Annotated in this window: 58 protein-coding genes and 1 pseudogene (2 of these 59 running past the window's edge); 28 read left to right on the top strand and 31 right to left on the bottom strand. The window is 60.0% G+C overall.

Annotated features, from left to right (window positions below):
* Together O3W47_RS11035 and O3W47_RS11040 are read right to left on the bottom strand one after the other, a co-directional pair.
* Positions 1-118 carry the beginning of a DUF6714 family protein gene (locus O3W47_RS11035; RefSeq protein ID WP_269313780.1) on the bottom strand. The gene continues 410 nt to the left of window position 1, outside the view, so only the first 118 of its 528 coding nucleotides appear in the window; the start codon lies at positions 116-118; its stop codon lies off the left edge, out of view.
* Positions 87-320, bottom strand: coding sequence for a hypothetical protein (locus O3W47_RS11040; RefSeq protein ID WP_065655184.1), 234 nt, complete (start codon positions 318-320; stop codon positions 87-89). The genes O3W47_RS11035 and O3W47_RS11040 overlap by 32 nt, the downstream gene beginning before the upstream one ends.
* A gap of 174 nt (positions 321-494) precedes the next feature.
* Between O3W47_RS11040 and O3W47_RS11045 the strand changes: the two genes are divergently transcribed.
* The gene (locus O3W47_RS11045) at positions 495-776 is read left to right on the top strand and encodes a hypothetical protein (RefSeq protein WP_269313781.1); all 282 of its coding nucleotides are present in this window, start codon (positions 495-497) and stop codon (positions 774-776) included.
* A gap of 21 nt (positions 777-797) precedes the next feature.
* Here O3W47_RS11045 and sufA read toward each other — a convergent pair whose 3' ends face one another.
* The 8 genes from sufA to O3W47_RS11085 form a co-directional block, all read right to left on the bottom strand.
* On the bottom strand, positions 798-1,187 hold the full coding sequence (gene sufA / locus O3W47_RS11050; RefSeq protein ID WP_003495415.1) for a Fe-S cluster assembly scaffold SufA: 390 nt from the start codon (positions 1,185-1,187) through the stop codon (positions 798-800).
* Between the two features lie 106 nt (positions 1,188-1,293).
* Positions 1,294-1,677, bottom strand: a complete 384-nt coding sequence (locus O3W47_RS11055; RefSeq protein WP_003522655.1) for an SUF system Fe-S cluster assembly protein — start codon at positions 1,675-1,677, stop codon at positions 1,294-1,296.
* 38 nt (positions 1,678-1,715) lie between these two features.
* Positions 1,716-2,966, bottom strand: a complete 1,251-nt coding sequence (locus tag O3W47_RS11060; protein ID WP_110756966.1) for a cysteine desulfurase — start codon at positions 2,964-2,966, stop codon at positions 1,716-1,718.
* Positions 2,959-4,230 carry a Fe-S cluster assembly protein SufD gene (sufD, locus tag O3W47_RS11065; protein ID WP_269313782.1) on the bottom strand — a complete coding sequence of 424 codons (1,272 nt, stop codon included), beginning with the start codon at positions 4,228-4,230 and terminating at the stop codon, positions 2,959-2,961. Before sufD ends, O3W47_RS11060 begins: the two co-directional genes overlap by 8 nt.
* A 24-nt stretch (positions 4,231-4,254) precedes the next feature.
* Positions 4,255-5,010, bottom strand: coding sequence for a Fe-S cluster assembly ATPase SufC (gene sufC, locus O3W47_RS11070; RefSeq protein WP_269313783.1), 756 nt, complete (start codon positions 5,008-5,010; stop codon positions 4,255-4,257).
* 115 nt (positions 5,011-5,125) lie between these two features.
* Entirely contained in the window at positions 5,126-5,467 is a 342-nt protein-coding gene (locus O3W47_RS11075) for a GIY-YIG nuclease family protein (protein ID WP_137453081.1), read from the bottom strand.
* A 56-nt stretch (positions 5,468-5,523) separates the two neighbouring features.
* Complete coding sequence (sufB, locus tag O3W47_RS11080; RefSeq protein ID WP_003522660.1) at positions 5,524-6,993, bottom strand: Fe-S cluster assembly protein SufB; 1,470 nt, start codon at positions 6,991-6,993, stop codon at positions 5,524-5,526.
* A 197-nt stretch (positions 6,994-7,190) separates the two neighbouring features.
* Positions 7,191-8,360 (bottom strand): cysteine desulfurase family protein, encoded by a 1,170-nt coding sequence (locus O3W47_RS11085; RefSeq protein WP_269313784.1) that lies wholly within the window; start codon positions 8,358-8,360, stop codon positions 7,191-7,193.
* A gap of 211 nt (positions 8,361-8,571) precedes the next feature.
* Here O3W47_RS11085 and O3W47_RS11090 point away from each other — a divergent pair, with 211 nt between their 5' ends.
* Positions 8,572-9,249 (top strand): alpha/beta hydrolase, encoded by a 678-nt coding sequence (locus tag O3W47_RS11090; protein ID WP_035263309.1) that lies wholly within the window; start codon positions 8,572-8,574, stop codon positions 9,247-9,249.
* A 234-nt stretch (positions 9,250-9,483) separates the two neighbouring features.
* Here the strand turns inward: O3W47_RS11090 and O3W47_RS11095 are convergent, their stop codons facing one another.
* The gene (locus O3W47_RS11095) at positions 9,484-10,605 is read right to left on the bottom strand and encodes an anhydro-N-acetylmuramic acid kinase (RefSeq protein WP_269313785.1); all 1,122 of its coding nucleotides are present in this window, start codon (positions 10,603-10,605) and stop codon (positions 9,484-9,486) included.
* 148 nt (positions 10,606-10,753) lie between these two features.
* Here O3W47_RS11095 and tyrS point away from each other — a divergent pair, with 148 nt between their 5' ends.
* Positions 10,754-12,007, top strand: coding sequence for a tyrosine--tRNA ligase (gene tyrS, locus O3W47_RS11100; RefSeq protein WP_059760342.1), 1,254 nt, complete (start codon positions 10,754-10,756; stop codon positions 12,005-12,007).
* Between the two features lie 239 nt (positions 12,008-12,246).
* Here tyrS and O3W47_RS11105 read toward each other — a convergent pair whose 3' ends face one another.
* The gene (locus O3W47_RS11105) at positions 12,247-15,630 is read right to left on the bottom strand and encodes a YhdP family protein (protein ID WP_269313786.1); all 3,384 of its coding nucleotides are present in this window, start codon (positions 15,628-15,630) and stop codon (positions 12,247-12,249) included.
* Positions 15,631-15,863: 233 nt separating this feature from the next.
* Here O3W47_RS11105 and O3W47_RS11110 point away from each other — a divergent pair, with 233 nt between their 5' ends.
* The 14 genes from O3W47_RS11110 to O3W47_RS11175 all read left to right on the top strand — a co-directional run bounded on the left by O3W47_RS11110 (position 15,864) and on the right by O3W47_RS11175 (position 28,502).
* Positions 15,864-16,331 (top strand): peroxiredoxin, encoded by a 468-nt coding sequence (locus O3W47_RS11110; protein WP_065655195.1) that lies wholly within the window; start codon positions 15,864-15,866, stop codon positions 16,329-16,331.
* Between the two features lie 14 nt (positions 16,332-16,345).
* Positions 16,346-17,170, top strand: coding sequence for a ferritin-like domain-containing protein (locus O3W47_RS11115; protein ID WP_174036136.1), 825 nt, complete (start codon positions 16,346-16,348; stop codon positions 17,168-17,170).
* A gap of 92 nt (positions 17,171-17,262) precedes the next feature.
* Complete coding sequence (locus O3W47_RS11120) at positions 17,263-18,561, top strand: M23 family metallopeptidase (protein WP_269313787.1); 1,299 nt, start codon at positions 17,263-17,265, stop codon at positions 18,559-18,561.
* 219 nt (positions 18,562-18,780) lie between these two features.
* The gene (locus O3W47_RS11125) at positions 18,781-20,277 is read left to right on the top strand and encodes a DEAD/DEAH box helicase (RefSeq protein WP_269313788.1); all 1,497 of its coding nucleotides are present in this window, start codon (positions 18,781-18,783) and stop codon (positions 20,275-20,277) included.
* 8 nt (positions 20,278-20,285) lie between these two features.
* Positions 20,286-20,711 carry an NUDIX domain-containing protein gene (locus O3W47_RS11130; protein ID WP_020810923.1) on the top strand — a complete coding sequence of 142 codons (426 nt, stop codon included), beginning with the start codon at positions 20,286-20,288 and terminating at the stop codon, positions 20,709-20,711.
* 773 nt (positions 20,712-21,484) lie between these two features.
* Entirely contained in the window at positions 21,485-22,666 is a 1,182-nt protein-coding gene (locus O3W47_RS11135; RefSeq protein WP_174022459.1) for an ABC transporter substrate-binding protein, read from the top strand.
* Positions 22,667-22,798: 132 nt separating this feature from the next.
* Positions 22,799-23,476 carry a ribulose-phosphate 3-epimerase gene (rpe, locus tag O3W47_RS11140; RefSeq protein ID WP_003520447.1) on the top strand — a complete coding sequence of 226 codons (678 nt, stop codon included), beginning with the start codon at positions 22,799-22,801 and terminating at the stop codon, positions 23,474-23,476.
* A gap of 44 nt (positions 23,477-23,520) precedes the next feature.
* On the top strand, positions 23,521-24,018 hold the full coding sequence (locus tag O3W47_RS11145; protein ID WP_174022460.1) for a hypothetical protein: 498 nt from the start codon (positions 23,521-23,523) through the stop codon (positions 24,016-24,018).
* A gap of 90 nt (positions 24,019-24,108) precedes the next feature.
* Positions 24,109-25,416, top strand: a complete 1,308-nt coding sequence (gene purB / locus O3W47_RS11150) for an adenylosuccinate lyase (RefSeq protein WP_003520443.1) — start codon at positions 24,109-24,111, stop codon at positions 25,414-25,416.
* 81 nt (positions 25,417-25,497) lie between these two features.
* Positions 25,498-26,061 (top strand): alpha/beta hydrolase, encoded by a 564-nt coding sequence (locus tag O3W47_RS11155; RefSeq protein ID WP_080816746.1) that lies wholly within the window; start codon positions 25,498-25,500, stop codon positions 26,059-26,061.
* Positions 26,062-26,264: 203 nt separating this feature from the next.
* The gene (purC, locus tag O3W47_RS11160; protein ID WP_003520440.1) at positions 26,265-27,029 is read left to right on the top strand and encodes a phosphoribosylaminoimidazolesuccinocarboxamide synthase; all 765 of its coding nucleotides are present in this window, start codon (positions 26,265-26,267) and stop codon (positions 27,027-27,029) included.
* Positions 27,030-27,085: 56 nt separating this feature from the next.
* The gene (purS, locus tag O3W47_RS11165) at positions 27,086-27,328 is read left to right on the top strand and encodes a phosphoribosylformylglycinamidine synthase subunit PurS (protein WP_003507918.1); all 243 of its coding nucleotides are present in this window, start codon (positions 27,086-27,088) and stop codon (positions 27,326-27,328) included.
* Between the two features lie 19 nt (positions 27,329-27,347).
* A complete protein-coding gene (purQ, locus tag O3W47_RS11170; protein WP_269313789.1) occupies positions 27,348-28,019 on the top strand; it encodes a phosphoribosylformylglycinamidine synthase subunit PurQ in 672 nt (223 codons plus the stop codon).
* A gap of 78 nt (positions 28,020-28,097) precedes the next feature.
* A complete protein-coding gene (locus O3W47_RS11175; RefSeq protein ID WP_080818688.1) occupies positions 28,098-28,502 on the top strand; it encodes a hypothetical protein in 405 nt (134 codons plus the stop codon).
* 133 nt (positions 28,503-28,635) lie between these two features.
* On the opposite strand, the gene O3W47_RS11180 is transcribed toward O3W47_RS11175, so the two are convergent.
* Entirely contained in the window at positions 28,636-28,941 is a 306-nt protein-coding gene (locus O3W47_RS11180) for a DUF1127 domain-containing protein (protein ID WP_080816742.1), read from the bottom strand.
* Positions 28,942-29,034: 93 nt separating this feature from the next.
* Here O3W47_RS11180 and O3W47_RS11185 point away from each other — a divergent pair, with 93 nt between their 5' ends.
* The 3 genes from O3W47_RS11185 (at position 29,035) to O3W47_RS11195 (ending at position 33,071) form a co-directional block, all read left to right on the top strand.
* Positions 29,035-30,453 (top strand): aminotransferase-like domain-containing protein, encoded by a 1,419-nt coding sequence (locus O3W47_RS11185; protein WP_269313790.1) that lies wholly within the window; start codon positions 29,035-29,037, stop codon positions 30,451-30,453.
* 133 nt (positions 30,454-30,586) lie between these two features.
* The gene (gene purL, locus O3W47_RS11190) at positions 30,587-32,821 is read left to right on the top strand and encodes a phosphoribosylformylglycinamidine synthase subunit PurL (RefSeq protein ID WP_137453069.1); all 2,235 of its coding nucleotides are present in this window, start codon (positions 30,587-30,589) and stop codon (positions 32,819-32,821) included.
* Positions 32,822-32,837: 16 nt separating this feature from the next.
* A complete protein-coding gene (locus tag O3W47_RS11195; RefSeq protein WP_003507909.1) occupies positions 32,838-33,071 on the top strand; it encodes a BolA/IbaG family iron-sulfur metabolism protein in 234 nt (77 codons plus the stop codon).
* A 140-nt stretch (positions 33,072-33,211) separates the two neighbouring features.
* Here O3W47_RS11195 and O3W47_RS11200 read toward each other — a convergent pair whose 3' ends face one another.
* Positions 33,212-34,360 carry a hypothetical protein gene (locus O3W47_RS11200; protein ID WP_269313791.1) on the bottom strand — a complete coding sequence of 383 codons (1,149 nt, stop codon included), beginning with the start codon at positions 34,358-34,360 and terminating at the stop codon, positions 33,212-33,214.
* Between the two features lie 211 nt (positions 34,361-34,571).
* Here O3W47_RS11200 and O3W47_RS11205 point away from each other — a divergent pair, with 211 nt between their 5' ends.
* The 4 genes from O3W47_RS11205 (at position 34,572) to O3W47_RS11220 (ending at position 37,067) form a co-directional block, all read left to right on the top strand.
* Positions 34,572-34,820 carry a hypothetical protein gene (locus O3W47_RS11205; RefSeq protein WP_003520431.1) on the top strand — a complete coding sequence of 83 codons (249 nt, stop codon included), beginning with the start codon at positions 34,572-34,574 and terminating at the stop codon, positions 34,818-34,820.
* A complete protein-coding gene (locus tag O3W47_RS11210) occupies positions 34,817-35,248 on the top strand; it encodes a hypothetical protein (RefSeq protein ID WP_269313792.1) in 432 nt (143 codons plus the stop codon). The genes O3W47_RS11205 and O3W47_RS11210 overlap by 4 nt, the downstream gene beginning before the upstream one ends.
* A gap of 137 nt (positions 35,249-35,385) precedes the next feature.
* Complete coding sequence (gene grxD, locus O3W47_RS11215) at positions 35,386-35,721, top strand: Grx4 family monothiol glutaredoxin (protein WP_003520429.1); 336 nt, start codon at positions 35,386-35,388, stop codon at positions 35,719-35,721.
* Positions 35,722-35,858: 137 nt separating this feature from the next.
* Complete coding sequence (locus tag O3W47_RS11220) at positions 35,859-37,067, top strand: multidrug effflux MFS transporter (RefSeq protein ID WP_269314825.1); 1,209 nt, start codon at positions 35,859-35,861, stop codon at positions 37,065-37,067.
* Positions 37,068-37,300: 233 nt separating this feature from the next.
* On the opposite strand, the gene O3W47_RS11225 is transcribed toward O3W47_RS11220, so the two are convergent.
* From O3W47_RS11225 to rpsD, 5 genes are all read right to left on the bottom strand, one after another.
* Positions 37,301-38,125, bottom strand: coding sequence for an inositol monophosphatase family protein (locus tag O3W47_RS11225; RefSeq protein ID WP_137453066.1), 825 nt, complete (start codon positions 38,123-38,125; stop codon positions 37,301-37,303).
* 29 nt (positions 38,126-38,154) lie between these two features.
* A complete protein-coding gene (locus O3W47_RS11230) occupies positions 38,155-38,982 on the bottom strand; it encodes an inositol monophosphatase family protein (RefSeq protein WP_080816725.1) in 828 nt (275 codons plus the stop codon).
* 16 nt (positions 38,983-38,998) lie between these two features.
* Positions 38,999-39,937 carry a tRNA 2-thiocytidine(32) synthetase TtcA gene (gene ttcA, locus O3W47_RS11235; protein ID WP_442864634.1) on the bottom strand — a complete coding sequence of 313 codons (939 nt, stop codon included), beginning with the start codon at positions 39,935-39,937 and terminating at the stop codon, positions 38,999-39,001.
* Between the two features lie 64 nt (positions 39,938-40,001).
* On the bottom strand, positions 40,002-40,931 hold the full coding sequence (locus O3W47_RS11240; protein WP_269313794.1) for a glutaminase: 930 nt from the start codon (positions 40,929-40,931) through the stop codon (positions 40,002-40,004).
* Between the two features lie 69 nt (positions 40,932-41,000).
* Complete coding sequence (rpsD, locus tag O3W47_RS11245) at positions 41,001-41,618, bottom strand: 30S ribosomal protein S4 (RefSeq protein WP_003520423.1); 618 nt, start codon at positions 41,616-41,618, stop codon at positions 41,001-41,003.
* A gap of 453 nt (positions 41,619-42,071) precedes the next feature.
* On the opposite strand from rpsD, the gene O3W47_RS11250 reads away from it, so the two are divergent.
* Complete coding sequence (locus O3W47_RS11250; RefSeq protein ID WP_269313795.1) at positions 42,072-43,055, top strand: TerC family protein; 984 nt, start codon at positions 42,072-42,074, stop codon at positions 43,053-43,055.
* Between the two features lie 236 nt (positions 43,056-43,291).
* Here O3W47_RS11250 and O3W47_RS11255 read toward each other — a convergent pair whose 3' ends face one another.
* The 9 genes and pseudogenes from O3W47_RS11255 to O3W47_RS11295 form a co-directional block, all read right to left on the bottom strand.
* Positions 43,292-44,833 carry an ATP-binding protein gene (locus tag O3W47_RS11255; RefSeq protein ID WP_269313796.1) on the bottom strand — a complete coding sequence of 514 codons (1,542 nt, stop codon included), beginning with the start codon at positions 44,831-44,833 and terminating at the stop codon, positions 43,292-43,294.
* A 99-nt stretch (positions 44,834-44,932) separates the two neighbouring features.
* Positions 44,933-45,819, bottom strand: a pseudogene (locus tag O3W47_RS11260) (EamA family transporter).
* A 51-nt stretch (positions 45,820-45,870) separates the two neighbouring features.
* Positions 45,871-46,509 (bottom strand): LysE family translocator, encoded by a 639-nt coding sequence (locus O3W47_RS11265; RefSeq protein ID WP_080816715.1) that lies wholly within the window; start codon positions 46,507-46,509, stop codon positions 45,871-45,873.
* Between the two features lie 72 nt (positions 46,510-46,581).
* A complete protein-coding gene (locus tag O3W47_RS11270; protein ID WP_020810458.1) occupies positions 46,582-46,869 on the bottom strand; it encodes a HigA family addiction module antitoxin in 288 nt (95 codons plus the stop codon).
* 14 nt (positions 46,870-46,883) lie between these two features.
* Positions 46,884-47,162 carry a type II toxin-antitoxin system RelE/ParE family toxin gene (locus O3W47_RS11275; RefSeq protein ID WP_137453062.1) on the bottom strand — a complete coding sequence of 93 codons (279 nt, stop codon included), beginning with the start codon at positions 47,160-47,162 and terminating at the stop codon, positions 46,884-46,886.
* 97 nt (positions 47,163-47,259) lie between these two features.
* Positions 47,260-47,499, bottom strand: a complete 240-nt coding sequence (locus O3W47_RS11280; protein WP_059760384.1) for a hypothetical protein — start codon at positions 47,497-47,499, stop codon at positions 47,260-47,262.
* Positions 47,500-47,877: 378 nt separating this feature from the next.
* Positions 47,878-48,699: a glutamate racemase gene (gene murI / locus O3W47_RS11285; protein WP_080816714.1), complete on the bottom strand. Its 822-nt coding sequence runs from the start codon at positions 48,697-48,699 to the stop codon at positions 47,878-47,880.
* Positions 48,683-49,516 carry an RNA methyltransferase gene (locus O3W47_RS11290; protein ID WP_003520414.1) on the bottom strand — a complete coding sequence of 278 codons (834 nt, stop codon included), beginning with the start codon at positions 49,514-49,516 and terminating at the stop codon, positions 48,683-48,685. The genes murI and O3W47_RS11290 overlap by 17 nt, the downstream gene beginning before the upstream one ends.
* A gap of 280 nt (positions 49,517-49,796) precedes the next feature.
* Positions 49,797-50,327 (bottom strand): hypothetical protein, encoded by a 531-nt coding sequence (locus O3W47_RS11295; RefSeq protein WP_059760477.1) that lies wholly within the window; start codon positions 50,325-50,327, stop codon positions 49,797-49,799.
* A gap of 215 nt (positions 50,328-50,542) precedes the next feature.
* Here O3W47_RS11295 and O3W47_RS11300 point away from each other — a divergent pair, with 215 nt between their 5' ends.
* A complete protein-coding gene (locus O3W47_RS11300) occupies positions 50,543-51,757 on the top strand; it encodes an NADP-dependent isocitrate dehydrogenase (protein WP_003520411.1) in 1,215 nt (404 codons plus the stop codon).
* A 19-nt stretch (positions 51,758-51,776) separates the two neighbouring features.
* Here O3W47_RS11300 and O3W47_RS11305 read toward each other — a convergent pair whose 3' ends face one another.
* Entirely contained in the window at positions 51,777-52,400 is a 624-nt protein-coding gene (locus tag O3W47_RS11305; RefSeq protein ID WP_269313798.1) for a TetR/AcrR family transcriptional regulator, read from the bottom strand.
* 80 nt (positions 52,401-52,480) lie between these two features.
* Between O3W47_RS11305 and O3W47_RS11310 the strand changes: the two genes are divergently transcribed.
* Positions 52,481-53,071 (top strand): anthrone oxygenase family protein, encoded by a 591-nt coding sequence (locus O3W47_RS11310; RefSeq protein WP_269313799.1) that lies wholly within the window; start codon positions 52,481-52,483, stop codon positions 53,069-53,071.
* Between the two features lie 315 nt (positions 53,072-53,386).
* The gene (locus tag O3W47_RS11315; protein WP_269313800.1) at positions 53,387-54,013 is read left to right on the top strand and encodes a glutathione S-transferase family protein; all 627 of its coding nucleotides are present in this window, start codon (positions 53,387-53,389) and stop codon (positions 54,011-54,013) included.
* Positions 54,014-54,089: 76 nt separating this feature from the next.
* Here O3W47_RS11315 and O3W47_RS11320 read toward each other — a convergent pair whose 3' ends face one another.
* Together O3W47_RS11320 and alaS are read right to left on the bottom strand one after the other, a co-directional pair.
* The gene (locus tag O3W47_RS11320; RefSeq protein ID WP_080818685.1) at positions 54,090-54,473 is read right to left on the bottom strand and encodes a VOC family protein; all 384 of its coding nucleotides are present in this window, start codon (positions 54,471-54,473) and stop codon (positions 54,090-54,092) included.
* A 99-nt stretch (positions 54,474-54,572) separates the two neighbouring features.
* Positions 54,573-56,006: the 3' portion of an alanine--tRNA ligase gene (gene alaS / locus O3W47_RS11325; RefSeq protein ID WP_137003705.1), read on the bottom strand. The gene runs 1,230 nt beyond the window's last position; only the last 1,434 of its 2,664 coding nucleotides appear in the window; its start codon lies off the right edge, out of view — the gene reads right to left on this strand; it ends in the stop codon at positions 54,573-54,575.

The following is a 56,006-nucleotide window of genomic DNA, read 5'->3' on the forward strand; positions in this document are numbered from 1 at the left end:
GCGTAACACTCGCGAATGCCTCTCGCACCGCGGCTTTCGCATTCGCAATATTATCGGGTTGCGACCTCATCAAATCGTCTGCCTGTTCAATGATGCGCTCCCCCACTCCCGTCACCATGCGCTGTCGGCCAGTCTCCACCCTCGGTCCGTTCGAGCGGGGGGCTGTTCAACGCATCACCCTTGGATACCGCAGATCCCTTTATCTCCTCCCGGTAAAACGCAAGGCAAACAATACCGGCAATCAGCGTCAGGCCAGCCACGACGCTGGCGACGATCAGCCCTATCGTCCAGATATCAATCGAGGCGCTACTGATGTCCATTCCGGTTCACTCCCCACGATCAATCCCGCCGGCGATCCGAACGCCTTCCAGCATGGGCGGCGGGCGGTTCCGCACCTACCGCCAAACCTCGCAGAATATCCGATATCCGCGCTGACCTTGCGTCAGGGCGTCAATCGGATAGGCTCGCCCTCAAGTTTACCGGATGGAGTTTGGATGTTCAAATCGGTATCGGACAGCGCCGCTGCCGCAGACGGCGGCTCGCTCGCCCTCTTCGTCGAACGGATTGACGGACAGACGGAGCTGTTTGTGATCAATCGCTCCCTCGCGTCACGCGGAACGCCCGACTACAACAAGATCACTTCGAGCCTTCGGCCGCTTGCCAAGGAGGATTGCGCAATGATCGCAGCCGGTCTCGAGCCGCTGTTGCTGACGACGCCATCGATTCATCCGCTGGCGGATTTTATCGATACGCTGAAACAGCAATCATCCCGCTGATCGGAAATGCAGTGCGGCCAATCAAACGTTGGCCTCTGCCTCACGCTGCTTCGCCAGCGCCGCCAGATCGGCGGGCTTCAGCTCAACCGATTCACCGCAGCCACAGGCGGATGTCTGGTTCGGATTATTAAAGGTGAAACCCGAGCGCATCTTGGTTACTTCGAAATCCATCTGCGTACCGAGCAGATAAAGCACGGCGGAAGGCTGAACCCAGACCTTCGCCCCTTCGAATTCAACCAGATCGTCCTTCGCATCCGGCTCGGTCACGAGGTCGATGGTATATTCCATGCCCGCGCAGCCGCCCTTCTTGATGCCGACGCGCACGCCCCTGGCGTCCGGGCCGGAATTTTCGACGATTGCTTTAACGCGCGAGGCGGCAGCCCCGGTCATGGTCATGATCGCAAAGCCCATGGGCTTAATTCTCCTTCGACAATCGAGTTCAAGGCTCGATGCTTATGGATTTCAATCTAATAGCGCCTGAGAGTGTCATCAAGGGATGACACCCGTCAAAATCACGTCAGTACCAGCCGACGGCGACCTGTGCTTCTTCCGACATGCGGTCCGGCGTCCATGGCGGGTCGAAGGTCATTTCGACCACGACACCGGAAACACCCTCGACGGCACCGACGGCATTTTCCACCCAGCCCGGCATTTCACCGGCCACCGGGCAACCGGGGGCCGTCAGCGTCATGACGATCTTGACCATCCGGTCGTCCTCGATGTCGATCTTGTAGACGAGACCGAGTTCGAAGATATCGGCCGGAATTTCCGGGTCGTAGACGGTCTTCAGCGCCGCAATCACGTCGTCGCTGAGGCGTGCCAGCTCATCCGGCGGAATGGTCGAAACCTTTTCCTGAGCTTCGGTCGCATCCTGGGTCTTTGCAGTGGCTTCGGCAGTCATGGTCTTAAACCTCAATCCTGATCTCTCAAATCCCGATATCAGGCGAAAAATTTGCGCGCATATTCCAGCGCCTCAACAAGAGAGTCTACTTCGGCGCGGGTATTGTAAAGGCCGAACGATGCCCGGCATGTGGAGGTGACGCCGAAGCGTTTCAAGAGCGGCATGGCGCAATGGGTGCCCGCACGTACCGCAACGCCGCGCCGGTCGATCACCATCGAGACATCATGGGCGTGAATGCCCTCAAGCTCGAAGGAGAAGATGCCGCCCTTGTCAGGCGCATTGCCGATGATGCGCAGCGAATTGATCTCGCGCAGACGCTCTGCGGCGTAAGCGGCAAGATCGGCCTCATGCGCGGCAATCGCGGCGCGGCCGAGATTGTCCATGTAATCCAGCGCGTAACCGAGGCCGATGGCCTGCACGATGGGTGGCGTGCCGGCTTCGAAACGGTGCGGCGGCTCGTTATAGGTCACATTGTCTTCGGAAACGTCGAGGATCATCTCGCCGCCGCCCTGGAACGGCCGCATCTCGCGCAGGCGATCCGCCTTGCCATAGAGCACGCCGATGCCCGAGGGACCGTAAAGCTTGTGGCCGGTCATCACATACCAGTCGCAATCGATATCGCGCACATCGACCGGCATGTGAACCGCACCCTGCGAACCATCGATCAACACCGGGATGCCACGCTCATGGGCGATGCGGCAGATTTCCTTGACCGGCACGATGGTGCCGAGTGCATTCGACATATGGGTGATGGCAACGAGCTTGGTGCGCTCCGTCAGGCTCTTTTCGAAAGCCTCGATGTGGAACGCGCCGTCGTCATCAACAGGCACCCAGACGAGCTTCGCGCCCTGCCGCTCGCGGATGAAATGCCACGGCACGATGTTGGAATGATGCTCCATGATCGAGATGACGATCTCGTCGCCCTCGCCGATCTTGGGCATGCCGTAACCATAGGCAACCGTATTGATCGCCTCGGTGGAGGATTTGGTGAAGACGATCTCGTCCACCGAACCGGCATTGAGGAACCGGCGCACCTTTTCGCGCGCCGCCTCATAGGCGTCGGTTGCGGCATTGGAGAGGAAATGCAGGCCGCGATGCACATTGGCGTATTCGTTCGCATAAGCATGCGAAACGGCGTCTATCACCACCTGCGGTTTTTGAGCGGACGCGCCGTTGTCGAGATAGACCAGCGGCTTGCCATAGACCTCGCGCGACAGGATCGGGAAATCCCGGCGCACGGCTTCGATGTCATAAGGGGCCGCCACTGCGGCGCGTTCGCTCTCAGGCATGATGTTCCAGCCAGCCGGAGATGATCGTCTCCAGCGCCTCTACCAGATTTTCTTCTTCCAGTTCCTCAACGATCTCGGCGACGAAGGCGTTGACGAGCATCGCCCGCGCCTTTGCCCGCGGTACGCCGCGCGCCATCAGGTAATAGAGATGGTTGTCGCTGATATCGGCAACCGTCGCACCATGGCCGCATTGAACGTCATCGGCGAAGATTTCCAGTTCCGGCTTTGCCGAGAACTCGCCATCGTCAGACATCAGCAGCGTATTGCAGGCCATCTTCGCGTCGGTCTTCTGGGCATCGGGCGCCACCCGGATCATGCCCTGGAAAATGCCCTTGGCACGGTCGAACACCACGTTGCGGAACACTTCCGTCGAGGTCGTGTTCGGCACGTTGTGGCCGAGAACCATCGTCACGTCAGTATGGGTTTCGCCACCCAAAAGGTTGACGCCGCGAACGATGAGGTCCGTGCCCTCGCCTTCCACGTCGATGCGCAGTTCCTGACGTACCAGCTTGCCGCCGGCATTGACAATGAACAGGCGAATCTTGGCGTCCGCGCCGATTTTCATGCGCAGCTGGCCAAGATGGATATCGGCGGCGCCCTGTTGCTGCAGGATGATCCAGGTCACTTCCGCGCCATCCTCAACGACGATGTCGCTGACCGAAGAAACGAAGGCCGCATCCGAAGTCACCGAAAGGTGACGCTCGATGACGGTTGCCTTGGAACCCTTGCCGAAACGAACCGGGAAGCGGCTGTGAACCTGGCCTGCGCCATGGACCGCCTGCAATTCGATCGGCTTCTCGATCTCGGCATCGGCAGGGATCTCGAGCACCAGGCCATCGCGCACGAAGCTGCCATTGATGCGGCCGATCGCGTCATCCTTGCTGGCTTCCGCAAGGCCAGCGGCGGCGGAGCCGTCAGCCAGGCTTTCGGCAAAGCGCGAAACACGGACGTCCTCGATCTTGCCGATATCGGCCGTGCCGTGCTGCATATAGGCAACCAGAGAGCCGGCAACCGTCGGCGCCTGCTTCTCGATAACCGGCGCGGGCCGGTCTTCCGGAACGGCACGCAGCAGGCTTTTCAGATCGGTATAGTGCCATGCCTCGATGCGACGGGTCGGAAGACCACCGGTCTTCAGATCGTCGAACAGCACGTCGCGGGCAGCGACAACGGCACCGTCACCGGGCAATTCGCTGAACTTGGCGGTGTAGGCATCGACCAGCGCGGTTTCCGCTGGCGTCAGCCGGTTGGTAGCTTGAATGTTCATGGACATCACCTCCTGGCCTCTGGCTTAGGCCGCTTCACCGATGATGTCGGCGTAACCGTTGTTTTCCAGTTCCAGCGCCAGAGCCTTGTCACCCGAGCGGATGATCTTGCCCTTGTAGAGAACGTGAACGCTGTCAGGCACGATGTAATCAAGCAGGCGCTGATAGTGGGTGATGACGACAGTGGCGCGATCCGGCGACTTCAGCGCGTTGACGCCGTCAGCCACGATCTTCAGGGCGTCGATGTCGAGACCGCTATCGGTTTCGTCGAGCACGCAGAGTTTCGGCTCCAAGAGCGCCATCTGCAGGATTTCGGCGCGCTTCTTCTCACCGCCGGAGAAACCGACGTTCAGCGGACGCTTCAGCATCTCCATGTCGATCTTCAGATCGCCGGCAGCTTCCTTGACGCGACGGATAAAGTCCGGCGTCGTCAGCTCGGACTCGCCGCGCGCCTTGCGCTGCTCGTTCATCGCGACCTTCAGGAACTGCATGGTGGCGACACCGGGAATTTCGACCGGATACTGGAAGGCAAGAAAAATGCCTTTGGCAGCGCGTTCAGCCGCATCCAGTTCCAGAATGCTTTCGCCATTATAGAGAATGTCACCGCAGGTGACTTCATAATCTTCACGGCCCGACAGGATGTAGGACAGCGTCGACTTGCCGGAACCATTCGGCCCCATGATGGCGGCAACCTCACCGGCAGCAACCTTCAGGTTGAGACCCTTGATGATCTCGGTTTCGGTATCGGCGATCTTTGCGTGCAGGTCGATGATTTCAAGCATGGTATTGTTCCTGTTCATGGTGCGGTTTCAAGGACCGCCTCGTAGACCCGGTTTGCGGGTCGCTCTCAATTCTCACATCCGTCATCCTCGGGCTTGTCCCGAGGATCTAATCACATCAATTATAGTCATCCGACGCCAGCGTATTCGGGTGCGGCACATAAGCGTTTTCGATCTCATCAATGCGCTCAAAAAGATCGAGCCACGTTGGGTTCAGCTCTTCGATCAACTTGATTTTCCATTCACGAAGATAGCGCTTCAACGATTTCTCCCGCTGGATTGCCAAAACGATGTTTGGGTGGGCTTCAAACCAGACGAGATTTTTCGCCTGGTATTTTTCTGTGTAACCCTTCCGTTCAGCGTTTCGATGCTCCCATACCCGTCCCGATAAATCGCTCGTGACACCGGTGTAAATTACCCCGCGCGGTTTGTCAGACATCATGTAGACGAAGCCACTCATTCTAACAGCCACCGCAGCAGATCCTCGGGACAAGCCCGAGGATGAGCGAGGAAAACTTATCCCACAGACCCTTCCAGCGAAATGCCGATCAGCTTCTGCGCTTCCACGGCAAATTCCATCGGCAGTTCCTGAATGACTTCCTTGACGAAGCCGTTGACGATCAGTGCGATGGCCGCCTCTTCCGGGATGCCGCGCTGCAGGCAATAAAACAGCTGGTCTTCGGAAATCTTCGACGTCGTCGCCTCATGCTCGAAATGCGCCGAGGAATTCTTCGCCTCGATATAGGGCACGGTATGCGCGCCGCACTTGTCGCCGATCAAAAGCGAGTCGCACTGCGTGAAGTTACGCGTGTTGGTCGCCTTGCGGTGAGCCGAAACCTGGCCGCGATAGACGTTTTCCGAAAAGCCGGCGGCGATGCCCTTGGCGATGATGCGGCTCGACGTGTTCTTGCCGAGATGGATCATCTTGGTGCCGCTATCGATCTGCTGATGGCCATTGGAGACCGCGATCGAATAGAACTCGCCGCGGCTGTCGTCACCGCGCAGAATGCAGGACGGGTATTTCCAGGTGATGGCCGAGCCGGTTTCCACCTGCGTCCACGAAATCTTCGAACGGTTGCCGCGGCAATCGCCACGCTTGGTCACGAAGTTGTAGATGCCGCCCTTGCCTTCCTTGTCGCCCGGATACCAGTTCTGGACGGTGGAATATTTGATTTCGGCATCATCGAGCGCCACGAGTTCAACAACGGCGGCGTGAAGCTGGTTCTCGTCGCGCTGCGGCGCCGTGCAGCCTTCCAGATAGGAGACGTAGGCACCCTCTTCGGCGATGATCAGCGTGCGCTCAAACTGGCCGGTGTTCTTTTCGTTGATGCGGAAATAGGTGGAAAGCTCCATCGGGCACCGAACGCCCTTCGGCACGAACACGAAGGAACCGTCGGTGAAGACGGCCGAGTTCAGCGTCGCGTAGAAATTGTCCGTCGTCGGGACGACAGAGCCCAGATATTTCTTCACCAATTCCGGATGCTCGCGCACGGCTTCCGAAATCGACATGAAGATGACGCCGGCTTTGGCCAGTTCCGCCTTGAAGGTGGTGACGACCGAGACGCTGTCGAACACGGCATCCACGGCAACCGGGCGCTTTTCGACACCGGCGAGGATTTCCTGTTCCTTCAGCGGAATGCCGAGCTTCTCATAGACCTTCAAAAGCTCCGGGTCGACTTCATCGAGCGACTTCGGGCCGGGCGCGGTCTTCGGCGCGGCGTAATAATAAAGGTCGTTGAAGTCGATCTTGGGGTAGCTGACGCGCGCCCAGGTCGGCTCTTCCATCGTCAGCCAGCGCTTGTAAGCCTCAAGACGCCATTCCAGCATCCATTCGGGCTCCTGCTTCTTGGCCGAGATGAAACGGATCACCTCTTCCGAAAGGCCCTTCGGGGCCTTGTCGACTTCGATATTGGTTTCGAAGCCGTATTTATACTGGTCCACATCGATCTGGCGGACCTGATCGATCGTTTCCTGAACCGCTGCCATGTCGTTCTCCAATCTCGCCGGAGCCAAGGTCCGGTGGCTTGTCAACGTATCAAGGCGGAAAGCCGCCTTATCCATCTTCGGGCAATGTCACCGCGCCGTTAAGCGGGGCGGAGCTTATACCCATGTAAGTGCGGGATGGCGCTTTTCACACATCCCGGCAAGCGGAAAATTGCTATTCCGCAATTCTTTGCCGCATTTTAAGCGGCCTGACCGGCCAGCCTGCGCCGCCCGGCAATTTTCGTGAACGCCGCAAGCGTCCGTTCAATGTCCGCCTCGTCCGTCGCATGGCCAAGGGAAATCCGAAGCGCGCCGAGCTTGGGATCACGCCCCATCGCCGTCAGCACATGGCTTTCCCCCACCTTGCCGGATGAACAGGCCGAACCGGCAGAAAGTGCGATACCTTCGATATCGAAAGCGATCTGCCCCGTTTCCGCCTTCAGGCCCGGCAGGGTGAAAAACGTGGTATTGCCGACGCGGGCAACGTCCTCGCCGTGGATGATCACATCCGGCGCACTCACCCGCATGCCGTCTTCCAACCGCGCCCGCAGAGCGGCAAGACGCACCGCTTCAATCTCGAGATTCCGGGTAGCAACAGCGGCAGCAGCACCGAAACCGATGACCGACAGGGTATTTTCCGTGCCGGAACGATGCCCCTTTTCCTGCCCGCCGCCATGGATCAGCGGCTTCGGCATCATCACCTCACCGCGCGAGACCAGCGCGCCAGTCCCCTTGGGGCCACCGAGCTTGTGGGACGAGATGACCAGAAAATCCACATCGAGCGCATTGATATCGAGCGGAACCCGGCCTGCCGCCTGCACGGCGTCGACCACCATCAATCCGCCCGCCGCGTGCACCAGCCGCGCCGCTTCCGCCACCGGCTGGAGGATGCCGGTTTCGTTATTCACCATCATGCAGGCAACCATCGGCAGGCCGACGGAAGCATCATGCGAAGACAGAAGCGCCTCAAGTGCGGCAAGATCGATGACGCCCACTGACGTAACGGGAATTTCCGTAACGTCAGCCTTGCCGAACCGTCCGCCTTCGCGGAAAGCGGGGTGCTCGATGGCTGAAACATAAAGATGGCCATAACGCACCGGAGCGCGCCCCATCTTGAAATCCGGTGTCAGCACCAGATTGGCGGCTTCCGTCGCGCCGCTGGTGAAGGTGACATGGGCGGCCTGCGCACCGGCAAGTGCCGCAACCTCGCGGCGGGCGCCCTCAACGGCGGCACGGGCGGCACGCCCTTCCCGGTGGACGGAAGACGGATTGCCGGCAAGATCGAGCGCGGAGACGAGAACATCGCGCACGGCGGGCAAAAGCGGCGCCGTGGCGTTCCAGTCCATATATGTCCGCGTCAAAACCGTCATGACGATGAGGCTTCATCCAATCTTCAATGCGCCAAAACGCATTTTTCTTGAAATTACAGTTGCGCTTGCCTTATGACACCACCCGAGTGCTTTAGCACACGCAAAGTTTCGAATTATTCTAAACTGCGTTCTAGAAAAGATGACAGAGTTCGTCAAGTCTTCTCATCGGAAGAATGCGGTTGGAGAATGAAAAAACACGACCGGAGTACCAATGCCCGAAGTCATCTTTAACGGCCCTGCGGGTCGCCTCGAAGGCCGTTATCAACCCTCCAAGGAAAAGAGCGCGCCGATAGCGATCATCCTTCATCCGCATCCGCAGTTTGGCGGCACGATGAACAACCAGATCGTCTATCAGCTCTTCTATCTTTTCCAGAAGCGCGGTTTCACGACGCTCCGGTTTAATTTCCGCTCCATCGGCCGCAGCCAGGGTGAATTCGACCATGGCGCGGGCGAGCTTTCCGACGCCGCTTCCGCACTCGACTGGGTGCAGAGCCTGCATCCCGATTCGAAAAGCTGCTGGGTCGCCGGTTATTCCTTTGGCGCCTGGATCGGCATGCAGCTTCTGATGCGCCGCCCGGAAATCGAAGGTTTCATGTCGATTGCGCCGCAGCCCAACACCTACGACTTCTCCTTCCTCGCCCCCTGCCCGTCGTCGGGCCTCATCATCAACGGCGATAGCGACAAGGTCGCGCCTGAGAAGGATGTCAACGGTCTGGTGGAGAAGCTGAAGACCCAGAAGGGCATCCTCATCACCCACCGCACCGTTCCCGGCGCCAACCACTTCTTCAACGGCAAAGTGGACGACCTGATGGGCGAATGCGAGGACTATCTCGACCGTCGCCTGAACGGTGAGCTTGTGCCGGAACCGGCGGCCAAGCGCATTCGGTGATTGGCTGCGCATTTTAAAGCAGGCCTTGATTGACCTATTATGATCACCGGCGGGCTTGGCTTACCCCCTCTGCCCTGCCGGGCATCTCCCCCTCAAGGGGGAGATCAGCTAGACGCCTGCTCTTCGCCCAAGTTTCTACGTTGAAAATGGCAAGAAGGTCGCCACGATTCGATCTCCCCCTTGAGGGGGAGATGCCGGCAGGCAGAGGGGGTAAGCCACACCCGCCATATTCTACTAAACCTTCACCAAAACCCCACCCGTCACCGGCTCCTTCACCCCCGTCGTCCCCGGATAGGTCAGCGGTAACCCCTGAAGTGAACGCACGGCCAGATAGGCCCAGGCCTCCGCCTCCATCGACCCGCCATCGAAACCCGCCTCTTCCGCAGCGATCACCCGCGCGCCCACCTTTGCGGCAAGCTCGGCAAATTCCGCCATGATGACCGGATTGAGCCGCCCGCCGCCACAGACCACATAGGTCTTCGCCGCCTCCGGCAGGTAACTTGCCGATTTGAGGATCGCAGCCCCCGTCAGATGCGCCAGCGTCCGTGCCCCATCCGCCAGCGAGACTTCGCCTTTTTTCGGCGGCACGAAATCGCTGCGATCCAGCGAGCGGCGGATATTGGCCGAGAAGAACGGGCTCTCCATATAACGCGCCACCAGCGACGCGACGACGCTGCCGCCCGCCGCCGTCTTGCCGCCCTTGTCGAAGGCCTTGCCCGTATGCGCCTCGATCCACTGGTCGATCAGCATATTGCCGGGGCCGCTGTCGAAAGCGGCAAGCCGCCCCGCCTCACCGATATAGGTCAGATTAGAGATACCGCCGATATTGACGAAGACGGCCGGTGTTTCGAACCCATCGGGCAGATTTGCGGAAAGCGCCATGTGATAGGCGGGGATCAGCGGCGCACCCTGCCCGCCATGGACCATATCGTTGGCCCGCATGTCGTAAACCACGTCGATGCCGGTTTCGGCGGCCAGAAGCGGGCCATCGCCGATCTGCACGGTCAGCGCCTCATCCGGCCGGTGCAGTACTGTCTGGCCATGAAAACCGATCACATCGATGTCACCGGACTGAAGCCTGTGACGATGGAGAAAGGATTTGACCGCCGCCGCATGGGCAAGCGTCAGCTTGCGCTCGGTCTCCACTAGGTCGCCGGGACGTTCTCGTCGTTCACGAATGGCTTTGGCCGTAACCAATGCCTTCTGCCAGATGGCGCGCAGGCCCGGATCATAGGGGAAATATCCGCTCGGCCCATGCCGCACCACGCTTTCGCCATCCGTGCGCAACAGGGCGATATCGATGCCGTCCATCGATGTGCCGCTCATCAGCCCGATTGCCGTTTTGACCTCGCCCACCTGCCGCTCCCCTGCAATCACGAATCATCATGGAGTGAATCCCGACATTCATGGCCGAAACGGGTGCACATTTCAAAAAACAATGATAAAGCCGCGACGGTCATTGGTTTTCGATGGCCGCAAAGATCAAACCAGAAAGTAAAAGGTTATGTCCAGGTTCAAGTCCGATTTCCTCCGCACGCTCGACGAGCGCGGCTTCATTCACCAGATCTCCGATGAGGCAGGTCTCGACGAACTGTTCGCCAAGGAAACCGTGACCGCCTATATCGGCTATGACCCGACGGCTTCGAGTTTGCATGTCGGCCACCTCACCCAGATCATGATGCTGCACTGGATGCAGAAGACCGGCCACCAGCCGATCTCCCTGATGGGCGGCGGCACCGGCATGGTCGGCGATCCCTCCTTCAAGGAAGAAGCCCGCAAGCTGATGACGATCGACATGATCGAGGACAACATCACCTCGCTCAAGCACGTCTTCGCCAACTACCTCGATTACGACCGCGCCAATAATCCGGCGCTGATGATCAACAATGCCGATTGGCTGCGCGGCCTCAACTACCTCGAATTCCTGCGCGATGTCGGCCGCCATTTCTCGGTCAACCGCATGCTGTCCTTCGACAGCGTGAAAACGCGCCTCGACCGCGAACAATCGCTGTCCTTCCTCGAATTCAACTACATGATCCTGCAGGCCTACGACTTCGTGGAGCTGAACCAGCGCACCGGCTGCCGCCTGCAGATGGGCGGTTCGGACCAGTGGGGCAACATCATCAACGGTATCGATCTCGGTCACCGCATGGGGACACCACAGCTTTACGCGTTGACCTCGCCGCTGCTCACCACCTCTTCCGGTGCGAAAATGGGCAAGTCGGCCTCGGGCGCGGTATGGCTGAACAAGGACCTGCTGCCGGTCTATGATTTCTGGCAATACTGGCGCAATACGGAAGATGCGGACGTTGTTCGCTTTGCGAAACTCTTCACCACGCTGCCGATGGATGAGATCGCCCGTATCGCCGCTCTTGGCGGATCGGAGATCAACGAGGCGAAGAAAATCCTCGCGACCGAAGTGACGGCCATCCTGCATGGCCGTGCGGCGGCGGAAGAAGCGGCAGAGACGGCGCGCAAGACCTTCGAGGAAGGTGCGCTCGCTGAAAACCTGCCCTCCATCGAGGTTCCGACATCCGAACTCGATGCCGGCCTCGGCGTCCTGTCGCTCATCGTCCGTGCCGGCCTCGCCGGCTCGAACGGCGAGGCCCGCCGCCACGTTCAGGGCGGTGCGGTGAAGATCAACGACATCGGCGTTTCGGATGAGCGCCAGACGGTCGGTTCCGGTGAAATCACCGGCGACGGCGTCATCAAGCTGTCGGTCGGCAAGAAGAAGCACGTTCTGGTTCGCCCGGCGTAAGACTTACAAAAACATTGTGTCGAGGACTGCCAAAGCGGTCCTCGATGCGCAGATACCCCCACTTCCGTCATGCCGGACTGGATCCGGCATCCAGCCACGGCGCGTCTGCGCCGTGAAAGGGCTCTCACGCGATCAAGGACTTGATCGCACTGGACTCCGGATCAGGTCCGGGGTGACGGAGTACGGGTGCACGCGTTGTCGCCAAACAGCCGCTTGCGCCAAGCTTTGCGACGCTCCATTCACTGAAATTCGAAAATCTGCCGGAAGACGCCCGGCGCGATCAGCGACAGCGGATTGATTGTCAGCTTCGGCTGGTCCGTCTGGCCGGAGAGCTTGAAGGTGATGCCGAGCAAACCCCGGTCGCGGCCATTGCCGAGGAAGATGCCGATGAAGGGCAGCTCGCCGAACAGCCGGTTCAGGCCATAGGCGGGCATGAAGGTGCCGGTCATGTCCATACGGCCGCTCTGGTCCTTCAGCAGCCCCTGGAAGGTTGCGCCGATCTGCTCGCCGCGCACGACGCCGTTTTCCACCGCCACCGAACCGTTGACGTAAACGACCCGGGCAAAACCGCGCTGGAATTTTTCCGAGCTGACATCGATATTGCGACGCACCGCATTGTTAAGGCTCCTGCCGTCCTCGCCCGTCGGCGTGGCGACGATGTCCTGCAGCTTGGCTTCGTTGACGACGGCAAAATTGCGCAGGTCGAGCGAACCGCTCCAGTCGCTGCCATTGGAGGTCGTCAGCGCAAGGTTGAGAAGGCCGCCGCGAATGCGGCTGTAGATATTGGCGAAACGGGCGAGCGACCCCGCGTCGCTGCTGGTCAGCGTCACGGTTCCGGTCGCCCCGCGATTGACGGTCTGCGCCACCACCGCCTGACCGTTGCCGGTGACGCCACGGAAATCGATGGAGCGGACCTTGCCGTCCCGCACGCTGACATCGGAACTGACATTGGCAAGTATTTCGTCGTTGAACCCGTAGACCTTGTCGAATTGCGTCTTGATGGCAAGGGATGGCTGCGAACGCGACGTCCCGTCGCCGCTGCCGGAAGAGCTGCGAAGCTTCGAGAGGAAAGGCCTGACATCGGCGGATTTCCCCGATGCGTTGATGATATAGCCGTTTTTCGAAGCGGCGACCGAAACGGCGTAATTATCGGAGGGCGAAAGCTGCACGCGGCTGAGATCGGCTGAAATCAGCCCGTTCTTGCTGAAGGCGATATCGCCGGCTGCGCCGAAGCCGTCGCCGTCGAGCGAAAAGTCGCTGATCGTCGTGCGCCCGTCTCCCATTTCCATGGTGAAGGTGGCGCTGGCGGGAATGCCGATACCCTTGCTCCAGCCGAGCCCGGGCAGAATGATCGACGCCTTGGTCAGATCGAGCCGGATATCCTGGCGTTTCGGGTCGGCGCCGTCGATTTCAATCGCCGTCGTGCCGCCGAGGACCGTGGAGAGTTCCGGAGCGAGCTTGGCAACCTGGGTTTCGTTCAGGCTTGCCTTCAGCGACAGCGTCGGCGCGATATCGCTGTTCTTGCGCACCGGCTCTGTCATCACGATGTCCATCGGCACGTCGTCCACGCGGCCCCTGCCCTCCAGTTTGAGCTGGCGGTCATCCAGCGTCATGAAACCGTCGAGTGCAGTCACCTTGTGCCCCGCAAAGGGCTTGGTCAGCGACAGGTTCTTCAGATCGAGATCGGCCGTCCACACCGGCGGAGGCGGGTTGTGGCTGGAAAGCAGGCCAACGGTCAGATTTGCATGGGCTTTGACATCGCCGGTGAAATCCTCCGGCTTGAACTGCGTATCCTTGAGCGCATTGATGGGTTTGAGCGCCGCAAGCTCGGCCACGGCATCGGCCGAGCCCGAAACGTTCAGCTCGAGATTTCCAAGCAGCGGCTTGTCGTAAACGGCAGAAATGAGAAAACGGCTGTTTTCCAACGCGAGCGACCGGTTCGACGGGAAATAGGATGTCCCCCGCTTGATATCGACGGCCATCTTGCCGCCGACGAGGTCGAAATGCGCGTCGACATCGCGCAACGGCGGAATGTCGCCGGTAGTATTGAGACGCGTATCGTCGATGTCGAAACGGATCTGCATTTCGCTTTCGCCGAGCACCAGCGGGCAGCCGGGGCCGCACATCCGTCCCTGCGGGATGAAGATCGCGATTGAACCATTGGTGACGGTGCCGCCGTAGAGATTGGACACCACCCAGTCGCGCGGCTTGTGCGCCATCCAGAACGGCCAGAGCTGCTTGACCGCCGTGGCCTCCATCTTCGGAATCTGCCCGCCGAAACTGATTTCCGGCGACCCCTGGCCGAACCGGATTTTCAGCGATCCCGCCATGTCTCCGAGCGGGCCTGTCACATAAAGCGAGGGGACGTCGAGCTGCTTCGTCGCCGCCGTAAAATGCCCGTCCGCCTTCAGGCTGAAAGGAACCGGGGCCTCGCCCGAAGCTTCGGACGAAGCAACGGCGTTGTCGATCCGCAGCGAAAGGCCGAAACCGTCTTCCGTATCGCTGATTTCACCGGCGACCGGAAGAATTGTGCGCCCCAGCTCCAGCCGCGAATTGTCGATGGCAAGGGTGCTTTTGGCAAAGTCATAACGCGCATGGACGTTGCCAGCCGTAAAGGTCTGGGACTCACCGCCGATCATCAGCGTTCCATTGCCGAGGCCGAGCGCAATCTCCAGCTGTGGCTCCTGCCCTTCCATGGCGCGCCGAGCGACAATGTTGATACCCGTCTTGACGTTCAGGCCTTCATGGAGATTTCCGTCGGGATCGTATTTCTCAAGAAACGGGCCGATATCGAAACCGTCGATGCGGGCTTCAAAACCGTCTATCCGGCCGCCCGATCCCGAAGTCTGCAGCGACACGCTGGCAATTTCACCGTTGAATAGCGTTTCTCCATCGAGCGAATATCCGCCCTGCTGATCGGGCGTCAGCGACAGTTCACGCACTTCGACGGTACGCGGCTTGCCCAACTCTCCGGGTGGCAGGTGAATCGAAACGCTGGAAATATCGATTTCCTCGGTTCCGCTGCTCAGAAAAGCCTGAGCGAGCTTGTCGAGCTGCCCGAAGGCCTCCTGCAATTGCTGCGGCACGGCGTCAAGCTTGACGCTGGCGAGATCGAACCCGTTACCCTTGGGCAAAAGCGCCGTATCGAGCTCCATCCCGTCGGCCTCGAGGCTTTCCACCGAGACACGGCCGGTCAGAAGCGCAAGCGGATCGAGCGCCATGCCGATTGCCCGCGCCCGGCTCATATGCTGGCCGGATTCCTTCTCGATGATATCCACGTCCTCCGCCACCAGCGCAAGGCGCAGCCCGGTGGAAAACCTGATCGCCGAAGAACCGATCCGCGCGCTGTAATGGGGGCCGAGCGCCCTTTCCAGCGCCTGCTGCGCCTGGCTGGAAAGCGTCGCGTCGATCGATCCTGTCTCGACGGAAAGAATGATGCCGCCAATGGACAGGAAGGCCAGCACGAAAAGCGCTGCGAAAATCTTGATGAAGGCGCGCACCATGGAGCGCGGCGCCGGGCAATGCACGATGATGGGATCTTCGGCCTGCGCCGAAGGAAGATCGTGCAGCGCAATGATATCGCGTCTGCCGAACTTGACCTTTTCACCCCTGACTTCAGCCATACGCCCGTGTTTGCCCTTGAATAGCTTTGTTTCGCCGCAACACCGAAGCGGGATGGCGAAAAGTGTAAGCGGTTTTCGTCCGGAATCCCGCTTTAATTCTTTAGCCCAGATAACGATTGAGATTTAAGATCGTTCGACCTGAAATCTAAATAGTGATCTGGACGACGCGCGGTTTCGCTATATATCGAATGTGGCGACTTTTCCTCAACATCCCGGCGAAAGAAAGGTAGATTATGACAGACTTGACGATTGGCGGCCCGGCTCCCGATTTTACTTTGCCCCGCAACGGTGAAGGGACGGTGACATTGTCCAAACTGCAAGGCAAGGCCGTCATCCTCTATTTCTACCCGAAGGACGATACTTCCGGCTGCACCGCAGAAGCCATCGACTTCAGCGCGCTGGGCGGCGAATTCGAGGCAGCCAACGCCGTCGTCATCGGCATTTCGCCCGACAGCGTTAAAAGCCACGACAAGTTTGCGGCAAAACATTCGCTTTCCGTCATGCTCGCTTCCGACGAGGAGAGGAAGGTTCTGGAAGCCTATGGCGTCTGGAAGGAAAAAAGCATGTATGGCAAAAAATACATGGGTGTCGAACGCACGACCATCCTCGTTGCTCCGGATGGAAAAATCGCGGAAATCTGGAACAAGGTGAAGGTCGCGGGCCACGCCCAGGCCGTTCTCGAGGCCGTAAAGAAGCTCTGAGGGACCAACCCGTCGTGACGCCCCCGTTCAAAATCATCTCGCTGCGAGGCGGCGCGACGGATGCCATCGTGAGCGCCGATCTCGACAGAAAGACCGCACTCGCGCAGGAAACGGCGACACGCTGGTTCGAGCGCCGTCTGTCGCTGCGCTCGCCTCTCGACCCGCCGCTGCCCGAACGTCCGGGCAGGCCGCAGAAGCCGGAACTCGTGCCGCCAACCGCCGTGGAACGCCGCTCCCTTCACAGCGTCAGGGGCCGCATTGCGCTGCTGCACGCCATAGCCCATATCGAACTTAACGCCGTCGATCTCGCGCTCGATATCGTCGCCCGTTATGCCAGCGAGCCGGTGCCGCATTCCTTTTTCGACGGCTGGATGCAGGTCGCCTTCGAGGAGGCGAAACATTTCCGGCTGGTGCGGGACAGGCTGAGAAGCCTCGGCGCCGACTATGGCGATCTGCCGGCCCATGACGGGCTCTGGCAGGCCGCGCATTCCACCCGCAACGATCTCACTGCACGGCTCGCCGTCGTCCCGCTCATCCTGGAAGCGCGCGGACTGGACGTCACCCCTTCCCTGCAGGCGAAGATGCGTGAGACTGGCGATCTCGAAAGCGCCGCCGTTCTTGATGTCATCTATAATGACGAAAAGGGCCATGTCGCCATCGGCGCGAAATGGTTCCGGTTCCTCTGCGCGCGTGAAAAGAAGGACCCGGCCGCGACCTTCAGGCAGCTGGTGCGCGCCAATTTCCGCGGCCCTTTGAAACCGCCCTTCAACGACATCGCCCGCGCCGAGGCCGGCCTGACGCCTTCCTTTTACCGCTCGCTCACATCCGTCAGCCAATAGCCGACACCGCCAAAAGGCCTCTCCGGCAAAACTTCGTTAACCTTAACGAATTATGATTTCCCCTAAGAAATCGGCCAGTCCGGAGAGAGATTGTGACTGATACGGCGGAAAACCGGGTATTCGGCAAAAAGCGTGAGCCCCACGTGCTCATCCTCGCGCGCGGCGACAGGGTGCGGCACATGACCATCCGTCCGTGGATGGCGGCGCTTGCCGGCTGCACGATCGGCCTTTTCTCGCTCGGTTATCTCGGAGCCACAGGCTACCTTATTTTGCGTGACGACCTGATCGGCGCGACCATGGCCCGCCAGACCCGCATGCAGAACGACTATGAAGACCGCATCGCAGCGCTGAGAGCCCAGGTGGACCGTGTCACCTCCCGCCAATTGCTCGATCAGCAGGTCGTTGAAAAGAAAGTGGAAAAGCTGCTGGAACAGCAGGCGGCGCTGACCTCGCGGCACGGCCGCATGAGCGAATTGCTGGAACGCGCCGAAAATTCCGGCATCGCCTCCTCCCCGGCCGCGCCCTCGTCTCTTTCGAACGCCATGGCGCCGGAAAAACGCGCTGACCTCTCCGGCGGCCTTTCGGCCATTGAAAAGCTGATGGCGCCACGCAAGCCGCAGGCGGAAAAGCCCGCCACATCGGACAGACGCGCCGCCTATGTGCCCGAAGCCGGCGAAACGCCATCCGATCGGGCCGACCGGGTGTTTTCCAAGGTGACACTGTCGCTTAAGGATATCGAACGCCAGCAGATATCGCGCATCGCCAGACTGACTAGCGACGCCGAGGACAAGGCGAATGCGATGCAGGACATCATCCGGCAGGCGGGCCTGAAAATCGAAGAGAACGGCAATGACGACATAGGCGGCCCCTATGCCGACCCCGAGCGCGGTGACACCGATCCTTTCAACCTGTCGCTCACCAATCTCGACAATGCGCTGAACCGGCTCGACATCGTCAAGGAAACCGCGACCACCCTGCCCTTCGGCAACCCGGCCCCCGGCCGGGCGATCACCAGCCGATTCGGCAACCGGATGGATCCGTTTCTCGGCCGCCCGGCCCTGCATACCGGCATCGATTTTCGCGCCGAAACCGGGGCTGACGTCAAATCCACAGGCGCGGGCAAGGTGACGGTGGCGGAAAATTCCGGCGGCTACGGCAATATGGTCGAGATCGATCACGGCCAGGGCGTCTCGACGCGATTCGGCCATCTCTCCGCCATTCTGGTGAAAGCCGGCGACAGGGTCGAGGCCGGCGACGTCATCGGCCGCGCCGGCAGCACCGGTCGCTCCACCGGTCCGCATGTGCATTATGAGGTGCGCCGCAACGATACGCCGGTCGATCCGATGCGGTTCCTGATCGCCGGAACGGAACTCAAAACCTATTTAAAATAGCAGCCCGATTTTAATGCTTTTTTTGCGCTTTTTACGATAAATCGCTGAAATCTGCACCAAAGGCCAAGAAGCCCCGCCCGAACCCCGCTGTTTCGCGCGCTTTTCCCGTTGTTTCCTTGACTTTCCGGCAATTTGGGCATATCCCCGCGCCAAGTCTTTGCAAGTGCCGTCGCGGCACGCAGGTGTTCTTACCGAACCAGAACGGAAAAAGTTCTTCCTTTGACAACATTCTCTGATCTTGGCCTGAGCCAAAAAGTTCTTTCCGCTATTGCAGATGCCGGCTACACGACGCCGACACCCATTCAGGCTGGCGCCATTCCGCCGGCGCTGGAAAAGCGTGATATCTGCGGTATCGCACAGACCGGCACGGGCAAAACCGCGTCCTTCGTTCTGCCGATGCTCACCCTGCTCGAAAAGGGCCGCGCACGCGCCAGAATGCCGCGCACGCTGATCCTCGAGCCGACCCGCGAGCTGGCAGCGCAGGTGGCGGAGAACTTCGAGAAATACGGCAAGAATCACAAGCTGAACGTCGCCCTGCTCATTGGCGGCGTTTCCTTCGAAGACCAGGACCGCAAGCTTGAGCGCGGCGCCGATGTGCTGATCTGCACCCCCGGCCGCCTTCTCGACCATTGCGAGCGCGGCAAGCTTTTGATGACCGGCGTGGAAATCCTCGTCATCGACGAAGCCGACCGTATGCTGGATATGGGCTTCATTCCCGATATCGAGCGCATCGCCAAGATGATCCCGTTCACGCGGCAGACGCTGTTCTTCTCGGCCACCATGCCGCCGGAAATCCAGAAGCTGGCCGACCGGTTCCTGCAGAACCCCGTCCGCGTCGAAGTAGCCAAGCCCTCCTCCACGGCAAAGACCGTTGCCCAGCGCATCGTCGCCGCGCACAACAAGGACTATGAAAAGCGCGCCGTGCTGCGCGATCTCGTCCGCGCCGAAGAAGCCGAACTGAAGAACGCCATCATCTTCTGCAACCGCAAGAAGGATGTGGCCGACCTGTTCCGCTCGCTCGACCGTCACGGTTTTTCCGTCGGCGCGCTGCATGGCGACATGGACCAGCGTTCGCGCACCACGATGCTGCAGAACTTCAAGGACGGCAATCTGAAGCTGCTCGTCGCCTCCGACGTTGCCGCACGCGGCCTGGACATCCCCGATGTCAGCCACGTCTTCAACTTCGACATTCCCATTCATTCGGAAGACTATGTCCACCGCATCGGCCGTACCGGTCGTGCCGGCCGCTCGGGCAAGGCCTTCACCATCGTCACCAAAAGCGACACCAAATATCTCGACGCGATCGAAAAGCTGATCGGCGAAAAGATCGAGTGGCAGAACGGTGACCTCTCCACCCTTCCCGCGCCGATGGAAAGCTTTGAAAGCAATTCCGGCCGCCGGGGCAAGGAACGGGGCGGCAGGGGCCGCGACCGCAACCGTCGCGACGCAGCGCCGGTCGAAAACATCAATCAGGGTGCACAATCCGCTGCGGATACGGACATCGCGGCTCATGGAGACGACAAGGTGAAAGCAGAACGCAAGCAGGAAAAGACCCCGCGCAATTCCGACCGCAACAGCCGCAATCCGCTGCACGCCAATGACGACAACCGCGACCGCCGCCGCCATTATCGCGACCATGACGATGGCCCGACACCGGTTGGTTTCGGCGACGACATCCCCGCCTTCATGCTGATCGTGGCCAACGCCAAGGCCTGACCGCGGGAATGGACAGCATGACGCCGACCGCCAGGCCAGGTCTCGATTTTCCGGGTGTCGGCGTCGGCCTCGCCATCATGCGTGACGGCCGCGTGCTTTTATGCCGGCGCCTGAAGGCGCCGGAAGCCGGATACTGGAGCATTCCGGGTGGCAAGGTCGATCACCTTGAAACCTCCCTCGCCGCAGCACGCCGTGAGGCCGAAGAGGAAACCGGGCTCAAGATCGGCACCGTGGAATTTCTCTGCCATAGCGAATTCATCGATACGGAAGATCGCCACCACTGGGTTTCGCTGATCTTCGTCACCCGCGATGCGCAGGGTGAGCCGGCACTGACCGAACCCGACAAGCTTTCCGCCATCGGCTGGTTCGATCCGGATAAGCTTCCCGAACCCATCTCCGCCTTTGCCAGGGACGCCCTGGCCGCCCTGAAATAAAGCCGCACAGGCAACCGGTCGAACTCGCTTGCGGGCGATAATGGCCGTCAACGGGGCATTTTCAGGCAGTCATATTGATCTGTACGTCGGAGCCGGCTTCGCCCCCTCCGCGCGATATCTTTTCTATAAGTTCGAAAATGAAAGAACGTCTTTGCGCAGGACTTTTCTAATTCAATTTTAAATTGCTTAAATTAGCTCCATGTAAAAAACCGCCCCAGTTTCCCGAAGCGGTTTATACGTAATGAAAAAAATAGAATATGAAAAGCAATATAGTCTGGCAGTGCTTATAATCGGAACACTTTCCGAGGCCTGTTACAGCCAATTTCAGTCGTCCCCTGAAACAGTTATATCTAAGCTAATCATTTACTTTCCGTCAAGCAAATCTTCTCGCAAATGCGAAAAAAACATGGCGGAAAAGAGGTGAACGATGTGAAGGTTTATATATTTACCTTATATATCAATAAATTACAAATATGAAAATAAAATGTGCATCTTTTTGTGCTGCACTTTAAAAAGCAGAATCGCAGACCGGCTTTCTCTAAACTGTGCTTATACGCGCCACATGTAATGGATTTATGAAGTAACGCCCGCCGCGACAATGATGTGAAATACTTCTCCACCCATCCGGCGCAGGAGCGAATTGCTCGTCGGCAAAAATAATCCTTCATTAAAAACATGGTGCGCAATTATATCGAACAGCAACAACTACAAGCTGCGACAACGACCCGCCCTCTCGAATCGGACAACTTCAGAGCAAATCCGCCGTCCCGCGGATGGCGATATGCGAATATGATGGAACATCGGCGATTTTTCCTTTGGAAAACCGGTTGTTGCCGATAAACATCAAGCCGGGACAACAGGATTTCTATCGCGTCATGCTTTCACTTCGCCTGCTAACGATCATCGCCGGTTTTGCCCTTGCGGGCTCAGCAAGCGCGGCATCGATTGGCATCGTTGCGCCCCAGAGCGGTCCTTACGAACTTCTGGGGCAGCAGGTACGGCAGGGTGCGAAGGCGGCGGCGGCAAAGCTCGGGCTGGATGTCGTCGAAATCCATGAAAGCTGCGAAGATGGCAGCGGCGGTGCCATTGCCGATGGCCTCGTGGCCGCCAAGGTCAGCGCCGCAATCGGTTTCTTGTGCACCGAAACGCTTCAGGATGTTCTGCCGCCGCTGAAAGCGGCCGCCATTCCCGCCATCACGCTTTCCAGCCGCGCGCCGATCCTGATGGAAGACGCCCTGAAATACGGCTGGCCGCTCTTTCGCCTCGCCCCGTCCGACAGGGCCGAATCGGACAGGATCGCGGAGATCATCCTGCGCGACTGGAAGGGACACTCCATCGGACTTGTGGATGACGGCACGATCTACAGCCGCGAACTGGTCGACCGCATCCGCTCGTCGCTCGAGGAAAACGGCCTGAAGCCCACCCTTGCCGATACGATGCGTCCCAACCAGGAACAGCAGGTGGCGCTGGTGCGCCGGCTGGCGCGCACCGGCATTTCTCATGTCTTCGTCGGCGCGGAGCGCAACGACGTCGCCATCATCGCCAGAGATGCCGGGTCGGAGAACATTCCCCTCACCGTCATGGGCGGGGACGCCATGAATGCGGCCAACAATCCGGTCCCTTTGGCCGCGAATGTGCTGGCGGTCACCCGCCCGGCCTATGATACCCTGCCATCGGCCCAGGCGGTTGCCGGCGAACTGCGCGGCGCCGGTATCGAGCCGGAAGGTTACGTCCTGCCGGCCTATGCGGCAGCGGAACTCACCGCCGCCCTTGCGGAAGCCACGCAGGCACAGTCGAAACCCGCGCCGGAGATACTGGCGGGCGGCACCCTTTTCAAAACCGTGCTCGGCGACCTCGGCTTCAGCCCGTCGCATGACCTTTTGGACAATCCCTATCGCCTGCAGCGATGGAACGGCCAGCGCTTCGAACCGGCGGACAAGGCCGAAAGACAATAGGCGAAACCCGCGCCGCCGAAAATTCGAGGAAACGCAGCTGAAAACCGCCGGCAACCGCGCGGGCAGCCGTTTCAAACCCCGATACTTGGTGTTAAAGGCAGCTTACGCAACGCGTCGAGAGGAGTTTGCCCCATGTCCCTGCCCATCCGCATAGCCCCGTCCATTCTGGCTGCCGATTTCGCCAAGCTCGGACAGGAAGTCGCCGATGTCACGGAAGCGGGCGCGGACTGGATTCATCTCGATGTGATGGATGGCCATTTCGTCCCCAACATCTCCTTCGGGCCGGATGTCATCAAGGCGCTGCGGCCGCACAGCATGGCCTTCTTCGACTGCCATCTGATGATCGCACCCGTCGACCCGTACCTCGAAGCCTTCGCCAAGGCGGGCTGTGACAGCATCACCGTGCATGCCGAAGCCGGGCCGCACCTGCACCGCTCGCTGCAGACGATCCGCGGGCTCGGCAGGAAAGCCGGCGTGACGCTCAACCCCGCAACACCGCTTTCGGTCATCGAAAACGTGCTTGACGATGTCGATCTCGTCCTGATCATGAGCGTCAACCCCGGTTTCGGCGGGCAGAAGTTCATTCCGGCCATGCTGGACAAGATCCGCGCGGCAAAGGCCATGATTGGCGACCGGCCGATAGAACTCGAAGTGGATGGCGGCGTGACGGCGGAAACCGCAGGCGCGATCGTTGCCGCCGGTGCGAATGCGCTGGTGGCCGGCTCGGCCATCTTCAAGGGCGACGGCGTTGCCGACTACCGCAAGACGGTCGCGCAACTGCGCCACGCAGCGGAAGCCGCGCGGACATAACGCCGCCGCCGAAGGGGGTACGGCAAGGCGTTGGGGGGATCGGCATGGAAAGCGACAGGCGGGGTTTCCGTGACACGGCTTCGGCGGCGCTGTTTCCGCTGCTCGGCGCGCTTGTCTGGGCCGTCTGTTCCAGCGCCGCCGCCGCTATCGGCCTCTATGTCAGGAACCGGCTGGAAACCGACCATGCCGCCGACATCATCATGCTTTTCTTTGCGGGCGGTCTTTTCGGCTGGCTGCTGGCCATGGCGGCGCTGCACTTCCTCCCTGCTTCCACGGCCCTGCCGCTGCGTTTTGCGGCGGCCTGTCTTGCCATCGCTTTTTTTACGCTGGCAGTTGCAGCGACATTGTTCGCTTTCGAGTACCGTATTTTCTATGCGCAATGGCACGCGCCGGCATTCTCCCGCATCTGGTTTTTCCAGCAGCTCTTCACATCGCTCGGCGCGATTTACCAGTTCTGCATTCTCGGCCTTGGCTTATATTTTCCCTTTGCCATCGTTCCGCTCCTGCCTGCGGGCGCAATCCTCTGCCGACGTGCGCAATGAGCAACAGAGGCATGTAGCTTGATAGATTGAGATTACCGGAACACTTTGCTAAACGGGCAGCAAAATTCCTCCACAAAGAAAGTCATTGCCATGATCCCTCGTTACTCCCGGCCGGAAATGGTCGCCATCTGGTCGCCGGAAACAAAGTTCCGCATCTGGTTCGAGATCGAGGCATATGCCTGTGACGCACTTGCCGAACTCGGCGTTATCCCGAAGTCCGCTGCCCAGACCATCTGGGAAAAGGGCGGCAGCGCCACCTTCGACGTCGCCCGCATCGATGAAATCGAAGCCGTCACCAAGCACGACGTTATCGCCTTCCTCACCCATCTTGCCGAATTTGTCGGTCCCGACAGCCGTTTCGTGCATCAGGGCATGACCTCGTCGGACGTGCTCGATACCACGCTCAACATCCAGCTCGTGCGCGCCGCCGATCTGCTGCTCGCCGATATGGACCGGGTGCTCACCGCGCTGAAGACCCGCGCCTTCGAACACAAGAATACGGTGCGCATCGGCCGCAGCCACGGCATCCACGCTGAGCCGACCACCATGGGCCTGACCTTCGCCCGCTTCTATGCCGAGATGCACCGCAACCGCGAACGCCTCGTCAATGCCCGTGCGGAAATCGCCACGGGCGCAATCTCCGGCGCCGTCGGCACCTTCGCCAATATCGACCCGCGCGTCGAAGAACATGTCTGTGCCAAGCTCGGTCTCATCCCCGAGCCGGTCTCCACGCAGGTCATCCCGCGTGACCGCCACGCCATGTTCTTCGCAACCCTCGGCGTCATCGCCTCGTCGATCGAAAACGTCGCCATCGAAATCCGCCACATGCAGCGCACCGAGGTTCTGGAAGCCGAAGAGTTCTTCTCGCCGGGCCAGAAGGGCTCGTCCGCCATGCCGCACAAGCGCAACCCGGTTCTGACCGAAAACCTGACCGGCCTTGCCCGTCTGGTGCGCATGTCGGTCGTTCCGGCCATGGAAAACGTGGCTCTGTGGCACGAGCGCGATATCAGCCACTCCTCCGTCGAGCGCGCCATCGGCCCCGACACCACTGTCACTCTCGATTTCGCGCTGAACCGTCTGGCCGGCGTCATCGAGAAGCTGGTGATCTATCCGGACAACATGCTGAAGAACATGAACAAGTTCCGCGGCCTCGTGCATTCGCAGCGCGTTCTGCTGGCGCTGACGCAGGCCGGCGTATCGCGTGAAGACGCTTACCGTCTGGTACAGCGCAACGCCATGAAGGTCTGGGAACAGGGCGCCGATTTCCTTGAGGAACTGCTGGGCGACGAGGAAGTGCGCGCCGCCCTTCCCGAAGAGGTGATCCGCGAAAAGTTCGACCTCGGTTACCATACCAAGCATGTCGACACGATCTTCACCCGCGTCTTCGGCAACGCCTGAGACTTGAGCTGAGTTTGAGACCTTGAAGTTAATGCCGCCGCGACCTTGATCGCGGCGGCATCGCAACACAGATATGGGCGCATGAAAGTTTCAGAAGCAGATATCCTGATCGTCCCCGGTTATACCAATTCCGGCCCCGACCACTGGCAGAGCCGCTGGGAGCGCAAGCTTTCCACCGCACGCCGCGTCGAGCAGGCCGAATGGTCCAAACCCGTGAAGGAAGACTGGGTCGCCCGGCTGGTGGAAGAGGTCAATGCCTCCACCAGGCCTATCGTCCTCGTCGCCCATTCGCTCGGTGTGCCGACCGTCATCCATGCCCTGCCGGAAATCGGCAAGAAGGTGTCCGGCGCGCTGCTCGTCGCGCCGCCCGATGTCGCCAATCCCGATATCCGGCCGAAGCACCTGATGACCTTCGGGCCTTACCCGCGCGATCCGCTGCCGTTCCCGGCGATCACCATCGCCAGCCGCAACGATCCTTTCGGCTCCTATGAACATGCCGATGACATCGCCGCCGCCTGGGGTTCGCTTTTGATCGACGCCGGCATGTCCGGCCATATCAACACCGAGTCCGGCCACGGTCCGTGGCCGGAAGGCGGTATGGTCTTCGCGCAGTTTTTGAGCCGCCTGAAGGCTGTCGAGCCCTGACGGCACCAGCCCGGCGGACCGCCTCCCCTTCGATCAGCCCCGGAAGCTTAATTTCCGGGCGCAGCGGTTTCGCCGGCCTGTCACAAGAATTGAAGGGAAATATGCGAGCCGCATTGTAGAATGCACTCTTTTCCTTTATGGGACCGCTTCAAAGACCAAACGCAACGCCACCAGAATCGGCGTCAACCAAGAGACCTGCAATTATGAACCGTCGCCGCCGTATTTACGAAGGCAAGGCCAAGATCCTCTACGAGGGTCCGGAGCCAGGCACGCTTATCCAGTTCTTCAAGGACGATGCGACCGCCTTCAACAAGAAGAAGCATGAAGTCATTGACGGCAAGGGCGTGCTGAACAACCGTATCTGCGAATACGTCTTCACGCATCTGAACAAGATCGGCATTCCCACGCACTTCATCCGCCGCCTCAACATGCGCGAGCAGTTGATCAAGGAAGTGGAGATGATCCCGCTCGAAGTCGTCGTGCGCAATGTCGCTGCCGGCTCGTTGTCGAAGCGCCTCGGCATCGAGGAAGGCGTGGTTCTGCCGCGCTCCATCATCGAGTTCTATTACAAGTCGGACGAGCTCGAAGACCCGATGGTCTCCGAAGAGCACATCACGGCTTTCGGCTGGGCCAACCCCGCCGAGCTCGATGACATCATGGCGCTCGCCATCCGCGTCAACGACTTCCTCTCCGGCCTGTTCCTCGGCGTCGGCATCCAGCTCGTCGATTTCAAGATCGAATGCGGCCGCCTTTTCGAAGGCGACATGATGCGCATCATCCTCGCCGACGAGATTTCGCCCGATAGCTGCCGCCTGTGGGACATCGAAACCCAGAAAAAGATGGACAAGGACCTGTTCCGCCGCGACATGGGCGGGCTTCTCGAAGCTTATTCCGAAGTCGCGCGCCGTCTCGGCATCATCAATGAAAACGAACCGATCCGCGGCACCGGCCCTGTCCTCGTGAAGTAATATCGGCCTCGTGAAATAATATCGACACCGCAAGGGTAAAATCAGGAGAAGATCAGGTGATCAAGGCACGGGTGACTGTTACGCTGAAGAACGGCGTTCTCGATCCGCAGGGCAAGGCAATCGAAGGCGCGCTCGGCAGCCTCGGTTTCGGTGGCGTCGGCCATGTCCGTCAGGGCAAGGTCTTCGACCTGGAGCTGGAAGGCGCCGACAAGGCCAAGGCCGAGACCGACCTGAAGGCAATGTGCGAAAAGCTTCTGGCCAATACGGTCATCGAAAACTACGCCATCGCCATCCTCTGAAGCCCCAGGAGCCGCTCCGATGAAATCCGCTGTCGTCCAACTTCCCGGCCTCAACCGCGACCGCGACATGATCGCGGCGCTGACGAAAATCTCCGGAAGCGCGCCCGTCACCATCTGGCAGACGGAAACGGATATTCCCGACGTCGACCTGATCGTCATCCCGGGCGGCTTCTCCTATGGTGACTATCTGCGTTGCGGCGCCATCGCCGCACGTATGCCGGTCATGCAGGCCATTCGCGAAAAGGCCGAAAAGGGCGTCAAGGTTCTCGGCGTCTGTAACGGTTTCCAGATTCTGGTCGAGGCGGGCATGCTGCCGGGTGCTTTGATGCGCAACGCCTCGCTGAAATTCGTCTGCCGTGAAGTGAAGCTCGAAGTCGCCAACAACGACACTGAATTCACCCGTGCTTATGACAAGGGCCAGATTCTGCGCTGCCCCGTCGCCCACCACGACGGCAACTATTTCCTCGATACGGATGAGCTGAAGTCCGTGGAAGACAATGGTCAGGTGGTGTTTCGTTATGCCGACGGCACCAACCCCAACGGTTCGCTGAACGACATCGCCGGCGTCATCAACGCCAGGGGCAATGTCCTCGGCATGATGCCGCATCCGGAAAACCTGATCGAAGCCGCCCATGGCGGCAATGACGGTCGCGGCCTCTTCGCTTCGGCGCTCGGCGTCGTCGCAGCCTGATAGACCGGGCGGGCTTTGAGCCCGCCTTTTTTGATGCCGGCTTTCGGCACCGTTTCGGCTTCTCTTCTGGATGACCTGATGTCCCGTCTTCTTCGACACAATGCCTACAAGGCCGCCGCATTGATCCTCGCGGCGACGGCGCTTGCCGCCTGCCAGCCGAAACCGCAGCCTTCTTCCTCCGTCTCCCGCGCGGCCCTGCCGACCATGGAACGGATTGCGCTTGGCGCGAATGCCTGCTGGTTCAAATCGGGCGACGCGGCGTTCAAGGCCTATCGTCTCGCGCCGGAACTCAACTCCTTCTCCGGCCGTCCGCGCATCCTGCTTGTGCCGCGCAACAGCCCGGAATCGCGGCCCATGCTGGTGGTTCAGGCCGAAGGCAACCCGGCGAAACTCGACGCTTTCGGCCCCGTGATGAACGAAGCCCTTTCCGGCCGCATCGCAACCGACGTCAAGCGCTGGGCGAATGGCGGCAAGGGCTGCTGATCGACAGACACTGGCCCCCGTGAGAACGCGGCGGCCATAAAAAAACCCGCCAGCGCCGGTTGGGATTGGCGTGGCGGGTTGCCGAATGGCTGCTTGGCGCCGGGGAAAGAAGGCGCCGCTCTCCGACAAAAAATCAAAGCGGCCGCGGCGGCCAGGAAAAGAGCCGGGATTTTGCCGCCTCCTTCAAGGCTTCATCCCGCGTAACGCCGATATCATCCAGCAGATCGTCCGAAAGTTCCCGCAGGGCAAAACGTCCCTGACGTTTCCGCTGCCATGAGGACACGCCCGCAATCAGGCGACCAATAAGCGTGTGGGCGATCCTGGCCGGAAAGGGCGCCGGTGCGACCATGTCGCCGGCATCGCGGAACACGCGTTCCCGTTCGTAGCCGTCAGGATAGAGTGTATCCGCTGTCGAAAGGTATTGATCCATCTTGCGCATATTGCACCTATTGTCTCCGTGCGTTTGGCCTCACTCAATGCAGACAATAAATACAATTGACTTAGGGATAGATACAATGCATAAATTGTCACCATGACAAATTGGCTTCCCGACATTACCGAGGGCGATGGCCCGATTTACCTGCGCCTCGCCGACAGTATCGAAGGCGCGATTTCCGACGGCATCCTGCAGGCCGGCTCGAAACTGCCGCCGCAGCGCAATCTTGCCTACGATCTCGGTGTGACAATCGGCACAATCAGCCGGGCCTATGCGCTGATCCATGAGCGCGGCCTCGTCAGCGGCGAGGTCGGCCGCGGCACCTATGTCAATGAGCGCAAGACCCCTGCCCCGTCATTGCCCATGGAGCCGGCAGCGGCCGCCTTCGGCAGCACGCGCCACGCCGTCGACACCAGCGCCGAATTCCGGTTGAACACCACCGCCGCGCCAGATGTCGGCCAGAGCGTGCTGATCGCCAGGCACATCGAGGCAGTGACCAGAGAGCATCCCCACGACATTACCAATTATGCCCGCTCGTTTCCCGATAACTGGTGCATGGCCGGCGTTCGCTGGCTTTCCCAGAACGGCTGGTCGCCGAAGCCGGAAAACATCGTTTCGACGCTTGGCGCCCATGCGGCGGTGATGAGCGTGATGTCCGCGATGACCGCGCCGGGCGACCGCATCGTCTTCGAACCCGTCACCTATTCCCACATCAGCCGCAGCGCCGCCCTTGCCGGCCGGCGGGTGACGCTGGTGGAGGTGGATGAGAACGGTATTGTCCCGGATGATTTCGAACGCGTCTGCGCCCAGCAGCATCCCAAGATGATCTTCCTGATGTCGGCCGGCCAGAACCCGACCTGCGCCACCCTGCCGGAAGAGCGCCGCCGCGCGATTGCCGATATCGCGCGCCGCTACGGCGTGTGGATCGTCGAGGACAATCTTTATGGCGCGATGACGCGCGATGCGATCCCGCTGATCGCCGAATTTGCGCCCGACATTACCTTCGTCGTCGGCGGCCTGTCGAAATCCGTCGCCGCCGGCGTACGCGGCGGCTGGGTCGCCTGTCCCGCGCAATATTCCTCGCGCATCCGTATTTCCCACTCGATGATGACGGGCGGCCTGCCCTTCATGCTGGCCGAACTGAATGCGCGCCTCGTCAATAGCGGCGACGCCCACGATATCCGCAAGGATTGCATCGCCGAACTGAACGGGCGCGAGGCGATTGCCCGGCGCGTCTTTGCCGGGCTGGACTTCAATTCGCTGCCCGATATCGCCTTCCTGTGGCTGAGACTGCCCGAACCATGGCTTTCCGGCACCTTCCGCAACGCAGCGATGAAGGAAGGCGTGCTGATCGATGACGAGGACGAGTTCAAGGCCGGACGGACGGACAAGGTTTTCCACCGCGTCCGCATCAGCTTTTCCGGGCCTTCCACCCGCGAGGAGCTGACCCATGCCTTCGGCATCCTCCGCCACCTGCTGGATAACGGCTCCGCCGGCTATGAAAGCGTGGCGTGATACGGGTCGCAACGGGTGAATAACCGCATAAACCGGCAATTAGCCGGCAAAGCGGCGCATTTTCCTGTCGCACCACGGAGCCTCTTGCGCTAAAGAACCGGAAACTTTCCTCGGCTCGAACCGCGTGAGACCTATGTCTATCTCAAACTCCATCAAGATCACCCCGGAACTCGTTGCATCCCACGGGCTGAAGCCCGACGAATACCAGCGTATCCTCGACCTGATCGGACGGGAGCCGAGCTTTACCGAGCTTGGCATCTTCTCGGCCATGTGGAACGAGCACTGCTCCTACAAGTCCTCCAAGAAGTGGCTGAAGACCCTGCCGACCAAGGGTCCGCGCGTCATTCAGGGCCCCGGCGAGAACGCCGGCGTGGTCGATATCGACGATGGCGACTGCGTCGTCTTCAAGATGGAAAGCCACAACCACCCGTCCTATATCGAACCCTATCAGGGTGCGGCGACCGGCGTCGGCGGTATCCTGCGCGACGTCTTCACCATGGGCGCACGCCCCATCGCAGCCATGAACGCCCTGCGTTTCGGCGCGCCTGACCATCCGAAGACCCGCCACCTCGTGGCCGGCGTCGTCGCCGGTGTCGGCGGTTACGGCAATTCCTTCGGCGTGCCGACGGTTGGCGGCGAAGTGGAATTCGACCCGCGTTATAACGGCAACATCCTCGTCAACGCCTTTGCCGCCGGTCTTGCCAAGTCCAACGCGATCTTCCTTTCGGAAGCCAAGGGCGTTGGCCTGCCGGTCGTTTATCTCGGTGCAAAGACCGGCCGCGACGGCGTCGGCGGCGCGACCATGGCGTCCGCCGAATTCGACGAATCCATTGAGGAAAAGCGCCCGACCGTTCAGGTCGGCGACCCCTTCACCGAAAAGTGCCTGTTGGAAGCCTGCCTTGAGCTGATGAAGACCGGTGCGGTCATCGCCATTCAGGACATGGGTGCGGCCGGCCTCACCTGCTCGGCCGTTGAAATGGGCGCTAAGGGCGATCTCGGCATCGAGCTTGACTTGAACGCCGTACCGGTGCGCGAAGAGCGCATGACGGCTTATGAAATGATGCTGTCGGAAAGCCAGGAGCGCATGCTCATGGTTCTCGAGCCTTCCAAGGAAGAAGTCGCCAAGGCGATCTTCGTCAAGTGGGGTCTGGACTTCGCCATCGTCGGCAAGACCACCGACGACCTGCGTTTCCGCGTGCTGCACAATGGCGAGGAAGTCGCCAACCTGCCGATCAAGGAACTGGGCGATCAGGCTCCGGAATATGACCGCCCGTGGACGCCCGCCAAGGTGCCTGCGCCGCTTTCGGAAAATGACGTGCCCGCCGCCGATATCGCCGATGCGCTCGTATCGCTGGTCGGTTCGGCCAACAATTCCTCGCGCCGCTGGGTCTACGAGCAGTATGACACGCTGATCCAGGGCAATTCGCTGCAGCTTCCCGGCGGCGATGCCGGCGTGGTTCGCGTCGAAGGTCATGACAAGAAGGCACTCGCCTTCTCTTCCGACGTCACACCGCGTTATGTCGAGGCCGATCCCTTCGAAGGCGGCAAGCAGGCCGTGGCCGAATGCTGGCGCAACATCACCGCAACCGGCGCTCTGCCGCTTGCGGCCACCGACAACCTCAATTTCGGCAATCCGGAAAAGCCTGAAATCATGAGCCAGCTGGTCCATGCCATCAAGGGCATCGGCGAAGCCTGCCGCGTGCTGGAATTCCCCATCGTTTCCGGCAACGTCTCGCTCTATAACGAAACCAACGGTCAGGCGATCCTGCCCACCCCCACCATCGGCGGCGTCGGCCTCCTGAAGGACTGGGGCCGCATGGCGCGCATCCGTTTCGCCGCCGCTGACGAAGTGGTGCTGCTCGTGGGCGCCCCTGCCGGCCTCGGCACGCATATCGCCCAGTCGGTTTACATGCGTGACATTCATGGCCGCATCGATGGTCCGGCGCCGCATGTCGATCTGGCCGCTGAAAAGAACAACGGCGATTTCGTCCGCAGCCTCATCACCGACGGTCTTGCCACCGCCGTTCACGATTGCTCCTCGGGCGGTCTCGCGCTTGCAGTTGCCGAAATGGCGATTTCGTCGGGCATCGGCGCAACCATCGACGCCGTCGAAGGCCACAACCCGGTTCTCACCTTCTATGGCGAAGATCAGGGCCGTTACGTTCTGACGGTCAAAAAGGACGATCTCGACGAGGTGCAGACAGCGGCGAAGGCGGCGGGCGTTTCCTGCCCGGTCATCGGCGTTACCGGCGGTTCCACCGTAAAGCTGGGCACGGCGCGGGCTGTCGAGATTAAAGAATTGCACTTGGCCTATGAATCGTGGTTCCCTCAATTCATGGACGGCGAAACTTTGCTCGCCGCAGAATGAATTAAGGAGAAACACCATGCCCATGAAACCCGGCGACATTGAAGACATGATTAAGGCGGGAATTCCCGGGGCAAAGGTCACGATCCGCGATCTGGCCGGTGATGGCGATCATTACGCGGCGGAAGTCGTTGCGGAAGCATTCAAGGGCAAGACCCGCGTGCAGCAGCACCAGATGGTCTATGACGCGCTGAAGGGCAATATGGGCGGCGTTCTGCATGCCCTTGCCCTGCAGACCTCGGCTCCCGAATGATTGCGCCCGTGAAAGCGGTTCCGGCAACAGACCGTCTCTGTCCCGCCTAGGAGACAGCGTGAAACCTGCGGAATAAATCAAGGCCCGCGTGATACTCTCACGCGGGCCTTTTTATGTCCGGCCGAATGGGTTGGTGCCGCTTACAAGGCGGGCGGCGTCTGCGAATCCAGAACGGCGAAGGAGGCGACCGGCAAGGGGCCCGCCGTCAACAGGGTAAAATCGTAACCGGATCTGCGGTCCGGCCCCAGAACATATTGCCGGTGCATGCGCAGGAAGTTGCGCTTGTTCTTCTTATAGCGGTCCGGCGAGAGCGAATGCTTGAAACGGATCGGCACGATCTTCGGCTGCGGCGCATCCCTGTGACCGGTCAGGCCCACGGTATTGCACCGGTAGAGATGAATAGGATCGGTCAGGCACTGGATATCGAACCATGTCACCTCCGGGTGACGCGCAATCGTGCCGACGCTTTGGCGAAGCCGGTCCGCGCTCGACAGGAACGCACATTGCAGCGCCGCCCCGCCCAAGGTCGCAAAGGACAGTTTCCGGCCATCCAGCGCATCCGGCTTCAGCTCCAGCACGCGGCCGATCACGGCGAGCGCAAGGCTGGCGCCCATGCTGTGCGACACCACCAGAACCTCATCCGCGGGCTGCTCCAGCGCCGTCCGAACGAGTGCTGCCCTCTCCTCGATCCAGTCGCGGGCAATCGGCTCATCGCGGCCGACCGCGAGCGCGAACCGCCAGTCCGCATAAAGATGCAGGGTGTGAAACCGCTCCGCAAACGGCAGGAAAGCCTTCACGAAAAACAGGGCGGCGACGGGAAGACTGATCACGAAAAGCCAGAGCGGTAAACCAAAAAGCCATGGTGAGAGCGCAATGCCTGCAGCAAGCGCACCGCCGACAAGCATCAGCAGAAACGGAAAGATGAAGAACAGGCCAAAACGCCAGGCGTGGCGGAAGTAACGCGCCGCACCGCCCTCGGCGATGATGCCGGCTCCGGCCTTGAAGCCGAGCCAGATCTGCCGCCAGACGGGCGCATCCCGCAATTGCGATATCACCGCATTATGGTCGTAGACGAAAATGTCGGAGCGCGTCCGCCAGTCGCCCGCCGAGGCCTCCACCGTGAATGTTTCACCCCCGGGCGCATTCTCCAGCGGCCCCACGGCATAATCGACATCCCATGTCTTGCCGGAGAGCGCCGCCGCCCGCTGGTAACGCAGATGATGGGCGGCCGCATCGAGCGGATCGAAACCGGGGAAATAAAGAACAAGTCGTGACTTGACGGCTGGCATGCATGAACCTTCGGCCGGAGCATTTCCAGTAAAAGCGCAATCGCTTTTACGTCAGGACAATGCGTAAAAACAAAGAGATAGCGCGCTTTTGCATTTCTGAGGAAAGCAAATGCGCGCTAGAGACACCCGAAAGGATCGCTTGATACAGCGGGCGATGCACGTATAGTAAAAATCGCGACGGAAATGTGATTTATTTATCGGTGAGGGAAATTTGTCTGGCATCGTCGATCAAGTACTCAACGGCGTCGTCAAGGGCGCGCTGTCTGAAATCCTCACCAAGACCGGCATCCGCAAGACGCGCCGCGCGCGTCGGACGAAAAGCACCGGCTCGCTTGCCGGCGGCATCGTCGGCTCGGTTCTGGAAGCCGCGATCAACGCCGCCGTCAAACCCAAGCCAGCCAAGAAGCAGGTGAGCAAAAGGCGGACCGCCGCCGCCCGCAGCAGACAACGATATCGATGATGTATCGCCTCCCCCTGCTTCCCGCCGTTTTACTACTGGCGATTTCGGGGCCGTTACAAGGTGCCGCAGAGGTTAAGAGCAACAAAGAGATCAAGATCGGCTTCGTCGTGGAGCTTGATGGTGCTGATCGGATATCCGGCACAGCCTTCTGCAGAACCGGCAACACCTGCCGCCTGGTGGACCAGAAAAGTCCAACGTTAACTCTCGATATCAAAGTAAACAGTTTCTATAGCGAAATGGAGATTGACTGTGAGGACGATTGCTCGTTGCCGAGTGGCATACGAGCCATAACGTTCGATAACACTCGCGAATTCGATATTTGGGAAGGCGAAACAGGTGTATTGATACAATCAGTCTTCAGACGGTGGGAGCGGATAGGAAAAATCGTTCTCGACTTTTCTTACCCGAAGAGAACGATGCGCTGGTAGCCGGAGTTTCGACCCGCAATCAGCGATGCCACACCCGCAGTTTTTTACGCTTCCCGGGTGGAAATCGCGCCACGACATGTTATCTAGGAACAAACAGAAAGCAGCGGCCTTGAACCGCATGTGAAAGGAATAGGCCTATGAGCGGCATTCACGACATGATCGACAGCGAAGTGAAGAGCAACGATATCGTTCTTTTCATGAAGGGCACCCCGCAATTTCCGCAGTGCGGTTTTTCCGGCCAGGTGGTACAGATCCTCGATTATCTCGGCGTCGACTACAAGGGCATCAACGTGCTTGCCGATGCAGATATCCGCCAGGGCATCAAGGACTACTCCAACTGGCCGACCATCCCGCAGCTCTACGTCAAGGGCGAATTCGTCGGCGGCTGTGACATCGTAAGAGAGATGTTCCAGTCCGGCGAACTGCAGAACCACTTCCAAGAACAGGGTATCAGCGTCCGCGGCGCGGCCTGATTTCGGCCGGTTCATCCGGCCCACCCTGATTGTCAGAAATTTATGCCAGGCGTTGCTTCATGCAACGCCTTTGCCGTTCTTTTTGGGGCAATCCTGTGACAAATCTTTCACAATCCACCGCTTCGCGCGCAGGCTCGATGGGGCGCACGGAATTCATCGCGCTTGCCGCGATGCTGATGGCGCTGAACGCGCTCGCCATCGACATCATGCTGCCCGGTCTTCAGGAAATCGGCGCTTCGCTCGGCGTCGAGAACGAAAACCACCGCCAATATGTGATTTCCGCCTATCTTCTCGGCTTCGGCATCGCCCAACTTCTGTACGGACCGATTTCGGACCGTTTCGGACGCCGCAAGCCGATGTTCGTCGGGCTTGCCATCTACATCGTTTCAGCCATCGCCGTGGTCTTCGTACCGTCCTTCTCAGGGCTGCTGGCGCTGCGCTTCATTCAGGGCATCGGTTCTGCGGCCACGCGTGTCATCACGGTCTCCATCGTGCGTGACATCTATGGCGGACGGCAGATGGCGGAAGTCATGTCGCTGATCATGATGGTCTTCATGGTCGTGCCGGTCATTGCGCCCGGCACCGGCCAGATCGTGCTGTTTTTCGGTGACTGGCACCTGATCTTCGCTTTCATGGCGGCCATTGCCGCCGTGGTAACGGCCTGGATGTATTTCCGCCTGCCCGAAACCCTGCATCCGGACGATATCCGCCCCCTGACCGCAAGCTCCATCCTCGGCGGTTTCAAGATCGTGCTCACCAACCGTATCGCGCTCTGCTATACGCTCTCCAGCACCTTCATCTTCGGGGCGCTGTTCGGCTTCATCAACTCGGTCGAACAGGTCTATAAGGGCATTTACGGGCTCGGCGCATGGTTTGCGGCGGCTTTTGCAGGCGTGGCGCTGTTCATGGCCTTCTCGTCCTTCGTCAATGCAAGGCTGGTCGGCCGGTTCGGCATGCGCAAGCTGTCGCACGGCTCGCTGCTCGGCTTCATCGCCATCACCTTCGTCTGGCTGCTGGTGCAGGTGCTGGGGCCGGAACCGATGCCTTTCGCCATCTTCATCGTGTTCTTCGCGCTCGCAATGTTCCAGTTCGGCTGGATCGGCTCGAACTTCAACTCGCTGGCGATGGAACCGCTCGGCCACGTCGCCGGCACCGCATCGTCCGTCATGGGTTTCATGGGGACTGTCGGCGGCTCGCTGATCGGCGCGGCCATCGGCCAGTCTTTCAACGGCACGGCGCTGCCCATGGTCGCGGGTTTCTTCGCCGTCTCCATCGTCGGCCTCATCTTCGTGCTGATCGGCGAAAAGGGCGTGCTGTTTCAGGCGCATAACAAGCCGACCCGGTAAGGGGCGATAGAAAAATGAAAGGGCGCGGAATTCTGTTCCGCGCCCTTAATGTGACAACAAGTCTGCTTTCACACTCAACGTCATCCTTGGGCTTGTCCCAAGGATCTAATCACGTCAACAAAATCGGGACGTTGCAGATGCTCGGGACAGGCCCGAGCATGACGGAGGAGAGATTTCAGGACGTTGCAGGCAGGCTTGTGAAGGCAAGAAGCTGAAATTCGCGTGAGCGCACCTCACACCGTAAAAATCTTCTCCCGCAGCAGTTCCCACGTCTCCTGATCCGGCGCGAGCAGCAGCCCGCCATCCACATGGCTCGGCAGATAGGGCGAGCCGTCGAGGCGTGCCGCGTAAGCGCCCGCCTCCTGCGACAGCAACGTGCCGGCCAGATGGTCCCAGGGCATCAGCTTGTTATACATCAGGAAATGCATGTGGCCGCCGCAGAACAGGCGGTATTCATGCGCCGCGCAGCGATAGCTGGTGAAGAGCCGCACATCGGCAAGGTTCATCAAAATCTTGCGCCGTGTCTCCACGTCGAAATAGCCGGTATTGGCGATGCCGACCATCTGCGACAATTCCGGGGCCGGCACGACCGACATCTCGGTCTGCGAACCGTCGGCGCTGCAAAGCCACGCGCCGGAACCCTTTTCGGCAATCGCCCAGTCATTGCCCATGGGATCGAAGATCAGGCCGGCAACGGTCTCGCCCCTGGAGATGACGCTCATCATCACGCCGAAGAGCGGCAGGCCGGAAGCAAAATTATAGGTGCCGTCGATGGGATCGACCACTACGGCGAGATCGGCATCGGCAAGCTTGCCGAGCAGCGAGGCATCCGCCGCCACCGCCTCTTCGCCGATGAACAGCGCCTGTGGCATGATTTCCTGCACGCGGGCGCGTATCAACCGTTCGGCGGCCTCGTCGGCCTCGGTGACGAGGTCGATCGCCTCGGTCTTTATCCGTACATCGCCCTCGCCCAGATTGCGGAACCGCGGCAGGATTTCCACTGCCGCCGCCTCCTGAAGCGCATTGGCAAGAGAGGCGATGTCGAGTTCGAGAGCCATGGGCGATATCCTTCTTTCTGAGCGTGATCTTATAAGGCGACGATTTCCCGTCGCAGCATCTTCCAGCTTTCCTTGTCGGGAGCAGACAGAATGCCGCCCTCCGTTTGCCCCGGCCGATAGGGCGTATTGTCGAAACGGGCCGTGTAACCGCCCGCCTCCTGATGAATGAGCACGCCGGCGAGATGATCCCACGGCATCAGCTTTTCATGGCCGATGAAATGCAGCTTGCCAGCCGAGGCAAGCCAATATTCATGTGCCGAGCAGTTGAGCGACAGCGCCATCTTGATCTTGGCCATATTGGCGGCAATCACCGGCCGGCGATCCTGATGGCTGTGGCCCCAGGAAAAGATGCCGACCATATCGGACAATGGCGCGGGATCGGCAACCCTGAGCTTCGCCTGCGAACCGTTCCTGCGGTTGAGAAACGCGCCCTCGCCTTTCAGGGCAACGATGGTATCGCCCATCACCGGATCGTGGATGAAGCCCGCCACCGTCTCGCCCTTGACGGTGACCGCAAGCAATGTGCCGAAAGCGGGGAAGCCGGAAGCGTAATTGAACGTGCCGTCGATGGGATCGATCACAAAGGCAAGCGGCGCATCGGCAAGTGCGGGAATGACGGATTGGTCCGCCTCATAGGCTTCTTCGCCGACGATATGGGCCCTAGGAAATCGTTGAAGGAGAGCAGCGGTGATCGCCTTTTCCGCCAGAACATCGGCCTCGGTGACCAGATCGACGGCGGAGGTCTTTTCGGAGATCGCACCGGCGCTCAGGTTTCGGAAGCGGGGAAGAATTTCATTCGCGCCGGCAGCGGCAACGGTGGAGACGAGAAAGTCGATATCTTTGTCGGAAAGGGTCATCGGGCGGGGCACTTCTTCATAAGGGGGAGTTGGCCTCCCTACGCTCTTCAGGTGACGCCCCGGTGACAGAAAGCGCCGAGAAATCAAAAAGCTTGGGATCGAGCAGATGCGATGGATTAACATGGGCAAGCGCCCTCAGCATCACGTCCTTGCGGCCGGGCATACGCCTTTCGATATCCGCCAGCATCTCCTTCATGGCATTGCGCTGAAGCCCGTCCTGCGAACCGCAGAGGTCGCAGGGAATGATCGGGAATTCCATCGCCGCCGCGAATTTCGCCATATCCTCTTCGGCGCAATAGGCAAGCGGGCGCATGACCATCAGGTCGCCCTCGTCATTCAAAAGCTTGGCCGGCATTCCGGCCAGCCGGCCGCCGTGGAAGAAGTTCATGAAAAAGGTCTCGAGAATATCCTCGCGGTGATGGCCGAGCAGCAGTGCGTCGCAACCCTCCTCCCGCGCGATGCGGTAGAGATTACCGCGCCGAAGTCGCGAACAGAGCGAACAGTAAGTGCCGCCGGAGGGCACCTTTTCCTTCACCACCGAATAGGTGTCGCGATACTCGATGCGATGAGCGACACCGATCTTCGCCAGATATTCCGGCAGCACGTGTTTGGGAAAATTCGGCTGGCCCTGATCGAGATTGCAGGCCACCAGTTCCACCGGCAAAAGCCCGCGCCATTTGAGATCGAGCAGCAAGGCCAGAAGACCATAGCTGTCCTTGCCGCCGGAAAGGCCGACAAGCCAGCGCTTCTGTCCGTTCAGCATGCCGAAATCTTCAAAGGCCTGGCGCACATTGCGCAGCAGCCGCTTGCGCAGCTTGTTGAACGAGACCGAACGCGGCGCATTGTCGAACAGCGGATGCGAGTTGCCGTTTTCCTCGGACGCGTCCTGATCCGCCCCGATCTGGGCGGCCCCGGCCTGATCTACAAAGTCATCGATCTTGGTGAGAATGTTCATCATCCGCTCGCTCCGGCACGACTGCCGTTCTTCATGCAGGCAATGCCCCCATCCGCCGGCAATATCAAGCCCCGAATACCGACCAGCCGGTTTTCGTCGCCAGCAATTCCAGCGCCTGTGACCCGAGCGCCGAATTACCCACCTTGTTGAGACCCGGCGACCAGACGGCAATCGACGCATTGCCCGGCGCCACCGCCATGATGCCGCCGCCGACACCGCTCTTGCCCGGCAGGCCGACATGATAGGCGAAATCGCCCGATCCGTCATAATGGCCACAGGTCAGCATTAACGCATTGATACGCCGCGCCCGGCGGTCCGAGACGACCGTGTGGCCGGTCAGCGGATTGCGGCCGCGATTGGCGAGGAAAAGCCCGGCACGGGATAGCTGGGCGCAGGTCATGGAAAGCGCGCACTGGTGGAAATAGACGCCGAGCGTATATTCCACGGGATGATGCAGATTGCCGAAGGAGCGCATGAAATTGGCGAGCGCAAAATTGCGGAACCCCGTCGCCTGCTCGGATTTTGCCACCGTGTCGTCAATGCTGATCGTGTCATCGTCCGCGAGATAACGCACGAAGCGCAGAAGCTCGCCAATCGCCTCACGCGGCTGGTGGCCGGAAAGAACGATATCGGTCACCACGATCGCGCCGGCGTTCACGAAGGGATTGCGCGGGATGCCGTGCTCATGTTCCAGCTGGACGATGGAGTTGAAGGAAGAGCCTGAAGGTTCGCGTCCCACCCGGTTCCACACCGTCTCGCCGGCCTTGCCGAGCGCCAGCGTCAGCATGAAGACCTTGGAGATACTCTGGATCGAAAACGGTACAAGCGCATTGCCAGCCGTATAGGTGGTTCCATCGACGGTGGTGATGGCGATGCCGAACTGGTTGGGATCGACCTTGGCGAGCTCGGGAATGTAATCCGCGACCTTCCCCTCACCGAGCCTCGGCGCCATGCTGTCATAGATGGAATCGACGATCGCCTGAATATCCTGCATGCAAAGCCTTCCCCGGCAAACAAAAAAGCCGCCCCGAGGGGCGGCTTTCTCAATACTGAAACGCGTCGATTAACGCGAGTAGAATTCGACGACCAGATGCGGTTCCATGACGACCGGGTACGGAACGTCGGAAAGAGCCGGAACGCGGGCGTAGGTCGCAACCATCTTGTTGTGGTCAACTTCGATGTAGTCCGGAACGTCGCGCTCAGCGAGCTGAACGGCTTCCAGAACGGTTACGAGCTGCTTGGACTTCTGGCGAACTTCGATAACGTCGCCCGGCTTGCAGCGGTAAGAACCGATGTTGACGCGAACGCCGTTAACCGTGACGTGGCCATGGTTGATGAACTGACGCGATGCGAAAACGGTCGGAACGAACTTGGCGCGGTAGACGATGGCGTCCAGACGCGACTCGAGCAGGCCGATCAGGTTTTCGGAAGTGTCACCCTTGCGACGGTTTGCTTCGTCGAAGGTGGCGCGGAACTGCTTTTCGCGCAGTTCGCCGTAGTAGCCCTTGAGCTTCTGCTTGGCGCGCAGCTGCGTGCCGAAGTCGCTCATCTTGCCTTTGCGGCGCTGGCCGTGCTGGCCCGGGCCGTATTCGCGGCGGTTAACCGGGGACTTCGGACGACCCCAGATGTTTTCGCCCATGCGGCGGTCAATTTTGTACTTAGCCGATTCGCGCTTGCTCATCGTATTTCCTTCTCAAAAGGTTATGCCGGTCTGTTGCCAAACCGGTTCAAGGAAACACGCCCTCCTCTGAAGCCCGTTTCAGGGCCTCTGACAGGCTTCTCACATGCAAATGGAGAAACCACGGGACATGTCGGTGATATTGACCGCCGAACGTCAGCCTTTAAAACTGCAAGGCAGTCAACAAAACACACCGGACATCACTGCCCGGCGTTGGGGCGGCTTCTAAACACGTTTTACAAATTTGTCAAACAACGCCTGCCGCTTTTTTTCTCACGAGTACCCTTGAAAAGCCTGAGCGCCCACCCATCTCTCCATCGTGATCAGAACTCGGGCCCCTCTGGCGTGTTACCGGACAACACGTGATGTCGAGTTTCTTTAGGTTGGGGCCCACGTATATTCTTCACGCACGTTCCCCATCCGCAAAGCCAACCTCGTCCGGCTAAAGGTTGACTGATGGAATTTCTCCTCAACGATTTTCTCGGCACCCCCACATGGATGTGGGCTGTCTTCATTTCTCTCGTCCTTGGCCTGCTCGCGCTCGATCTCGGCGTGCTGCACAAGAACTCCAAGGAAATCGGCGTTCGTGAAAGCCTGCTGATGTCGGGCTTTTATATCGCCATCGGCTTGGCCTTCGGCGGCTGGATCTGGTACCAGTCCGGCGAACAATCGGCGATGGAATATGTCACCGGCTTCGTGGTCGAAAAAAGCCTGGCGATGGACAATATCTTCATCATCGCCATGATCTTCTCTTATTTCGCCGTTCCCCGTCAGTACCAGCACCGAGTGCTGCTCTGGGGTATCCTCGGCGTCATCGTCCTGCGCGGCATCATGATCGCCGGCGGCGCGGCCATCGTCGAAAACTTCCACTGGGTGCTTTATCTCTTCGCGGCCTTCCTCGTCTTCACCGGCCTCAAGATGCTGTTCTCGTCCGACCATGATGAATCGGATATCGGCAATAACCGCATCCTGAAGTTCCTGCGCAGCCGCCTTCCGGTGACGGAGAAGCTGCATGGCGAGAAGTTCTTCGTCAAAGAAACGGATGCGACCACCGGCAAGCTGAAAACCTTCGTGACACCGCTCTTCCTGGCGCTCATCATGGTTGAAATCGCCGACCTGATTTTCGCGGTCGATTCGATCCCGGCGATCTTCGCGATCACCACCGATCCGTTCATCGTCTATACCTCGAACATCTTCGCGATCCTTGGCCTGCGCGCCCTCTATTTTGCGCTCGCCGCCCTGATCCACCGCTTCGCTTATCTGAAATATGCGCTGGCTGCGGTTCTGGTCTTCGTCGGTTCGAAAATCTTCGTCGCCGACATGCTCGGCATCGCCAAGATCCCGCCCGCCGTCTCACTCGGCGTCACCGTCGCCATCCTCGCAACCGGCATTATCGGTTCGCTGATTGCGACGCGGAAGGAAGAGAAAGCCATCGAATAAGGCCTTGATCGAGGAGGCGGAAACGCCTCCTCAGCCTCTTTCAGAATTCCGCTGACGAATGAGGTTACCACCGCCACATAATATACACGCCGTCACCCCGGACCTGATCCGGGGTCCAGCGCGTTCAAGTCCTTGATCGCAATAGACTCGTCTCACGGCGCAGACGCGCCGTGGCTGGATGCCGGATCAAGTCCGGCATGACGGGAGGTATGTCAAACAAGCAGCCTGCCGCAACCTCACTCCGCCGCAAGCCGCGCATCGTCCTCAGCCGCATCCGCATCGCCGGGTGCGGTTTTTGCATCGAGATCAGGGAAAGCCACGATGCGCTTGCCGGAGAAGTCGGCGTGCACCACCACAAGCTCTTTCTCCTCGAAATAACCGAGCAACCGCCGCGCGCGGCGTGCGGAATGGGTGCCATAGGCGCGGGCAATGCGGGCATCCGACGGACAAGGCTCCTCGCCAAGAGCGGCCTTGACCAGCAACAGGAAAACGCCCTGCAGGTCGTCGGAAACCGACGTCGACAATTCCAGCGCCTTTTCCCAGCCTTCGCTGGCCGCCATCGCAGCATCCACGCCTGAGCGGGCAATCGCCACCTGCCGGCGGAATTCCGCAAGCGTCATCGGTGTGCCCGGAATACGGCGCATGCGGACGCGCACCAGAAAATCCTGATAAAGTACGGCATCGGTCCGATAGGCCGATTGCGGATCGTCGAGAATTTCGACGAGAACCGTCGCGATCTTCTCCTCACGCTCTTCCGGCGTCATCTCCGGCTGGCCGCTTCGCGGCTGCTCGGGTGAAGGACCGACCGCAGCAGGCGTGGAACGGGAGAGTTCGGCCAGAATATCCGTGGTCGGGCGTGGTGCTGGCGGCGTGCGGCGCACGGCAGGCCGTGTAAACTCTTCCGGATCCGGCGTGAAAATCAGGTCTTCTACGTCTGGCAGGGCATCCGGCAGGGGCATCAGCTTCGGCGAAGAGGAACGCGCCGAGGTTTCCACCGGGCCGATGACGATGGGCAGCGGCCGGCGCGAGAGCGCCGGGCCGAGCGCCACGAAATTGCCGCGCTGCAAATCGCGGAACATTTCCGCCTGCCGCCGGTCCATGCCAAGAAGGTCAGCCGCGCGCGCCATGTCGATATCGAGGAAGGTGCGGCCCATCAGGAAGTTCGACGCTTCCGCCGCCACGTTCTTGGCGAGCTTCGCCAGACGCTGCGTGGCGATGACGCCGGCAAGACCGCGCTTACGGCCACGGCACATCAGATTAGTCATGGCGCCCAGCGACGCCTTGCGCGCATCTTCCGTCACTTCACCGGCAACGGAGGGCGCAAACATCTGCGCCTCATCCACCACGACAAGCACCGGATACCAGAATTCGCGGTCGGCATCGAACATGCCGTTGAGGAAGGCGGCGGCGGCCCGCATCTGCTGTTCGATATCGAGGCCTTCGAGCGTCAACACGCAGGAAACGCGGTGCTGGCGAATACGGTTGGCAATGCCGGCAAGTTCCGCCTCGGTACGCTCGCCATCCACCACCACATGGCCGAACCTGTCGGAAAGCGTGACGAAATCACCCTCGGGATCGATGATGACCTGCTGCACCCATTGCGCCGATTGCTCGAGCAGCCGGCGCAGCAGATGCGACTTGCCGGAACCGGAATTGCCCTGCACCAGCAAACGCGTCGCAAGCAATTCCTCGATATCGAGCTTGGCCTGCTGCCCGCCCGATAGGGTTCCCATGTCGATACCGACCTGCAATGTTCCATTCCTCGTGCTGCATGTCATTCGGCCGATTCTCCTGGCGGCGGCCGACCATGCTCTTTACCAAAAAATCGCCGGTTGCGTCTGCCCCGTGCCGGTAATGCACAGGCAATTACGCCGCATCTATGCAGTCCCGGACGAGACTCGCAAAAACGAAAGCCGTCTGCCGAACACATTCAGCATCAGCCCGATGATGACCAATGCTGCACCGACCACTTCGAAGACGGTGATGTGCTCCGCAAAAGCGAGATAGGCGCTGATGAAACCGACAATCGGCACCAGTAGCGAAAACGGCGCCACCGTTCCGGCCGGATACCGCAGGAGCAGGTAACTCCAGATGCCCGCGCCGACAATGGTCGCACCATAGGCCATGTAGATCACCACAAAAGCCATCGTCGGCGTCGCATTGAGCAGGCCTTCCGCAATCGCATCAGGTCCTTCCACCACCAGCGAAAGCAGAATCAACGGCAGAACCGGCACAAGGCTCGTCCATGCGACAAAGGAAACCGCATTCACCTGGCCGATGCGGCGGTTGACGATGTTGCCGCAGGCCCAGGCAATGGCCGAGCCGACCCCCATCAGCAGCGGTATCAACGCTGCCGCCGTCATGCGCTCCACGCCAATGACCGCGAGCCCGCCAAAAGCGATGATCGCGCCGAGGATCTGTGAGGGCAACGGCCGCTCGCCGAGGAACACCACGGCAAGTGCCAGCGTGAAGAATGCCTGCGACTGCATGACGAGCGAAGCAAGCCCCGCCGGCAGGCCGAGCTTGATGGCCGGATAAAGCAGGCCGAACTGCACGAAGCCCATCGCCATGCCGTACACGATCATGTGACGCCACGGCACATTGGGTTTCGGCAGGAAGAACACCAGCGGCACGGCCGCAAAAAGATAACGCACCCCGGTCAGAAACAAGGGGGCATATCGGCGACGCCCACCTTGATCACGACGAAGTTGAAGCCCCACAAAAACACGGTGATCAGGGCGAGAAGAATATGCGGCAATGCCATTTTGTTATGTCCGAATTTCAGGCGACCGACACCCCAGGTGTTTGAGGGGCGTTACGCCGAGACCGCCCTCTTCCAGCCGAAGGCAATGAGACCGGCGCCGATCAGGAGACCGCCGCCCGTGCGGTTGACGATGCGCTGAACCGTCGGCTTGCGGATCGTATTGCGGGCGGCACTTGCCAGAAGTCCATAAAGCGCCGCATTCACCGTGGCAAGCACGAGGAACGTGACTTCAAAAATCAGCACCTGTGGCCAGAAGGGCAATGTCGGCACCAGAAACTGCGGCAGGAAGGCCACGAAGAACACGATGCTCTTGGGGTTCAGCGCGGTGACGATATAGGCATGCAGGAAGATTTTGAGCGGCCTTTCGCGGCCGGTCACGCCAGTCCCTTGCCGGCCCTCGCCGCTGACCGGCGAACGCCACAGCTTGATGCCGAGATAGATGAGGTAAGCCGCACCGATCCATTTAAGCCCGGTGAAAAGCGCCGCCGATGTGGCAAGCAGCGCGCCGAGACCAAGCATGGAAGCCGTCATCGCGGTGAAATCACCGAGCGCCACACCCGTCACCGTCGCCGTGCTGGCCTTGCGGCCGTGGCCCAGCGCATAAGAAATCACCAGCAGGATCGTCGGTCCCGGAATGGCAAGCATGATGGCGGATGCGGCCACGAAGGCCAGCCAGTTCTCCAGCGGCATGGTGAATCTCCCTATCTGATTTTTAGGAGCAAGCCACCAAAACCAGAAGGTATCAAGCCAAATCTTCGAAGATTATGCCGCCCTGTCATCCAACGGACGAACGGGCGGCTGCTCACGTTTCATCGCCTGTGCAAGATCGTAATTCGACTGCATGGCAAGCCATGCCCGCGCGGTGCTGACCCCTGCCCGCTCCAACCGTAGGGCAAGGTCTGGGCTCACTCCTGCCCGCCCGTTCAAGACCCGCGAAAGCGCTACGCGCGACATTCCAAGCCTTTCAGCAGCGTCTGTTACGGAAAGCTGAAGTGCGGCAATAACCTCCTCCCGTAACAACTCACCGGGATGAACAGGAAATTTCATCATTGGAACAATTCCCTTCAGTGATAGTCCTGATAGTCGACGAGTTCGACGTCGCTATCCAGAAATCGAAACGTCACGCGCCAGTTTCCATTCACCCATAGGGACCAGTGGCCCCTCATATCGCCCTTTAACGGATGAAGCTTGAGACCAGGAAGATTAAGATCGGGAGCGCCTGCCGCAACCTCAAGCAAGGTTAGTATTCGGCCAAGCTTGGCGGCATGGGCAGGCTGAATACCCTTCGTCGTCCCGGAACGATAAAAAGCTTCTAGCCCTTTGTGTCGGAAACTGACGATCATAGGCACAACGTATCCTGTATCGCATCGCTATACAATACGTAACGGCAGAGATGCGGCGGCCGCCCCGACGTTTCTTCGCCGGAGAGGCCTTTGCCAATCAAAACCGGGGCGCCCAGTGAGGAACCTCCCAATCCCGCCGCCGCTTCACCCGCGAAGGGTCGAGGCCGATATCGACCAGAAGCCGTTCTGGCAAATCGGCAGGATCGGTCGGCGGCGCGCGCGGCACCAGTGCGGCGATGAGAACCGCCTTCAGGGTTTTCCAGACACCGAATGTGACGAACAAGCGATCGACCGCATCCGGCAGCGCATATGCTACCAATGGTTGATTTTTCTGCATGGGAAATCCATCCCGGCGCGGCAAAGCGGCCAGGTCCTTTATCGATGGAAAACGACATGCCGAAACGGTGCACGCAGCACTCATGCCACGCAAACGCGCAAATCACATGTCGGACGAAGTGAAAATGCCAAACGGCAGGGAAATCAGGCCATAAGCCTTATCGGAGGGAGATGCCTCGCATCACATAACCGCCGATAATCATGCCGGAAAGGCCTGACATGCCGTTAAGGCGCATATTGATGTCATTGGTCATTCCACGCCTCCATTTATAGCGGTTACAGACAAGATGCATCTTACACAAGAAATCCGACGCGACAAGTGGTCGCAATCTCGAATTGCAAAAGACGGATAAAACAGATGCAAAAATACAACAGGCGCTCAGGCCGCCGAAACGCTGAGACCGAAACCCTGCATCAGCCGCCGGGTGGCGAAATCCGGCTTGCCGGAGGTGAAGACGGCAAAATCGAAACCATCCGGATGCTCCGCATCCTGCGGCAGCGGCACGAGGTGGCGCGCGCGCCGCGCAATCGCCTCGGCGGGGTCGAGCCAATCCACCGGCCATGGCGCCAGCCGGCGGAATAGATTGGCCATGAAGGGATAATGGGTGCAGGCAAGAACGACGATATCCGTGCGTTTTCCCTGGCTGTCGATGAAGCAGGGTTCGATTTCGGCAAGCACAGCCTCATCCGAAACCGGCTCGCCCCTGATCCAGCTTTCCGCCATGCGCGCCAGGTTTTCAGAGCCGACGAGGCGGACATGACATTGGCTGGCGAAGGACTGGATGAGATCGCGCGTATAGGCGCGCTTGACGGTGCCCGGTGTCGCCAGCACGGAAACGAGGCCCGAGCGGGTGCGCTCCGCCGCCGGCTTGATGGCGGGCACAGTGCCAACGAAGGTCATCTGCGGAAAGCGGGCGCGAAGATCTGCGCCAGCGAGCGTGAAGGCGGTGTTGCAGGCGATGATGCAGACTTCCGGGCTATAGTCGTCCAGCAGCTTGTCGAAGAGCGAGAGAATGCGCGCCTTCAGCGCTTCCTCTTCCCAGCCGCCATAGGGAAAACCCGCATCGTCGGCCACATAGATGAAGCCGCGCTCGGGCATCAGCACCCGCGCCTCGCGCAGCACGGTCAGCCCGCCAATGCCGGAATCGAACACCAGCACCGGTTTCAGCACATCGGCCGCGGCCTCACTCGTCTTCAGCATTCTCCCCTGCTCCCTCGGCCGACGGCCCCGCTGCCCTTCCCGCCTGCTTTGGCCATTGCCGTGGAAAGCGGTCGAGCGAATTGATCACGCCACGGAAAACGCTGATTTCCTGCTCGGAAAACCCGCGTCGCGACAGCACGGCGCGCAGATTGTCGACCATTTTCGGCTTTTTTTCAGCGGGATGAAAATAACCCCGCGCATCCAGCGCTTCCTCGATATGTTCGAACAGGCCGAAAACCTGTTCCTTGGTCGAAGGGCGCTGTTCGACGGACTGGAAAAGCGTCTCTCCCAGATCGTCCATGCCGGATTTCATCCATTCATAGGACATCAAAAGCACGGCCTGTGCGATATTGAGCGAGGCAAAAGCGGGATTGACCGGAAATGTCACGATCTCGTCGGCCAGCGCCACTTCCTCATTGGTCAGCCCCCAGCGCTCTCGCCCGAAGAGGATACCGGTCTTTTCGCCAGCCTTGAATTTTGCCCTGAGCGTATCGGCGGCGGTGACGGGCGCACGCACCGGCTTGAAACCGTAACGCTCGCGCGCGGTCGTGGCATAGACGAAGTTCAGGTCCTTGATCGCCTCTTCCAGCGTCTCGAATACCTTGGTGGCGTCAATGACGTGATCGGCCTTGGAGGCTGCGGCGCGCGCCTTCTCGCTCGGCCAGCCGTCACGCGGATTGACCAGACGCAATTCGGCCAGACCGAAATTGGCCATGGCCCGCGCCACCATGCCGATATTTTCGCCGAGCTGCGGTTCGACGAGAATGATCGCCGGGCCTTCCGCCACAAGTTCGAGATCGCTGTTTGTGCCTGCCATCGTCTTTTGTCCGTTTTTTAAAAGCGCCGCATCGACTTTCACGCCGATACTGTAAAGCGCGTCTCACTGGCACAGATCGGCACTAAAATCAAAGTCGGAAGGGCGAAGGGCGACCCTTCGAGTGGATGCAGGACTGCCACCTCCCATTCGACGTCATCCTCGGGCCTGTCCCGAGGATCCACGCACGTCACGTAACATCAATCTGTTGCAGATGCTCGGGACAAGCCCGAGCATGACGGAGGAGAGGTTTTCAAGCGCCCCAGCATACGTATCTCCGCCCTCACTCCCCCTTGATGATCGTCGCCATTTCTTCGCGCAGCGAATCCCTGCCCTCATCGCCAACCCGGTGAATATCGCTGATGACTGGCCGGCCGTCTTCCTCGACGACGTCGAAATGCACTTCGTCAACCGTCGCCTTCATCTCCGCCTCGTCCATGCAGGCCCAGAGCTTGAATTTCGCCGTCACATCCGTCACGCCGTCCTTCACCGCGCCTGGCGTCACGGAAACATCGGCCAGCGGGCAGCCATCCTGCGAGTTTGTCACGACATCGTAACCGAAGGGATCGCCGGTTTCGCCGCTTTCGGCCTCATAAGCCGGTTTCTTGGAGGCTTCGCGATATTGCGCGACGAAATCCTTGCTGAACAGGCTGGTCAGCATGTCCTCGTCGAAGACGTATTTCCAGTTTTCCGCCTCGCCCGACCAGTTCTTGACGGTGATATCCATCACCTTCTGAACGGGATCGGCAGGCCCGGCGGCGAGCGCGCTATGCGAAAAGAGGACGGCGGCAGTCAGAAGCAGAATATTCCGCATGATGTGATCCCGGGATAGGCCCGACAGGCGGGCGAAGCGATTCGCCTGACTGTATTCCGGCATTATGGTTTGGCAATGCGCAAAGCGTTATTGCGCTGCGCCAAAAAAGCGCCCCCCATGGCTTTGCCTCAGGCGCGCGCGATGCTATAGCCGCACCGGATATTTTTCCGGATACCGGCGCCATCCGGCGCCACAGCTTCGAAGGTGAGGAATTCATGGCAAAGATCAAGGTAGCCAATCCGGTCGTCGATCTCGACGGCGACGAAATGACCCGTATCATCTGGCAGCTCATCAAGGACAAGCTGATCCTGCCATACCTCGATCTCGACATCGAATATTACGACCTCTCGGTTGAAAACCGCGACGCCACCAACGACCAGGTCACGGTCGATGCGGCGCACGCCATCAAGAAGCATGGCGTCGGCATCAAGTGCGCGACCATCACCCCGGATGAAGCCCGCGTCGAGGAATTCGGCCTGAAGCAGATGTGGAAGAGCCCGAACGGCACGATCCGCAACATTCTGGGCGGCGTCATCTTCCGCGAGCCGATCATCTGCAAGAACGTTCCGCGCCTCGTTCCCGGCTGGACCAAGCCGATCGTTGTCGGCCGTCACGCTTTCGGCGACCAGTACAAGGCAACCGATTTCAAGTTCCCCGGCAAGGGCAAGCTGACCATCAAGTTCGTCGGTGAAGACGGCCAGGTCATCGAAAAGGACGTCTTCGACGCCCCGAGCGCCGGCGTGGCGCTTGCCATGTACAACCTCGACGAATCCATCCGCGAATTCGCCCGCGCCTCCATGAACTACGGCCTGATGCGCAAGTGGCCGGTTTACCTCTCCACGAAGAACACCATCCTCAAGGCCTATGACGGCCGCTTCAAGGATATCTTCGAAGAAGTCTACCAGAACGAATTCAAGAAGCAGTTCGACGAAATCGGCATCACCTACGAGCACCGCCTGATCGACGACATGGTCGCTTCCGCGCTGAAGTGGTCCGGCGGCTACATCTGGGCCTGCAAGAACTACGATGGCGACGTGCAGTCCGACACGGTTGCTCAAGGCTTCGGCTCGCTCGGCCTGATGACCTCCGTTCTCCTGTCTCCCGATGGCCGCACGGTCGAAGCCGAAGCCGCACACGGTACGGTTACGCGCCACTACCGCCAGCACCAGAAGGGCCAGGAAACCTCGACCAACTCGATCGCATCGATCTTCGCCTGGACCCGTGGCCTCGCCCACCGCGCCAAGCTGGACGACAATGCCGAACTGGCAAAGTTCGCCGCAACGCTTGAAACCGTCTGCGTCGACACCGTTGAAAGCGGCTACATGACCAAGGATCTGGCGCTCCTCATCGGACCGGACCAGCCCTGGCTCTCCACCACCGCCTTCCTCGACAAGATCGACGAAAATCTCAAGAAGGCAATGGCGGCTTAAGCTGTCCTTCCCAGCGACTTCAAAACCCGGCCTCAGCGCCGGGTTTTTCATTTGTACCGTAGAGTTGAAACGTCAGTTGCGCGGCGCGGGCCGAGCGAGCGTCTATCTCCTCCTGCGTCGGCAGGCTAATTGCCCCCGTCGCACGCCTTATCTGCAAATCCCCTGCCAGAAGCGACAGCCAGATTTCCGCAGGCTCTTCCACTGCCGCAATACCCATGACGCCCTGATTTGCCAGCGCCTGAAAATACGCCGCAAGCTTCGGCATGACATGGTCACGACCCTTTTCCGCCAGAAATGCTCCGAGCGTGGCGTCATCGCCGGCTTCCGCCGCGGCAACCCGATTGAGCAGAACCGCCCGCTCCCCGAGAAGCATCGACAATAGTTCAGCCCCGAAACGGGAAAGCTCCCTCACGCCATCGGCCGCTTCCGCCGACGGCAATACCAGCCTTGCGGCATTTTCTTCGACCATGGCTTCGTAAAGCCCGGCCTTGCCGCCGAACCAGCCGTAGAGCGTTTCCTTGGAGGACCTGCTCACCTTCGCCAGCGCCTGCATGGAAAAGGCGGCATATCCATCCCTGGCAAGCATGGCGAAGGCATGTTCGACAATCTCGCGCCGGCGCAATTCCCTGCTTTCGTTTCGCATCCGCACTTCCTTGACAATAACCGTACATAGGCGTACGGATATGCCGTACATACATGTACGGTTATTTGATGGAGGTTTTGATGTCCAGCTCATTTCTGCACGAGATCAGAACAAGGCATTTTCCCGCGCTGGCCATCGCAAGAGAACCGGCAATATCGGTCTTGCGCATCGTTGCTCCGCTGAGCCTTGGCGTGATGGCCGGATTCTTTTTCGCCTTCAGCAACCCCGTGATGATGGCTTTCCAGCAACTGGGGCCCGATATCTTCATTCCGGCATTCAACGGCATCAATATCAGCGTCCGCAACGGCGTTTTCTTCACCGCCTTCTTTGCACCGCTGGGGGCCCTTCTCGCCGCCGTGGTCGTTGATCGCAACAGCAGACTGCTATGGTTATTGGCCTTGATAATTTACACCGTCGTCGTCGTTCAGACGCGAATGGTCAATGTTCCGATCAACGAGTTTTTCAAGACTGTTGCCGCCGACGTGCCGGCCAACTGGCAGGAACTGCTGGACCGCTGGGCACTTTCAAACCTTCTCCGCACCGTGCTCACCACGGTCGCATTTTTTCTGGCGCTGCTCGCCGCAACGAGGCATGCAGGAAGAAAACCAACCCACGAGACTGCGATGGCTTCTCTTTCCAAAGCCCCAGCCGCCAATGCGATTGATGGTTGACAGGCACCGATATGAGCGCACCCGGACCCGGCGCAATGCCGGGTTTTCTTTTGTTCACAGTATCTTGATTAGCCGTTGTACTAGGCGCAGACTTCGATTCCGCGTGCTGCGGCCAGTACAACAATAAGACAAAGCTTAAACAGCATCTACTTGCACATAACTTGCCCGGCACAGTCAAACGTTCATCGGAGCATCGGCGCGATCCTAGGGAACACGCGAAGGATGTTGCGAACTTTAAAAATGCGAAGCGCAGGCGCGAAATCCACATCGGTTTTCCCATGATGCTTCAACGATTTTGCTTGGGGAGGCAAAAGCATGAGTGAATTGATCTTCTACACCAACCCCATGTCGCGCGGACGCATCGCGCGATGGATGCTTGAGGAAGTGGGCGTTCCATACCGAACGGAAATACTGGGCTTCGAGACCTCGATGAAATCGCCCGCCTACCGGCTGATAAATCCGATGGCGAAGGTGCCCGCCATCAAGCACGGCGATACCATCGTCACCGAGGCGGCGGCGATCTGCGCCTATCTCGCCGATGCCTTTCCCGGCGCGAACCTTGCGCCCACACCCAAGGCGCGCGGGCTTTATTATCGCTGGATGTTCTTCGCCGCAGGCCCGCTGGAAATGGCGGCGAGCATGAAGGCGATGGGTTTCGAAGTGCCCAAGGAGAAGTTGCGCATGGCCGGCTGCGGCAGCCATGCGGATGTGATGAATACGCTCGAGCGGGCCGTCAGCGAAAACCGCTTCATCGCCGGCGATCTCTTCACGGCGGCGGATGTCTATGTCGGCGCCCATATCGGCTGGGGCCTGCATTTCGGTACCATCGAAAAACGCCCGGCCTTTCTCGACTACATGGCCCACCTCACCGACCGCCCGGCCTACAAGCGGGCCGCCCAGCTCGACGAGGAAGCGGCGAAGGACTTGCAGGCAACCGGATAGTGCGGGCCGGCCGCGCCGCTACCGATAAACAATAGCCCGCCCGAAAATCGAATATCCGATCGATCGTCGCGGCGGGTTATGTACCGGACTGGCCGAGCGGCTCCCCGACCTCTATCGCGTGCCCGTCCGGATCGTAAAAGCGAAACACCCTCTGCCCCCAGGCCTGTCGCTCGAGTGGATGGATAAGCTCCACATGCGGCGCGATATTTCGAAAAGCCGCATCGACATCCGCATGTTCGAAATAAAGCAGCATATTCCGTCTGCCATAGGGTTCCTCCGCGCCCGACGATGTGCCCCAGACCGTCTCCGCAAGCGACCGCCCCTCATGGATTGCAAAACCGCTTTCAAAAAGGACGAAGTTTCCAAAATCCTCGATGATCTTCAGGCCCAGCCTGTCACGATAAAACGCCTTCGAACGGCCGATATCGCGCACAAAAGGAATAGGATTTACAAAGCGCATCGCTTCCCTCCGTCGCGTCCTTGGCGCGCAATCATCTTGTCTTTGAGGGCGGAAACAAAAAAGGCGGGGTTAAAACCCCGCCTCTTCAATTCACGCCGATCAGGCAGCCAGCGCCGCCGCCACCGCTTCGATGGCATCCTGCGCCCTGGCGCCATCCGGGCCGCCGGCCTGCGCCATATCCGGTCGGCCGCCGCCGCCCTTGCCGCCGAGTGCGGCGGAAGCGGTGCGGACGATATCGACAGCGCTGAAACGGGCCGTCAGATCTTCGGTCACGGCTGCGACAGCACTTGCCTTGCCGTCCTCGGAAACGGCGATCAGCAGCACGACGCCCGAGCCGAGATTGGCCTTGGCCTCATCGGCAAGACCCTTGAGATCCCTGGCATCGATGCCGGACATGGATTTTGCCAGGAAGTTGACGCCGGCAACCTGCTTGACATCGCTTGCGCCGGCATCCGCCGAACCGCCGCCCATGGCAAGCTTCCGGCGGGCATCGGCAAGCTCGCGCTCCAGCTTCTTGCGCTCATCGAGCAGACCTTCGACACGTGACAGCACATCGCCCGGCTGAACCTTCAGCGAAGAAGCAAGCGCCTTCACCCGCTCATCCTGTTCAGCCAGATAGGCAAGCGCGCCCTGCCCGGTCACAGCTTCGAGACGGCGCACGCCCGCACCGACGGCGCTTTCGCCGAGAATGCGGATGAGGCCGATCTGGCCGGTCGCCGCCACATGCGTGCCGCCGCAGAGCTCGACGGAATAGGGACGGTTGGCTTTTGCGCCATGCAGCCCGGTGCCCATGGAGACAACACGAACTTCGTCACCGTATTTTTCACCGAACAGCGCCATGGCGCCCTCGGCAATGGCGTCGTCGACGCTCATCAGGCGGGTGACGACCGGCGAGTTCTGCAGCACGATTTCGTTCGCCATTTCTTCGACGACCTTCAGCTCCTCGGCCGACATCGGCTTCGGATGCGAAACGTCGAAACGCAGGCGCTCGGGCGCAACCAGCGAACCCTTCTGGGCGACATGGGTGCCGAGCACTTCGCGCAGCGCCTCGTGCAGCAGATGGGTGGCGGAATGGTTGGCGCGCAGACGCGAGCGGCGGTCATGATCGACCGTCAGCTGAACGGCATCGCCAACTTTCAGACCGCCCTTGGAAACCGTGCCCAGATGCACGAAGAGGCCTTCGCCCTTCTTCTGGGTATCGGAAACGGCAAAGGCGCCGTTGTCGCCGGAAATCACGCCGGTATCGCCCATCTGGCCGCCGGACTCGCCATAAAACGGCGTCTGGTTGACGACGACCTGCACCGTCTCGCCATCGGCAGCGCTTTCCACAGCCTTGCCGTCCTTGACGATTGCCTGGATGACGCCTTCGGCGGTTTCGGTGTCGTAACCGAGGAATTCACTGGCGCCGAGCTTTTCCTTCAGCTCGAACCAGACGGTCTCGGTCGCCTTGTCGCCGGAACCGGCCCAGTGCGAGCGGGCTTCCGCCTTCTGGCGCTCCATCGCATCGGTGAAGCCGGAAATATCGACGCCGAT

The organism is Agrobacterium sp. LMR679, from assembly GCF_027157905.1.
Lineage (GTDB): Bacteria > Pseudomonadota > Alphaproteobacteria > Rhizobiales > Rhizobiaceae > Agrobacterium > Agrobacterium leguminum.

Excerpts from the sequence above, each read along its gene's own strand:
- O3W47_RS11040 (WP_065655184.1), bottom strand. The coding sequence starts at position 320 with ATGGACATCAGTAGCGCCTCGATTGATATCTGGACGATAGGGCTGATC.
- O3W47_RS11045 (WP_269313781.1), top strand. The coding sequence starts at position 495 with ATGTTCAAATCGGTATCGGACAGCGCCGCTGCCGCAGACGGCGGCTCG.
- sufA (WP_003495415.1), bottom strand. The coding sequence starts at position 1,187 with ATGGGCTTTGCGATCATGACCATGACCGGGGCTGCCGCCTCGCGCGTT.
- O3W47_RS11055 (WP_003522655.1), bottom strand. The coding sequence starts at position 1,677 with ATGACTGCCGAAGCCACTGCAAAGACCCAGGATGCGACCGAAGCTCAG.
- O3W47_RS11060 (WP_110756966.1), bottom strand. The coding sequence starts at position 2,966 with ATGCCTGAGAGCGAACGCGCCGCAGTGGCGGCCCCTTATGACATCGAA.
- sufD (WP_269313782.1), bottom strand. The coding sequence starts at position 4,230 with ATGAACATTCAAGCTACCAACCGGCTGACGCCAGCGGAAACCGCGCTG.
- sufC (WP_269313783.1), bottom strand. The coding sequence starts at position 5,010 with ATGCTTGAAATCATCGACCTGCACGCAAAGATCGCCGATACCGAAACC.
- O3W47_RS11075 (WP_137453081.1), bottom strand. The coding sequence starts at position 5,467 with ATGAGTGGCTTCGTCTACATGATGTCTGACAAACCGCGCGGGGTAATT.
- sufB (WP_003522660.1), bottom strand. The coding sequence starts at position 6,993 with ATGGCAGCGGTTCAGGAAACGATCGATCAGGTCCGCCAGATCGATGTG.
- O3W47_RS11085 (WP_269313784.1), bottom strand. The coding sequence starts at position 8,360 with ATGACGGTTTTGACGCGGACATATATGGACTGGAACGCCACGGCGCCG.
- O3W47_RS11090 (WP_035263309.1), top strand. The coding sequence starts at position 8,572 with ATGCCCGAAGTCATCTTTAACGGCCCTGCGGGTCGCCTCGAAGGCCGT.
- tyrS (WP_059760342.1), top strand. The coding sequence starts at position 10,754 with ATGTCCAGGTTCAAGTCCGATTTCCTCCGCACGCTCGACGAGCGCGGC.
- O3W47_RS11105 (WP_269313786.1), bottom strand. The coding sequence starts at position 15,630 with ATGGCTGAAGTCAGGGGTGAAAAGGTCAAGTTCGGCAGACGCGATATC.
- O3W47_RS11110 (WP_065655195.1), top strand. The coding sequence starts at position 15,864 with ATGACAGACTTGACGATTGGCGGCCCGGCTCCCGATTTTACTTTGCCC.
- O3W47_RS11130 (WP_020810923.1), top strand. The coding sequence starts at position 20,286 with ATGGACAGCATGACGCCGACCGCCAGGCCAGGTCTCGATTTTCCGGGT.
- O3W47_RS11135 (WP_174022459.1), top strand. The coding sequence starts at position 21,485 with ATGGCGATATGCGAATATGATGGAACATCGGCGATTTTTCCTTTGGAA.
- rpe (WP_003520447.1), top strand. The coding sequence starts at position 22,799 with ATGTCCCTGCCCATCCGCATAGCCCCGTCCATTCTGGCTGCCGATTTC.
- O3W47_RS11145 (WP_174022460.1), top strand. The coding sequence starts at position 23,521 with ATGGAAAGCGACAGGCGGGGTTTCCGTGACACGGCTTCGGCGGCGCTG.
- purB (WP_003520443.1), top strand. The coding sequence starts at position 24,109 with ATGATCCCTCGTTACTCCCGGCCGGAAATGGTCGCCATCTGGTCGCCG.
- O3W47_RS11155 (WP_080816746.1), top strand. The coding sequence starts at position 25,498 with ATGAAAGTTTCAGAAGCAGATATCCTGATCGTCCCCGGTTATACCAAT.
- purC (WP_003520440.1), top strand. The coding sequence starts at position 26,265 with ATGAACCGTCGCCGCCGTATTTACGAAGGCAAGGCCAAGATCCTCTAC.
- purQ (WP_269313789.1), top strand. The coding sequence starts at position 27,348 with ATGAAATCCGCTGTCGTCCAACTTCCCGGCCTCAACCGCGACCGCGAC.
- O3W47_RS11175 (WP_080818688.1), top strand. The coding sequence starts at position 28,098 with ATGTCCCGTCTTCTTCGACACAATGCCTACAAGGCCGCCGCATTGATC.
- O3W47_RS11180 (WP_080816742.1), bottom strand. The coding sequence starts at position 28,941 with ATGCGCAAGATGGATCAATACCTTTCGACAGCGGATACACTCTATCCT.
- O3W47_RS11185 (WP_269313790.1), top strand. The coding sequence starts at position 29,035 with ATGACAAATTGGCTTCCCGACATTACCGAGGGCGATGGCCCGATTTAC.
- purL (WP_137453069.1), top strand. The coding sequence starts at position 30,587 with ATGTCTATCTCAAACTCCATCAAGATCACCCCGGAACTCGTTGCATCC.
- O3W47_RS11195 (WP_003507909.1), top strand. The coding sequence starts at position 32,838 with ATGCCCATGAAACCCGGCGACATTGAAGACATGATTAAGGCGGGAATT.
- O3W47_RS11200 (WP_269313791.1), bottom strand. The coding sequence starts at position 34,360 with ATGCCAGCCGTCAAGTCACGACTTGTTCTTTATTTCCCCGGTTTCGAT.
- O3W47_RS11210 (WP_269313792.1), top strand. The coding sequence starts at position 34,817 with ATGATGTATCGCCTCCCCCTGCTTCCCGCCGTTTTACTACTGGCGATT.
- grxD (WP_003520429.1), top strand. The coding sequence starts at position 35,386 with ATGAGCGGCATTCACGACATGATCGACAGCGAAGTGAAGAGCAACGAT.
- O3W47_RS11220 (WP_269314825.1), top strand. The coding sequence starts at position 35,859 with ATGGGGCGCACGGAATTCATCGCGCTTGCCGCGATGCTGATGGCGCTG.
- O3W47_RS11225 (WP_137453066.1), bottom strand. The coding sequence starts at position 38,125 with ATGGCTCTCGAACTCGACATCGCCTCTCTTGCCAATGCGCTTCAGGAG.
- O3W47_RS11230 (WP_080816725.1), bottom strand. The coding sequence starts at position 38,982 with ATGACCCTTTCCGACAAAGATATCGACTTTCTCGTCTCCACCGTTGCC.
- ttcA (WP_442864634.1), bottom strand. The coding sequence starts at position 39,937 with ATGAACATTCTCACCAAGATCGATGACTTTGTAGATCAGGCCGGGGCC.
- O3W47_RS11240 (WP_269313794.1), bottom strand. The coding sequence starts at position 40,931 with ATGCAGGATATTCAGGCGATCGTCGATTCCATCTATGACAGCATGGCG.
- rpsD (WP_003520423.1), bottom strand. The coding sequence starts at position 41,618 with ATGAGCAAGCGCGAATCGGCTAAGTACAAAATTGACCGCCGCATGGGC.
- O3W47_RS11250 (WP_269313795.1), top strand. The coding sequence starts at position 42,072 with ATGGAATTTCTCCTCAACGATTTTCTCGGCACCCCCACATGGATGTGG.
- O3W47_RS11255 (WP_269313796.1), bottom strand. The coding sequence starts at position 44,833 with ATGACATGCAGCACGAGGAATGGAACATTGCAGGTCGGTATCGACATG.
- O3W47_RS11265 (WP_080816715.1), bottom strand. The coding sequence starts at position 46,509 with ATGCCGCTGGAGAACTGGCTGGCCTTCGTGGCCGCATCCGCCATCATG.
- O3W47_RS11270 (WP_020810458.1), bottom strand. The coding sequence starts at position 46,869 with ATGATGAAATTTCCTGTTCATCCCGGTGAGTTGTTACGGGAGGAGGTT.
- O3W47_RS11275 (WP_137453062.1), bottom strand. The coding sequence starts at position 47,162 with ATGATCGTCAGTTTCCGACACAAAGGGCTAGAAGCTTTTTATCGTTCC.
- O3W47_RS11280 (WP_059760384.1), bottom strand. The coding sequence starts at position 47,499 with ATGCAGAAAAATCAACCATTGGTAGCATATGCGCTGCCGGATGCGGTC.
- murI (WP_080816714.1), bottom strand. The coding sequence starts at position 48,699 with ATGCTGAAGACGAGTGAGGCCGCGGCCGATGTGCTGAAACCGGTGCTG.
- O3W47_RS11290 (WP_003520414.1), bottom strand. The coding sequence starts at position 49,516 with ATGGCAGGCACAAACAGCGATCTCGAACTTGTGGCGGAAGGCCCGGCG.
- O3W47_RS11295 (WP_059760477.1), bottom strand. The coding sequence starts at position 50,327 with ATGCGGAATATTCTGCTTCTGACTGCCGCCGTCCTCTTTTCGCATAGC.
- O3W47_RS11300 (WP_003520411.1), top strand. The coding sequence starts at position 50,543 with ATGGCAAAGATCAAGGTAGCCAATCCGGTCGTCGATCTCGACGGCGAC.
- O3W47_RS11305 (WP_269313798.1), bottom strand. The coding sequence starts at position 52,400 with ATGCGAAACGAAAGCAGGGAATTGCGCCGGCGCGAGATTGTCGAACAT.
- O3W47_RS11310 (WP_269313799.1), top strand. The coding sequence starts at position 52,481 with ATGTCCAGCTCATTTCTGCACGAGATCAGAACAAGGCATTTTCCCGCG.
- O3W47_RS11315 (WP_269313800.1), top strand. The coding sequence starts at position 53,387 with ATGAGTGAATTGATCTTCTACACCAACCCCATGTCGCGCGGACGCATC.
- O3W47_RS11320 (WP_080818685.1), bottom strand. The coding sequence starts at position 54,473 with ATGCGCTTTGTAAATCCTATTCCTTTTGTGCGCGATATCGGCCGTTCG.